General features: G+C 52.3%; 44 protein-coding genes and 1 pseudogene (1 of these 45 running past the window's edge). 30 read left to right on the top strand and 15 right to left on the bottom strand.

What is annotated here, in order from left to right; translation table 11 throughout:
• Both ACFQ2I_RS07445 and ACFQ2I_RS07440 read left to right on the top strand, forming a co-directional pair.
• Nucleotides 1-1,566: the 3' portion of a CotS family spore coat protein gene (locus ACFQ2I_RS07445; RefSeq protein ID WP_377563251.1), read on the top strand. The gene continues 294 nt to the left of window position 1, outside the view; only the last 1,566 of its 1,860 coding nucleotides appear in the window; the start codon falls outside the window, past its left edge; it ends in the stop codon at nt 1,564-1,566.
• Entirely contained in the window at nt 1,563-2,702 is a 1,140-nt protein-coding gene (locus tag ACFQ2I_RS07440; RefSeq protein WP_377563249.1) for a glycosyltransferase family 4 protein, read from the top strand. Before ACFQ2I_RS07445 ends, ACFQ2I_RS07440 begins: the two co-directional genes overlap by 4 nt.
• 36 nt (nt 2,703-2,738) lie before the next feature.
• Here the strand turns inward: ACFQ2I_RS07440 and ACFQ2I_RS07435 are convergent, their stop codons facing one another.
• On the bottom strand, nt 2,739-3,644 hold the full coding sequence (locus ACFQ2I_RS07435) for an ArsR/SmtB family transcription factor (protein WP_377563247.1): 906 nt from the start codon (nt 3,642-3,644) through the stop codon (nt 2,739-2,741).
• A gap of 155 nt (nt 3,645-3,799) precedes the next feature.
• On the opposite strand from ACFQ2I_RS07435, the gene ACFQ2I_RS07430 reads away from it, so the two are divergent.
• Together ACFQ2I_RS07430 and ACFQ2I_RS07425 are read left to right on the top strand one after the other, a co-directional pair.
• A complete protein-coding gene (locus ACFQ2I_RS07430; protein ID WP_377563245.1) occupies nt 3,800-5,560 on the top strand; it encodes a glycoside hydrolase family 2 protein in 1,761 nt (586 codons plus the stop codon).
• A gap of 94 nt (nt 5,561-5,654) precedes the next feature.
• On the top strand, nt 5,655-6,395 hold the full coding sequence (locus ACFQ2I_RS07425; RefSeq protein WP_377563243.1) for a MerR family transcriptional regulator: 741 nt from the start codon (nt 5,655-5,657) through the stop codon (nt 6,393-6,395).
• Nucleotides 6,396-6,649: 254 nt separating this feature from the next.
• Here ACFQ2I_RS07425 and ACFQ2I_RS07420 read toward each other — a convergent pair whose 3' ends face one another.
• The 3 genes from ACFQ2I_RS07420 to ACFQ2I_RS07410 all read right to left on the bottom strand — a co-directional run bounded on the left by ACFQ2I_RS07420 (nt 6,650) and on the right by ACFQ2I_RS07410 (nt 12,199).
• The gene (locus ACFQ2I_RS07420) at nt 6,650-9,655 is read right to left on the bottom strand and encodes a DEAD/DEAH box helicase (RefSeq protein ID WP_377563241.1); all 3,006 of its coding nucleotides are present in this window, start codon (nt 9,653-9,655) and stop codon (nt 6,650-6,652) included.
• Nucleotides 9,652-10,836, bottom strand: coding sequence for a hypothetical protein (locus tag ACFQ2I_RS07415; RefSeq protein WP_377563239.1), 1,185 nt, complete (start codon nt 10,834-10,836; stop codon nt 9,652-9,654). The genes ACFQ2I_RS07420 and ACFQ2I_RS07415 overlap by 4 nt, the downstream gene beginning before the upstream one ends.
• Nucleotides 10,837-11,008: 172 nt before the next feature.
• Nucleotides 11,009-12,199, bottom strand: coding sequence for a coenzyme F420-0:L-glutamate ligase (locus ACFQ2I_RS07410; protein WP_377563237.1), 1,191 nt, complete (start codon nt 12,197-12,199; stop codon nt 11,009-11,011).
• 171 nt (nt 12,200-12,370) lie between these two features.
• On the opposite strand from ACFQ2I_RS07410, the gene ACFQ2I_RS07405 reads away from it, so the two are divergent.
• From ACFQ2I_RS07405 to ACFQ2I_RS07365, 9 genes are all read left to right on the top strand, one after another.
• A complete protein-coding gene (locus tag ACFQ2I_RS07405) occupies nt 12,371-13,267 on the top strand; it encodes a LysR family transcriptional regulator (protein WP_377563235.1) in 897 nt (298 codons plus the stop codon).
• 461 nt (nt 13,268-13,728) lie between these two features.
• Nucleotides 13,729-15,495 (top strand): sensor histidine kinase, encoded by a 1,767-nt coding sequence (locus tag ACFQ2I_RS07400; RefSeq protein ID WP_377563233.1) that lies wholly within the window; start codon nt 13,729-13,731, stop codon nt 15,493-15,495.
• 2 nt (nt 15,496-15,497) lie between these two features.
• Nucleotides 15,498-17,162, top strand: a complete 1,665-nt coding sequence (locus ACFQ2I_RS07395; protein ID WP_377563231.1) for a response regulator — start codon at nt 15,498-15,500, stop codon at nt 17,160-17,162.
• Between the two features lie 162 nt (nt 17,163-17,324).
• The gene (locus tag ACFQ2I_RS07390; protein ID WP_377563229.1) at nt 17,325-19,034 is read left to right on the top strand and encodes an extracellular solute-binding protein; all 1,710 of its coding nucleotides are present in this window, start codon (nt 17,325-17,327) and stop codon (nt 19,032-19,034) included.
• Between the two features lie 74 nt (nt 19,035-19,108).
• Complete coding sequence (locus tag ACFQ2I_RS07385; protein ID WP_377563227.1) at nt 19,109-20,020, top strand: ABC transporter permease; 912 nt, start codon at nt 19,109-19,111, stop codon at nt 20,018-20,020.
• A 41-nt stretch (nt 20,021-20,061) separates the two neighbouring features.
• On the top strand, nt 20,062-20,946 hold the full coding sequence (locus tag ACFQ2I_RS07380) for a carbohydrate ABC transporter permease (RefSeq protein ID WP_377563225.1): 885 nt from the start codon (nt 20,062-20,064) through the stop codon (nt 20,944-20,946).
• A 53-nt stretch (nt 20,947-20,999) separates the two neighbouring features.
• Nucleotides 21,000-22,265 (top strand): Gfo/Idh/MocA family protein, encoded by a 1,266-nt coding sequence (locus ACFQ2I_RS07375; RefSeq protein ID WP_377563222.1) that lies wholly within the window; start codon nt 21,000-21,002, stop codon nt 22,263-22,265.
• Nucleotides 22,266-22,424: 159 nt separating this feature from the next.
• Complete coding sequence (locus ACFQ2I_RS07370; protein ID WP_377563220.1) at nt 22,425-22,913, top strand: hypothetical protein; 489 nt, start codon at nt 22,425-22,427, stop codon at nt 22,911-22,913.
• A 113-nt stretch (nt 22,914-23,026) separates the two neighbouring features.
• Complete coding sequence (locus ACFQ2I_RS07365; protein WP_377563218.1) at nt 23,027-23,803, top strand: hypothetical protein; 777 nt, start codon at nt 23,027-23,029, stop codon at nt 23,801-23,803.
• A 109-nt stretch (nt 23,804-23,912) separates the two neighbouring features.
• On the opposite strand, the gene ACFQ2I_RS07360 is transcribed toward ACFQ2I_RS07365, so the two are convergent.
• On the bottom strand, nt 23,913-24,773 hold the full coding sequence (locus tag ACFQ2I_RS07360) for a potassium channel family protein (protein ID WP_377563216.1): 861 nt from the start codon (nt 24,771-24,773) through the stop codon (nt 23,913-23,915).
• Nucleotides 24,774-24,801: 28 nt separating this feature from the next.
• Nucleotides 24,802-25,791, bottom strand: a complete 990-nt coding sequence (trpS, locus tag ACFQ2I_RS07355; RefSeq protein ID WP_377563214.1) for a tryptophan--tRNA ligase — start codon at nt 25,789-25,791, stop codon at nt 24,802-24,804.
• 505 nt (nt 25,792-26,296) lie between these two features.
• Here trpS and ACFQ2I_RS07350 point away from each other — a divergent pair.
• The 8 genes from ACFQ2I_RS07350 (at nt 26,297) to ACFQ2I_RS07315 (ending at nt 33,966) form a co-directional block, all read left to right on the top strand.
• A complete protein-coding gene (locus tag ACFQ2I_RS07350; RefSeq protein ID WP_377563212.1) occupies nt 26,297-26,746 on the top strand; it encodes a MarR family winged helix-turn-helix transcriptional regulator in 450 nt (149 codons plus the stop codon).
• An 86-nt stretch (nt 26,747-26,832) separates the two neighbouring features.
• Complete coding sequence (locus ACFQ2I_RS07345; protein ID WP_377563210.1) at nt 26,833-27,780, top strand: ring-cleaving dioxygenase; 948 nt, start codon at nt 26,833-26,835, stop codon at nt 27,778-27,780.
• Nucleotides 27,780-28,394 (top strand): alpha/beta hydrolase, encoded by a 615-nt coding sequence (locus ACFQ2I_RS07340; protein WP_377563208.1) that lies wholly within the window; start codon nt 27,780-27,782, stop codon nt 28,392-28,394. Before ACFQ2I_RS07345 ends, ACFQ2I_RS07340 begins: the two co-directional genes overlap by 1 nt.
• Before the next feature lie 33 nt (nt 28,395-28,427).
• Nucleotides 28,428-29,045: a flavin reductase family protein gene (locus ACFQ2I_RS07335; protein ID WP_377563206.1), complete on the top strand. Its 618-nt coding sequence runs from the start codon at nt 28,428-28,430 to the stop codon at nt 29,043-29,045.
• 644 nt (nt 29,046-29,689) lie between these two features.
• Nucleotides 29,690-31,285, top strand: coding sequence for a spore germination protein (locus ACFQ2I_RS07330; protein WP_377563204.1), 1,596 nt, complete (start codon nt 29,690-29,692; stop codon nt 31,283-31,285).
• A 37-nt stretch (nt 31,286-31,322) separates the two neighbouring features.
• Nucleotides 31,323-32,519 (top strand): Ger(x)C family spore germination protein, encoded by a 1,197-nt coding sequence (locus ACFQ2I_RS07325; RefSeq protein WP_377563202.1) that lies wholly within the window; start codon nt 31,323-31,325, stop codon nt 32,517-32,519.
• 79 nt (nt 32,520-32,598) lie between these two features.
• The gene (locus ACFQ2I_RS07320; protein WP_377563200.1) at nt 32,599-32,754 is read left to right on the top strand and encodes a hypothetical protein; all 156 of its coding nucleotides are present in this window, start codon (nt 32,599-32,601) and stop codon (nt 32,752-32,754) included.
• A gap of 27 nt (nt 32,755-32,781) precedes the next feature.
• Entirely contained in the window at nt 32,782-33,966 is a 1,185-nt protein-coding gene (locus ACFQ2I_RS07315; protein ID WP_377563198.1) for a GerAB/ArcD/ProY family transporter, read from the top strand.
• Between the two features lie 37 nt (nt 33,967-34,003).
• Here the strand turns inward: ACFQ2I_RS07315 and ACFQ2I_RS07310 are convergent, their stop codons facing one another.
• From ACFQ2I_RS07310 to ACFQ2I_RS07285, 6 genes are all read right to left on the bottom strand, one after another.
• On the bottom strand, nt 34,004-34,570 hold the full coding sequence (locus tag ACFQ2I_RS07310; protein WP_377563196.1) for a beta-class carbonic anhydrase: 567 nt from the start codon (nt 34,568-34,570) through the stop codon (nt 34,004-34,006).
• Between the two features lie 128 nt (nt 34,571-34,698).
• Nucleotides 34,699-35,544 (bottom strand): 1,4-dihydroxy-6-naphthoate synthase, encoded by an 846-nt coding sequence (locus ACFQ2I_RS07305; protein ID WP_377563381.1) that lies wholly within the window; start codon nt 35,542-35,544, stop codon nt 34,699-34,701.
• Between the two features lie 2 nt (nt 35,545-35,546).
• Entirely contained in the window at nt 35,547-36,251 is a 705-nt protein-coding gene (locus ACFQ2I_RS07300; protein ID WP_377563194.1) for a futalosine hydrolase, read from the bottom strand.
• A gap of 50 nt (nt 36,252-36,301) precedes the next feature.
• A complete protein-coding gene (locus ACFQ2I_RS07295; protein WP_377563192.1) occupies nt 36,302-38,596 on the bottom strand; it encodes a PAS domain S-box protein in 2,295 nt (764 codons plus the stop codon).
• Between the two features lie 89 nt (nt 38,597-38,685).
• The gene (locus ACFQ2I_RS07290; protein WP_377563190.1) at nt 38,686-39,189 is read right to left on the bottom strand and encodes a hypothetical protein; all 504 of its coding nucleotides are present in this window, start codon (nt 39,187-39,189) and stop codon (nt 38,686-38,688) included.
• Between the two features lie 2 nt (nt 39,190-39,191).
• Nucleotides 39,192-39,827 carry a hypothetical protein gene (locus ACFQ2I_RS07285; RefSeq protein WP_377563188.1) on the bottom strand — a complete coding sequence of 212 codons (636 nt, stop codon included), beginning with the start codon at nt 39,825-39,827 and terminating at the stop codon, nt 39,192-39,194.
• A gap of 483 nt (nt 39,828-40,310) precedes the next feature.
• Here ACFQ2I_RS07285 and serS point away from each other — a divergent pair, with 483 nt between their 5' ends.
• Together serS and yidC are read left to right on the top strand one after the other, a co-directional pair.
• Nucleotides 40,311-41,600, top strand: a complete 1,290-nt coding sequence (gene serS, locus ACFQ2I_RS07280) for a serine--tRNA ligase (RefSeq protein WP_377563186.1) — start codon at nt 40,311-40,313, stop codon at nt 41,598-41,600.
• Between the two features lie 392 nt (nt 41,601-41,992).
• Nucleotides 41,993-42,793 carry a membrane protein insertase YidC gene (gene yidC, locus ACFQ2I_RS07275; RefSeq protein WP_377563184.1) on the top strand — a complete coding sequence of 267 codons (801 nt, stop codon included), beginning with the start codon at nt 41,993-41,995 and terminating at the stop codon, nt 42,791-42,793.
• A gap of 125 nt (nt 42,794-42,918) precedes the next feature.
• Here the strand turns inward: yidC and ACFQ2I_RS07270 are convergent, their stop codons facing one another.
• Nucleotides 42,919-43,050, bottom strand: a complete 132-nt coding sequence (locus tag ACFQ2I_RS07270) for a DUF4023 domain-containing protein (protein ID WP_377563182.1) — start codon at nt 43,048-43,050, stop codon at nt 42,919-42,921.
• 179 nt (nt 43,051-43,229) lie between these two features.
• Between ACFQ2I_RS07270 and ACFQ2I_RS07265 the strand changes: the two genes are divergently transcribed.
• The 4 genes and pseudogenes from ACFQ2I_RS07265 to ACFQ2I_RS07250 all read left to right on the top strand — a co-directional run bounded on the left by ACFQ2I_RS07265 (nt 43,230) and on the right by ACFQ2I_RS07250 (nt 48,194).
• Nucleotides 43,230-43,436 carry a cold-shock protein gene (locus ACFQ2I_RS07265; RefSeq protein WP_377563180.1) on the top strand — a complete coding sequence of 69 codons (207 nt, stop codon included), beginning with the start codon at nt 43,230-43,232 and terminating at the stop codon, nt 43,434-43,436.
• Between the two features lie 167 nt (nt 43,437-43,603).
• Nucleotides 43,604-44,021: pseudogene (locus tag ACFQ2I_RS07260) on the top strand (helicase C-terminal domain-containing protein); the annotation flags it as partial.
• A gap of 372 nt (nt 44,022-44,393) precedes the next feature.
• The gene (locus tag ACFQ2I_RS07255; RefSeq protein WP_377563178.1) at nt 44,394-46,148 is read left to right on the top strand and encodes an ABC transporter ATP-binding protein; all 1,755 of its coding nucleotides are present in this window, start codon (nt 44,394-44,396) and stop codon (nt 46,146-46,148) included.
• A gap of 24 nt (nt 46,149-46,172) precedes the next feature.
• On the top strand, nt 46,173-48,194 hold the full coding sequence (locus ACFQ2I_RS07250) for an ABC transporter ATP-binding protein (RefSeq protein WP_377563176.1): 2,022 nt from the start codon (nt 46,173-46,175) through the stop codon (nt 48,192-48,194).
• Between the two features lie 79 nt (nt 48,195-48,273).
• Here ACFQ2I_RS07250 and trpB read toward each other — a convergent pair whose 3' ends face one another.
• Together trpB and ACFQ2I_RS07240 are read right to left on the bottom strand one after the other, a co-directional pair.
• Nucleotides 48,274-49,443 (bottom strand): tryptophan synthase subunit beta, encoded by a 1,170-nt coding sequence (gene trpB, locus ACFQ2I_RS07245; RefSeq protein ID WP_377563174.1) that lies wholly within the window; start codon nt 49,441-49,443, stop codon nt 48,274-48,276.
• Between the two features lie 66 nt (nt 49,444-49,509).
• Complete coding sequence (locus ACFQ2I_RS07240; protein WP_377563172.1) at nt 49,510-52,131, bottom strand: putative bifunctional diguanylate cyclase/phosphodiesterase; 2,622 nt, start codon at nt 52,129-52,131, stop codon at nt 49,510-49,512.
• A 168-nt stretch (nt 52,132-52,299) separates the two neighbouring features.
• Between ACFQ2I_RS07240 and ACFQ2I_RS07235 the strand changes: the two genes are divergently transcribed.
• From ACFQ2I_RS07235 to ACFQ2I_RS07225, 3 genes are all read left to right on the top strand, one after another.
• Complete coding sequence (locus ACFQ2I_RS07235; RefSeq protein ID WP_377563170.1) at nt 52,300-52,740, top strand: MarR family winged helix-turn-helix transcriptional regulator; 441 nt, start codon at nt 52,300-52,302, stop codon at nt 52,738-52,740.
• Nucleotides 52,741-52,761: 21 nt separating this feature from the next.
• Entirely contained in the window at nt 52,762-55,923 is a 3,162-nt protein-coding gene (locus tag ACFQ2I_RS07230) for an MMPL family transporter (RefSeq protein ID WP_377563168.1), read from the top strand.
• A 208-nt stretch (nt 55,924-56,131) separates the two neighbouring features.
• The gene (locus ACFQ2I_RS07225) at nt 56,132-57,205 is read left to right on the top strand and encodes an asparaginase (protein ID WP_377563166.1); all 1,074 of its coding nucleotides are present in this window, start codon (nt 56,132-56,134) and stop codon (nt 57,203-57,205) included.
• The last annotated feature ends 466 nt before the right edge of the window (nt 57,206-57,671 follow it).

Raw genomic sequence — 57,671 nt, 5'->3', positions numbered from 1 at the left:
AGGGTGCCGGCTCTTATTCCGACGAAGGACGGCAGCAACTCCCTGGTGGCCGGCGGGAAGCTGTGGATTGTGACAGACTGGATCGATACGCTGACTCCCGTAGCCAAGATCGATCTGGAAGGGGCGATGACGCTTTGCCACGGGCTTGGCGAATTCCACCAATGGACGAAGGGGTACATTCCGCCTTCGATGGCGGGAAGGTCTTCCCGTATTTTCAAGTGGGATAGCCAGTACCAGAAGATCATGGCGAAGATCGGCTGGTTCCGCCATATCGCCAAGGCTTATCCGGAGACGTCGGCAAGCTCGCATCTGCTGTCTGTTGTCGACATGTTCGAGGAACAAGCGAAGACGATCTATGCGAGATTTCAAAATTCGGCCTATAAAAAAATGATAGGCAAAGGAGAAGCGCACTGGGGTCTGGCCCATCAGGATTATGGGTGGTCGAACGGCCAGATGGGGCCCGGCGGCATCTGGGTCATTGACTTGGACGGAGTCGCCTACGATCTGCCTATACGGGATTTGAGGAAGATTATTACGAGTACAATGGATGATATGGGAGCTTGGGATCTGGCCTGGATTCGCGGGGTAATCGAAGCTTATCACAAGGCCAATCCGCTGGATCGCGAGACCTTCGAGCTGCTGTGGATCGATATGGCTTTCCCCAATGAATTCTACAAGCATACGAAAGAGGTTGTATTCGAGCCTGTCTTGTTCATGAATACGGAGCTGGATGTGATTCTGGATCGCGTAGTAGCGACGGAAGCGAACAAGTGGGAAGTGCTGAGAGAGCTGGAGAAAGATATGGCCAAGTATCCGTCGGGCGATTACAGCGAAGAGGAGACTCCGCCAAGTCTGCCCTATGCTTACCGAGATTACAGCAGGCAAGCGGACGGAGCTGCGCCACCGGATGGAGGAGCACCGGCTATGCCGACAGATCATATCGATTCCGACAATCAGGAGAGCGCAGATGAGAAGCGGGTTAAGAAATCGAAGCAAGTCAAGAAAGTGAAAAAGCTCAAACAGCTGGAGAGAGATGTAACCGACAAGGCAGGAAAGCAAGAGAAGAGAGGGAAGATGGATAAAGGAAAGAAAGAGAAGAAAACAAAAAAAGGTATGGAAGGGAAGCGAACCAAGGAGGAGAAGCCTTCCAAAGGATTAAAGCCGTCTAAAGAAGCAAAGCAGTTAAAAGAATTAAAGCAGTCCAAAGAAGCGAAGCGTGCCAAAAAGGATAAAAAGAAATCGGTCGAAGCTGTGCAGATCATTGCCAATCCTGAGAAAAAAAGTGACAGAAAAACGGGATCGCAAAAACAGAAGTCTGTCTTTGACAAGCGTAATCAGGCATCGCCCACAGGATCGCAATCATCTCCGCAACCTACCCCCCACAAGCGGTCGCAGGATAATCGTTCTCCGAGCGCTATCTACCGATCGAAACCTGCGGCGCGCAAGAAGCAGTCAAAGCCGCTTCTTCGCAAATCGGTCAAACGTGCGATGAGAAGCCATGGCGGGAAAGGCTATATCTCCGCATTTCGAACGAAACAGACGACGATAGGGGAGGTGGCGCTATGAATATACTGATGATATGCACAGAGAAGCTGCCTGTCCCGAATATCCGAGGAGGCGCAATCCAGACGTATATCGGCGGTGTAATCCCCATTATAAGCAAGCATCATTCCATTACGATCATTAGCCGGACAGATCCCGAATTGCCGGATCAGGAGACGAAGGACGGCGTACGTTATGTGCGATTCCCTTCCGAAGGCATATTCGATATTTATATGCATGGCATCGTCGATTATCTGGCTCAAAGCAACGAGAAATACGATGTGGTTCACATCTTCAACAGGCCGAAGCTAGTGCTCCCCGTATCCTCGGTCATGCCGCAAGATGTCCGGATCGTGCTCAGCATGCACAACGATATGTTCAACAAGCAGAAGATAAGCCGCGAGGAAGGGGCGGCAGTCGTGGAGCGCGTGGAGACGATCGTCACGATCAGCAATTATATCGGTGCGGCGATCTGTCAGGATTACCCCCAGGCGGAAGGGAAGATACGGACGATCTACTCCGGGGTCGATCTGGCGAAGTTCGCGCCATGGAAGCAGTCCGCTTCTGCGCAGCGAGACCGCGATGCTATCCGCTCGCAGCATAAGCTGGGCAATAAGAAAGTGATTCTGTTCGTCGGCCGCCTGTCCAGGAATAAAGGACCGCACGTGCTGGTGCGGGCGATGTCCGCGCTGAAGCATTCCGATGCGGTGCTCGTCATTGTTGGCGCGGCCTGGTTCAGCGACGACCGTATAAGCGATTACATCGCCTACTTGCGGGCGATGGCGGAGAAGTCGCCGGTCCCCGTCCTGACCACCGGTTATGTGCAGGCCCATGATGTCCACAAGTGGTTCTGCGCGGCGGATGTATTCGTCTGCACCTCGATCTGGAATGAGCCTCTCGCCCGCGTGCATTACGAGGCGATGGCTGCGGGACTGCCGCTTATTACGACAGCCAGAGGCGGCAATCCGGAGATTATTCGCGGCAACAACGGCGTGATCGTACAGAATCCGGAAGATCCTCTGGAATACGCGAAGCACCTGAACGAGATGCTGGCCAATATCGGCCAGTCACGCCAGATGGGATTGCACGGACGCAAGATGGTGGAAGAGGGATTCACATGGAACCATGTGGCGGGCAATCTGTTGAAAGTATGGGGTTAGCTTCATACCTCATTCATACCTCGCAGATGACGCCCACTATTCGTAATGAACGGTTATCTCAATGTCCTGCTCGTAGTTGCCGAAGCCTCTGCCGAATAAGCATAATCCTCCGGCGTGGATGGCATCTTCCGGGCAGGCAATGCGAAGGTACAGTGGCTGTCCTGCAGCAATAGCGAGTTCGGACGGCGTTATGCCGGATATCCGGATGCCGTCCATATAAGTCCCTTCAGCACTAATCGATAGCGTCTTCAGCAGGCCGTGCTGCGACCCCATACTCCACCAGGAAGGGGTGAGCACGCCCCGCGAGCTGCCGAAGTCGCCGGGACAGGTCCACTGGCCGATCGGCTTGCCGTTCAGATGGAACGACAAGTCCGACGGCCAGTTGTCGTTATAGCCGGGTGCTTCCGATCCGATCTCGAGAGAGATAGTCAGCCGTCTCACACGCTGCTTGCCCACCAGGTAATTGGGAATGGCATACTCCAGGTAACCGCTGGACAGCCAGACATGCGATGCCTGCACATGGTCCGGACTTGTGAAGTAGCGCGGATCGTCGACCATCCCGATAATCCCTTGCTCCGAAGCCAGTCCACAGGTAGGCTTAACCGCATGGCTGTTGTATTGTCCGACGGGGATGGATACACAATAGGTGTTCTTCTCCTCCTGCGCAGTCTCCTGATGCATCAGTAGGGTGATGCTATTGTGTACGAGCTTGCACAGCTTTCTGCGTCCCCGTGTTCCGGCCACGCTATAAGTCGTCACAATGCCTGCTTCTTCAAGTGTTTGAATGTGCTTGGTTATGATGGCCGATGACATGTTGAGCTCATTAGCCAGTTCGCCGATGCTCCATTCGCCCTTTCCCAGCAGTTCGATTATGTTCACTCTTGTCTCGGACGAGAAGCAAGAGAGGACACGCATATTTCGCGAATGTACATCAATTAGCAATGGAATTCACCTCTACCAACGAATATATTACATAGGGGTTAATTAATCAACTTTTTGTTGACATAAAAGAGATTGCGGGGTAATAATGTAATCGAATATATTCTTAATTAGTTATTTAATTAACTTAAAAAGAAACTAATGAGAGGGTGGTAGAGATGAGCGAACGAACTCGCCATGAATACCCGAGACCGCAATGGCAGCGGAATGATTGGCTGAATTTGAACGGGGAGTGGGAATTTGCATTCGACGACGAAGATAAGGGCTTGAATGAGCGCTGGTATAGCGGAAGCGTAAGCTTACCGGACACGATTCAAGTGCCATTCGCTTTCCAGAGCAAGCTGAGCGGGATCGGGAATAACGACTTTCACGATATAGTGTGGTACCGCAGAGCGATTGTCATCCCGGAGCATTATCAGGGGAAGCGCGTGCTGCTACACTTCGGGGCAGTTGATTATCGGGCTGATGTGTGGGTGAACGGGGTGCTTGTCGCCTCCCACGAAGGCGGTCATACTCCGTTCCATGGAGACGTGACGGATGCATTGCTGGATGAGGGCAACATCGTCGTGGTGCGTGCTGTGGACAATAGCCGAGACTTGACCATACCGCGCGGCAAGCAGTACTGGAAGAGGGAGTCGGAGGGCTGCTTCTACACACGGACGACGGGCATATGGCAGACGGTATGGATGGAGGCTGTACCTGTCACGTATCTGGAGAAGGCGCGAATGACGCCGGATATCGACAAGCGTCAAGTGGAGATGGAGATTCAGCTGGCAGGAAGAACTGTCGGATCGGAGGAATCGCATCAGCTGCAGGTAGAGATCCGCTTCAAGAAGAAGCTGATCAGGAAAGCCATCTACGAGGTGCACAGCACTTGCCGTGGAATTACGGCGGTCGTCGATATGGAGGATGAATTCGGCATGTGGCATCTCTGGTCGCCGGAGCATCCTTACTTGTACGATGTAACGATTACACTGCTGCGCGAAGGGCAGATGATAGATGTGGTGGACAGCTACTTCGGCATGCGCAAAATAGCGGTTCAGAACGGCAAGCTTTGCTTGAACAATCGCCCTTATACGCAGAAGCTGGTGTTGGATCAGGGCTACTTCCCCGACGGTAACCTGACGCCGCCAGGGGATGAAGCGATACGCCGGGATGTCGAGCTTGCGAAGGCGATGGGCTTCAATGGCGTCCGCAAGCATCAGAAGCTGGAGGACCCCCGCTTCCTGTACTGGTGCGATCGGCTGGGCTTGCTTGTCTGGAGCGAGGCGGCGAATGCGTTCGATTACTCGCCGGATTATGTACGAAGATTCACGGCGGAGTGGCAGGAAGCGATGGAACGGGATTACAACCATCCCTGCATCGTGGCGTGGGTTCCCATTAATGAGAGCTGGGGTGTGCCTGATATCAAAGTGAACGAATCGCAGCAGCGGCACGCGCTGGCCATGTATCATTTGACGAAATCGCTGGACTCTACCAGGCCTGTCGTCAGTAACGACGGCTGGGAGATGGTGACGACCGATCTGTATACGATTCATGATTACGAATGGCGGGGAGAAGTGCTGGAGGAACGATATACGGACTTGGAGAAGGCGCTGGCCTTCATGCCGGCTGGCCGCCATCTTAGCGTGGAGGGCTACCCTTACGCCGGCCAACCGATCCTGGTTACCGAGTTCGGCGGCATTGCCTACCGCAAGAGCGACTGGGAAGGCTGGGGCTACTCCGGCGCGGAGACGGATGAAGACTACGAAGCGCGGCTTCGCGCAGTTATTGCGCCGCTTCAGAAGTCGACAATGGTGCAGGGCTATTGCTATACGCAATTGACGGATGTAGAGCAGGAAATCAACGGGCTTCTCACCTATGATCGTGTGCCGAAGATTGCTCTGGAGAGCATCAAAGCGATTAACGAAGGCAAGTAATGCGCATCCTATTTGCCCTTATAGTTTTCAGAAAGGGATTGACCCTCACGCAACGTGATACTCTAAAGTAAAGCATGAGGGAGGCGAGAGCGTCATGAGAGTGAAAGAAGTGGCGGAAATGGTCGGAATCAGTGTGCGCACACTGCATCATTATGATGAAATCGGCCTGCTTATTCCTGATGAGACGAGCGAGGCCGGATACCGCATTTATTCCCAGCAGAATTTGGCCATGCTGCAGCAAATTTTATTTTTCAGAGAGCTTGGCTTTCCCTTGAAGCAAATAAAAGAAATTGTAACCGATCCTGCGTTCGACCGGCTGGAGGCGCTCCGGCTGCATGAGCAAATGCTGCTGGATAAGCGGCAAAGGCTGGAGAAGCTGTTGGAGACGATACGGAAGACAATTTCGCATGCGAAAGGAGAAATGGCGATGTCGGCAAAAGACCAATTCGCAGGCTTTGACTTCGGCAGGAACCCGTATGAGCAGGAAGCGCGCGAGCGTTGGGGAGATGAGGCGATTGACGCGTCCGATAAGAAGCTGAATCAGCTTAAGCAAAACGGCGGGATGGCTCAATTCCAGGAAGAGATGAACGAGCTATACCGGAAGCTGGCTGAAGTGCGTGGCGAGGACCCTGCTTCGGAGGAAGCTCAGTCGGCTATCGGTCAATGGTACCGGATGCTGAACAACATGGGGAGTTATTCGTTGGATGCGTTCAAAGGTCTTGGGCAAATGTATGTCGATGATGAACGCTTTACGAAGACGATCGACGCCTTCGGAGCAGGTCTGGCGCAGTTTATGCGGGATGCCATGGCGATTTACGCCGATAGTAACAAGTAAGCGTATGTACGAAGGTATTACAACGAACATGGTGCGAATAAGAAAAGAAGAGAGATTGAGGGATCGCCATGTTTCAGACAGGAGCCGGCGAATCCTGATGTTTTCGAACCCCAAGTGGGGCCGGATTTTTAAAGAACAAGGCCCTCAACTTCCACTTGTAGTGGAAGTTGAGGGCCTTTTCACGTATTCATTGGGACATCCCATATCATGCGACACTAAGAACGCTCCATGCTAGTGATTGGAGCGAATCGCGCTCAATCGCGCGACCAATCCCGCCGCAGCGCGAACAGATCTTGCAGCGCCTCCGTCGACAGCTCGGTAATCCAGCCCTCCGAGCTGGAGATGACGTTGTCGCTTAGCTGCTGCTTGTTCTCCAGCATCTCGTCGATGCGTTCCTCCAGGGTGCCGAGCGAGATGAATTTATGCACCTGCACGTCGCGCGTCTGGCCCATTCGGTAGGCGCGATCAGTCGCCTGGTTCTCGACAGCCGGGTTCCACCAGCGGTCGAAGTGGAAGACGTGGTTCGCGGCGGTCAAGTTAAGGCCGACGCCTCCCGCCTTGAGGGACAAGATGAACACGTTCGGCTGTTCGGACGGAGCAAGGTCGCGAGACTGGAAGCTTTCGACCATCCGGTCACGCTGCAGCTTAGGCGTACTGCCGTTCAAGTACAGCACGGGCTCGCCTAACTCGCGCTGCAGGACATCCTGGATCATCTTGCCCATGCCGATGTACTGCGTAAAGATGAGGCAGCGCTCGTCCGATTCGCGCAGCTCCTTGACCATCGCCAGCAGCCTCTCTAGCTTGGAGGAGCGGGCGACGATCGCCTCCGATTGATGCAGGACATCCTCCGGCTCCGTTCCCGTATCCTCATCCAGCAGAGCCGGATGGTCGCATGCCTGCTTAAGCCGCGTCAGCGCTCCGAGAATCGCGCCTTTGCGCTGGATACCGTCGAGCTTTTTCAGCTTCTCGAGCAGTTCCTTGACGCAATTGTTGTACAGGGCAGCTTGCTCGGAGGTAAGCGGAACATACGTCTTTATCTCGTTTTTGTCCGGCAGGTCGAGCTGGATGGCGGGATCCTTTTTCTTGCGACGCAGCATAAACGGTTTTACGAGCTTCTTTAGCTCCGCCGTACGACGGCCGTCCTGTTCGCGCTCGATCGGGCTTGCGAAGCGGTCTTGGAACGCCTTGGCTGTCCCGAGGTAGGTGGGCACGATAAAATCGTAGATCGACCATAGCTCCGCTAGCCGGTTCTCAATCGGCGTCCCGGTGAGCGCGATGCGATGGAGCGCGGGAAAGCTCTTGACCGCCATCGCCTGCCTGGTTCCGGCGTTTTTAATATTTTGGGCTTCGTCCAAACATACGGCGCCCCATTGGAACTTGGCGAGCGTCTCCTGATCAAGCGAGGCGGTAGCAAAGGAGGTCAGCACGACGTCAACGCTGCGGGCCTCGTTTCGGAATGCGTCGCCGCTTTTTCGCCCGGAGCCGTAGTGCATGGCCACCCGCAGCGAAGGGGCGAAGCGGGAAATTTCTTTCTGCCAGTTGCCAAGCACCGATGTGGGGCAGACGATAAGCGAAGGGAGCCGCATCCCCTCGTCCGCTTGCTCCTTAGCGTGGAGCAAGTACGCAATCAGCTGTACCGTCTTGCCGAGGCCCATGTCATCCGCGAGAACGGCCCCGAGCCCGAAGCGGCGGAGAAAAGCCAGCCAGGCGAATCCATCCTGCTGGTAGCTGCGAAGCTCGGCACGCAGACCGGCTGGCGGATCGAGCCGCGGCCATTCGCTCTGCTGGTTGATCTTGGCCATCAGCCCGGTCAAATGCGCGTTCAGCTCAACTTCAAGATCAACGTGGGTCGCATGGGCTCCGTATGTCTCCGCGCCGATGTCCTCCGAACCTCCATCCGCGACGTCAACCGTCTCGTCCAGTGAGAGCAGATGCAATTGCAGCACATCCTGGAAGCTCAGTCCCTGGCTCTTGTCCATGCCTTCCATCATGCGGCGGAATTGGGCAATCAGCGCCGGGTCGAGTACGATCCAGCGGTCCCGGAACTTCACGAGACGTTCCCCTCGCAGGAGCAGCTCGTCGAACTCCTCCTCATTCAGGTCGGCGTCGCCGATGGAGATGCGCCAGTTGAAATTCAAGATCGCATCCAGCCCGAATAACGACTTGCCGCCGCCGCGCTTCTGGGACTCGTCCTCCGCTTGCACCGCCGCGCGCAGTCGCGGCTTCTTGCGGCTGGCGGCTTCCCACCATGCGGGCAACAAGACCTGCCAGCCGGCCTCGAGCAGTCGGCGGCTGTCCTCGTTCAGGAATCGCCAGGCCGCTTCGTCGCCAAGCGACTTGCCGAGCACGTCCTCGCCGCGCGACAGCCGATCGTGCGGAAGGCTGGCCCGCAACCGTGTCAGCCAACCGGCCGAACGGCTGTGGATGGCTTCCGTCCACGCGTCGGGCCACTTGCCGGAGGCCTCGCCGCCGTCGCTGAGCCGCACTCTTCGGAGCGTAGCGGGATCGCTCTTGTCCTGCAGTACGAACCGCAGCCGCCAGCGGGAGTGCTCGTCGCCCTCCCAAGGCTCGATCAGCTGCAGCAGCGGGCGGAACGGCGCGACATCCGCTTTCCAGCCGATCCCCACAAGCCAAGTCTCGGCATCGAGCCCCGCCGTGGAGGCAGCCGCGTTCTCGACCGCGAACAAATCCGGGAATTCCTGCCGCAGATCCGCCTCGTCGGACTCCGTACCGTAGTAACGACTCGAGACAGCCGCCGAAAAGGCCGCCTTCAGCCCGGCGCGCGCCTCATCGTTCCAGTCGCTGCGCTCGAGCTCCAATTCGTCGCGGCGCGCCTGTCCAAAGGTTGCTTCGATCGCCGCCGCATCCCAGCACCAGCGTAGCGAGCCGCTGCGGTAAGCCACAAGGTCTGGCGCGTACAGCCGCTTCTCGAGGCACTCGTCCAGCAATGGCGCCAATGCGGCCAAGCGCGCGGCATCGTCCTCCCACTTCCACTCCATATGTGCCAAGAGTGGTCCCGAGGCGAAGAAGGCAATGACCTCTTCGGCGGGCAGCACGATAGCCTCGAGCTCCCCTACCGTGACAAGCTCCAGCTCGGTGCCATAGAAGGATGGCTCGTGCCAGGCGAACAGGCGGTGCTTCAGTTGAAGCCCGGTCGAATTCCGCAGCGAATCGGGGTCCGCAAAGAACAACGCGTCGCCATGTGACGTCAGCACCATCCGAACCGCGATGGTATCCAGGTTATAGGTAGTCTTTGTCATGGAATCAGCCCTCCTCTCCGCAGCTCTTCCTGGAGGGCTCGCAACCGGCTATGCCGGCTTGCAAATGTCTCGATGTACGCCTCCCACCGCTGCTCGCGCTTTAGCTTCTTATACAGCTTGGCCAGCCGTTTGAGCAGCTTGACCGCCCGCTTGTAGCCGTCGCGGTTTTTTAACAACACGTATTTCTCTACACCTTGGTGATAAAAAGGTAATAGCGCTTCCGGCGCCTCCTTCTCGATGGGCTTCAGATCCCTCGCTAGAAAGTCGAGCGGATCGCTGCCGAGGCTAAGCTGGTAATCGATCCACTGCCGCCAATGGCCAAAGCGCATCAGTGTCTCCACATACAGGCTGCTGGAGTAGGGAAGCAGGCTCGTGATCGCGCTCCACATTCGTTCCTCGGCCTCCGGCAATACCTGGACGATGGCACCCCAGTAGCGGCCATATTCATCAAGGCTGCCGGGGCTGCGCCCGACCCGCTCGGTCGCGCAATGGCTCAGCCAAGCTTCAAGTCTTGCCCATTCTCCGTTCTCCTCAAGCAAACGAAGGAAGCGGAATATCTGTCCGGGCACTAGCCGGTGCCGCTCCGCCGCTTCGAGTAGCCGCCAAGCCTCTTGATCCTCACCCAGCCAGAAGTGCATCCAGGCACGAGCGATGAGCGGGAAGAGCTCATTACCCATGCTCACTCCTTGGGCTAAGCACGCCAGCTCCTCCTTGAAGAGACGATGGGCCTCCGTAGAAGACGATATCAGGTGTATCCACAGCTCCACATAGATTTCCAGATAGGCGGGCGGAGACCCTGCATTTGCGATCGCCGTGTCGCGGATGTACGCGACCGTCTCCAGCAGTCGCGCCAGTTGCTTAGTCACGATGTCCTGCGGCTTGCCGCTGTTAAGGTGACATTCGATGTCATGCATCGTCTCAGATGCCGCCACTTGGGCGAAGTAGCCTGAGTGGCGACCAGTCGATTGCTTGCGGAGCAAGAACAACCCGACATTCAGCTCGAACAGCCAGGCCTCCTCGGTCGTCAGTTCGGACATGAATGGGCGCGCAATGGAGCGCACCTCGTTGCCATAGTTTATGCGGTACGGGTCGCTCGTGGCTTTCTCGGCGCAGCCGGCGATCAGCTCCTGCCACTGGGCAACGCTCAGCTCGGTCAGTTGATTCGACTCCATTTTCGTCATGATGGCGGCTATTCCTTTCTTGAGCTTGCTCGTGAATCCGTTCCTACATTATAACGATAAATATGCAAGATGGCATGCAGCCCGAAGGATAAACGGTTCAAGGTTATAAAAATAGGACAAGGCAGATAAACTCCCTTGTCCAATAAACGTTTATTAAATTTGTTGGTGGCGCTTATTTCGTGTAATTGTCGAAGTATCCTTGAATAAAGACAATCGGTGTTCCTTTATCTCCGCTGCCAGAGGTCAAATCAGACAATGAGCCGATTAGGTCAGTTAGTTTTCTAGGAGTTGTTCCTTGTGCCTCCATTGCTCCGACCAAGTCTTCTTGCTTCTCTTCGATGTACTTCGAGATGGACTGTTTGAGCTCCTCCCCTTTTAAGTGAGCAAATTGATTATCAGCCAAGTATTTCAATTTAATTTCATTCGGTGTTCCTTCTAATCCAGCGGTGTAGGCTGGGGAAACAACGGGATCTGCGAGCTCCCATATCTTGCCTACAGGATCTTTGAATGCACCATCACCGTAAATCAAGACCTCAACTGTTTTACCCGTCTTTTCTTTCAGGATTTCTTGAATCTGATCAACAACAGGCTGGCAATTGCGAGGGAATAGCTTCACACTATCTTCAGTTGCTTTATTTGAGCCCAATAAACCATACGTCTCATTGAAACCACTTCCATCAATGGAGCCGGAAAGGATTTCATCAAGGCTATACACTTTTTCTCCGCCATTTGCCTTTAAAATTCTTTTCGTTCTAAACCTGGAATGAATATCACAACACAGTACGCTCTTTGTATATTCTAAAATTGTCTTTGGGTGATTGGAAAAGATGACTTCGCATTCTACGCCATATTCCTCGACCAGAGATTTGTAATAATCGATATAATCTACGCCCGTGAATGAATGTTTATTGTAACCAAAAAGCTGGCGAAATTGCGCTTCTGTTAAAACATCTGTCCAAGGGTTTATCCCTTTTTCGTCAAGTGTGTCTAAATCCACTAAATGATTGCCAACTTCATCGGAGGGATAGCTAAGCATTAATACAATTTTTTTAGCTCCTTTTGTAATACCGCGGAGACAGACAGCAAATCGGTTACGGCTAAGAATAGGAAAAATTACGCCAATGGTATCATCACCGAATTTGGCCTGAACATCCTTGGCAATATGGTCAACAGTGGCATAATTTCCTTGAGCGCGTGCCACGACGGATTCGGTGATGCTCACAATATCTTTATCGTTTATGGTAAAGCCCTCAATCTCGGCTGCTTTTAAAACGCTGTCAACAACGATTTCTTCAATGCAATCTCCATTATTGATAATGGGACAACGAAGCCCTCTGGCAACAGTTCCTACGACTCTTTCCACAATGATCTCTCCTTTTTTATAACTTAACCCTGATTAATAAGAAAATGGACATTAGAAAGGGTTATCACAAATTCATTAACAATTGATAAGGCACCTAGTTGTAATATACGTGTTTAAATGATATAAGTGAAGTCAATATATCTAATATAGGGTATAAGGGATGGTTATGAGATGGGTAAATTAGATTTGTATTATGTTTTTTATACGGTAGGTCAGAGCAAAAGCTTTTCGAAGGCGGCCAAAGAGCTGTATATGTCACAGCCGGCAATAAGCCAAGCCATTGCACAATTAGAAAAGGAATTAGATACAAGGCTTTTTAATCGGATTGCTAAAGGTGTAACGCTAACCGATGAAGGATCTTTATTGCTCGAATATGTCAGTTTAGCACTTCAATATATACAAGCTGGTGAAGAAAAGCTTTTAGAATATAAAAATTTAATCATTGGCGAGTTCAAAATAGGGGTTAGCGATACGATATCCCGATATTTTTTACTTCCCTATTTGGAGGCCTTTCATACTCGATATCCAAGTCTAAAATTCAAAATCGTTAATGGGACAACGTGGGAAATCGTCGATGCCCTCAAATCGGGTAAAGTGAACATTGCCATCTGCAATCTTCCCATTGAGGATAAGCTGTTAGAAATAGAGCCTTTATTGGAAATTCAAGATACCTTCGTATATGGTGAAAAGTACCGAGAGGTATTATCCAAGCCCATTAAACTTGAGGAGTTAGTCAAGTTTCCGCTAATATTGTTGGACAATTCCAATTCGCGAAGATATGTCGAAGACTTTCTCCTTACAAAAGGTGTGAAAGTCAACCCGGAATTTGAGCTTGGTTCACATGAATTGCTGTTGGAATTTGCAAAGATTAATCTGGGTGTTGCTTGCGTGACCAAAGAATTCTCTGAACAGTTTTTGAAGCAGGGTTTGCTTTATGAGGTGAGCTTAACGGATCCAATACCTAAAAGAAGTATTGGAATATGTTATTTGAAGAATGTTCCTTTAAATAGAGCTGCGGAACGGTTTGTCGATATTATGGAAAGCGGACCTATAAATGCGCATCATTGACATCGAATATCTTACGAAAGACTACGGACATTATCGAGGAGTTTTCGGTGACTCTTCCGTTATTTGAAAGGAGCGAAAGCGGCTGCTAGCGGATCACGTTTTCTCTCCAATGACCGTCCGACGCAATAATTGACTGGCGTGATGTGCAGACTCTTATCCCCAATATCCCAACCTACGTTAATAGCGCAAACGCAGATTGAGGACGATATGGAGATGATACAGGGGTACGAAGAAAAGCTGAGATCCTCTGGCTACCGCTTTAAGACCCATTGCATCGAAAAGCTGAACCGAGCTGATCGTCTATGTATAGAAGCGGGGAATCTGGTACGAATATTCGCTGAACCTTACGGAATGGAAAGTACTCGAGACTGTACTAAAAAAAGGAATTCAATTCATTTACGGCTATCAAGTTCATCAGCTACAATGATGAGAACGCTGACATATATGGAGGTAAGAAGCCTTTGAAAGATTTCCGCTTTCCCCGCCTTCAAGTTTACCAGAAAGTAATAGTCGTTTTTGTTGTACTGATCCTACCCGTTTACTTGATCAATATGTGGATGAACTGGCACGGTCAGTCTGTTATGAAAGAAAATATGTCCAATTCGATTCAATCGAATGTGACATTTTATACAAAGCAGCTAGACAATCAAATCTCCTTCATTCGCAATTTGCAGCAGCAGTTTATAAACGATGCCGAATTACAAAAGCTAAATTTTCTTGGAAAGCGAATTATTGAATTTGATCAGGTCCAGTTAGTAAATCGGGTTCGCGACCGGCTGACAACACTTGCAAACTCCAGCGATCTTGTTCTGAACGCGGGAGTCTATATGAAATCGTTCAACCGCACAATTTCAACACAAAAAGGAATTGTTACAATTCCAAATGAAGAGCATACGGTCATTAAACCATTTCTGAATCATGAACAAACACCGGAGCTGCTCAATTTTTACGATAACCGGATTTTTTTCATCGAATCAGCCAATAACGGGACAGTCATAGTTTTTATCGAAATTTCCATCGCTCAGCTCAATGAAACTTTGAACGGTCTGGTGAAGCATTCCGATACTGGTGTAATTCTGGCCGATGAGTCGTTCCGGCACAAAATAACGATCGATTCAAGCGACGGAGTCGCACAATCGATTCAGGAAGTCATTATCGATCGCTTCCCAGATGCGGAGAACAATAGTTATATGATCACGCTTGCAGAAGATTCCGGCGGAAATCGTCAAGGCAGCTATCGAATTACCCAAAGTCCCATCGAGTCGCTCGGTCTTACATTGTATACCTATATGAATGAGAACGAAGTAGCCAAACCGCTTAAAAAGTTCAACGTTTTATTTATTTTTTTGTCCTGTGCCTCTGTGGCGATCATTCTGTTGTTTTCCTTCTCCGTCAATTGGATGATTCACAAGCCTTTGAAAAAGCTGATTCAAGCATTTCAAATTGTGGAAACGGATAATCTGGTTGCAATGGTACGGCCGCAGCAAGAAAATGAGTTTGGCTATCTGTATCGCAACTTTGATCGGATGGTCGAGAAGATGAAAGATTCGATTCAAGAAAATTATGAGCAAAAAATTAGCTTACAACATACAAAACTAAAACAATTACAAGCGCAAATCAACCCGCATTTTTTGTACAACAGCTTTTTTAATATTTACATGATCTGTAAAAGCGGGGACAATGATCTTGCGGCCCTGCTTGCGCAAAAATTGGGCAGTTACTATCAGTTTATTACACGAAACAGTAGGGATGAGGTTCCACTTGCCCAGGAATACCGTCATACACTTGATTATTGCGACATTCAAAGCATCCGCTTTTCCAATCGGATTGAGGTGGTGGCAGAACCGCTCCCGGAGGAATGCAAGCCGTCTATGGTACCTCGGCTCATTATCCAGCCTGTTGTGGAAAATGCTTTCGAGCATGCTTTCGAAAACGGTACAAAACGGGGACATGTGCATGTTAAAGCTCTCTATGAAGAGGGCGTGCTGCGAATTACAGTTGAGGATGACGGCGATATGTTGACCGATGAGATGCTGGAAGCTCTCCAGCAGCGGCTTGCTGATCCTTCTAGTGCGCCGGAAATGACAGGATTGATTAACGTTTGTAGGCGCATCCGGCTAAAATACGGCCTGCATAGCGGCGTCACGGTTTCCCGTGCTGATATTGGCGGTCTGAAAGCAGAATTGATCATCTATATTTCCTCTTGTAAAAATAAGGAGGCGAAGTGAATATGTACAGATTGCTAATCGTTGACGACGAGCCGGCTATTGTAGACGGACTTGTCCAGCAGGTGCTGGACTCCGATGAGTTTGAGCTTGATTTGTGTAAAGCTTATAATGCGCAAGAAGCACTGGCTATCGTTCGCACAACGAAAATCGATATCGTAATAAGCGATGTTCGCATGCCGGGCAAAAGCGGTTTGCAGCTTGCAGATGACATTTCCTTTTATTGGCCAGCTTGCCGGATCGTGCTGCTGTCCGGGTATAGTGAATTTGACTATGTTTACTCAGCCATTCAAAAGAATGTGGATCGATATATTTTAAAAACCGAAGGTGTGGAGACGATACTGGATGCTGTCAGGTCGTCCATAGCGATACTGGATGAGGAACAGCGGAATCGGGTCATGCTGGAACAGGCTAAGCGCCAGATGTCGGTAGCGGAACCGCTTATGAAAAAATTGTTTTTTGAAGCGCTGCTGCATGGCGATCATTTGTCGGAAATTGGCCAGATCGGTTACTTTTCCGAACTAACGCTTTGTTTGGACAGGTCCAGTCCGCTACTGATTATCGTCGGCAAGCCAGAAATTGACAGAGCTTGCGAGCTTACTTTTACTAGAAAGCTGGAAAAACTTGAATCCGTGCTGGGCGTATTTGACCGCCACTTGCCGGCGATATTTGAAAACGAGCATGTTGTTTTTGAGCAAGCCGTGATCGTTTGGTTCATTCAGCCAAAGAGGGGTCATGAAGAGAAATTTATTGATTCGGATGGGCAAGTGGACTGGCGCAGCATCGCATCCTACTTGAAAAGCGGCCTTGAACCGGTTCAAAATATGTGCCGTAATACGCTTGGTATTTCCATTTCATTCGCTCTCGGTCCTGACAAAACCGAGTGGGATAAAATTAGCAAAGTATTCGAGAAGTTGAAGACTGCCCTCAAGCATCATTCTGCATTCGGACAACCGATGGCCATTATCGATTTGGACATGAAAGGCGGGCTTACGCACAACCGGTCTGTGCAGCCGGTAATGCCAGCAACCGAGTTCAACAAAATGTTGAATGAATGGTCCAGAATGCTGGAAAGAGGCAATACAGCTGAGGCCGCATTAACGGCAGAAGGAATGATTCGCAATATTCGCCATGATATGACCGTACACTACAGTCTGGGCATTGAGCGGTATTATACTTTTCTTGCAGCCGTTATCAGCCAGTTGGATGAGGCTGCGCCAGGTTCTCCATTGCCACTGCTGGAGCTACCGGTGGAATGGAACCTGGTGGAACAGCAGTTCTCGAAGCTCATCGAAATGGCAGGTTCGAGACGCCAATCATTGATCGAGAAGAGAGAGCATTTGCAGATCGAACGCATTCACCAATTTATTCAAAACAATCTTGGAAACGATCTTTCTCTGGCCCGTATTGCAGAGAGCGTCTTTTTCAATCCTTCCTATCTGTCCCGATTTTATAAACAAGTGACTGGGCGAAATATTTCTGACTATATTTATACAGCCAAGACCGATGCTGCGATGGCGATGCTTGCTGACCCGGCGCTCAAAATCAACGAAGTGGCGCTTCGGCTCGGCTTCGAGTCCCCTTCATACTTTACTGCCTTTTTCCGTAAAATGACAGGAAGTTCTCCGCAGGAGTACCGTGAAACGCTGCAATTGCGGTCGCGCCCGTAAGTGAATAGAGGTTAAATAGCACGAAAGCAAGTAAAACATCGAACCGATCACCTAGTCAATATAACAGAAGCAAGTAAAGATGTTTATATTGTTGCCTCTCCTCATGAAGTTATATCATTTATTAAGAAAGCGCTTTTAATAATTGGTTATGGGGGAGATCACATGGCGAAAAAATGGGCGGCGTATGTATTTGCAGCAGCTCTTGTATTCACTTCCGCAGCATGCAGCAGTAGCGATGCAAACAAGCCTGCGCAGACGTCGCAAAATGAAATGGCAAATGAAAGCAACACCAGCGCCAACAGCAACGGAACAGAAGCGAAGCCCGGAGACCCGATGGGGAAATACACCGAGACACTCAAAGTGGAGCAGGTAATCGGATACGGGCCTCCTGAAGATCCGAAGACGCCGTCTGGTTTGACGCCGTCCGATAATGAATACTTGAATGATTTGAAGAATGAGTTGAACATCGAAGTTTCGTACAAATGGGCCGTTCCTTCGGAGCAATACGAGCAAAAGTTTTCACTGGCGGTTGCTTCCGGAGATTTGCCGGACGTTATGCATATCGGCTACCGCGATTTTGAGAAATTCAAAAAGCAAGGCGTGCTCGCCGACTTGAGCGAAGCTTACGAGAAATACGCCTCGCCTGAGCTTCGTCAATTTATGGAGTCTGACGACGGATATGCAATGAAAACGGTATCTGAAGATGGCAAGCTGTATGGCATCCCTGGGTTCGAGGAATCGTTCCTTTCAACGAAAATATTGTGGCTTCGCTCCGATTGGCTGAAAAATGTCAACATGGAAGCACCAAATACGATTGATGATCTGGAGAAAATCGCCGAGGCCTTCGTCAACAATGACCCGGATAAAAACGGCGAACAGGACACTTATGGCCTTGCCGTTTCCAAAGACGCCATCTTTTCCTCTTTTGGCGCAGCCGGTTTGTTCTACGGTTACAACTCATATCCGGGCGGATGGATTAAAGATTCCGAGGGCAAGCTCGTCGCAGGAGAAATCCAGCCTTCCACGAAGACTGCGCTGGAAAAGCTTCAAATCTGGTATGAGAAAGGGATTCTTGACAAAGAGTTCGCTTTAAAGGACGGCAACAAGATCGTTGAAGACATCACCGCCGGAAAAGTCGGAATCGTATACGGTGAATGGTGGTATCCGAACTGGCCGCTCAATCTGAACCGCAACAATGATCCGAACGCGGACTGGATCGCCGTACAGTTGCCTACGGCCGACGGCACGCCGGGCAAATCGCTTGTGCCGCGGCTGAGAATGGGTCATATCGCCGTAGCCAACAGCAAATTTTCTAATCCAGAAGCGGTTATTAAAATGATCAATTTCTATATCGAAAAAAACTCCAAAGCGCATTACGAAACGAATAAGCCGGAGAACGGTTACGTATACAACTGGTTCGTGCCGCGCATTTACAACCCGGTCGAGATGGAGACGACCTATACCGAAGTGAACAAAGCGTTGGAGAACAATCAGGATGAAGTGAATGCGCAAGTTCCTTACTATGTGAATACGCAAAAACCGCTTGATGCGGCGAAGAAATTTCTCGCTGGCGACAAGAGTGGCTGGGGGCTGTATTACAGTCGTGTCGCACCGGAAGGAGGATGGGGACTAACCCGCAAGATTCGGGACAACGGCGATTACGTCTGGAACGAATTTTATGGCACCGCAACAGAAACGATGGTCGAGAAAGGCTCGCAACTCGATAAGATGTTGAATGAAACGTTCACCAAAATAATTATGGGCGCTTCGATTGGGGAATTTGATAAATTTGTGGATAGCTGGAAAGCACTTGGCGGAGACGATATTACTGATGAAGTGAATGCCTGGTACGCAGGAATTGCGAACCAGTAAAACCATTAGAGCAGGGGAATGGCGTATCGCTTGCATGCCACTCCCCTCTTTTCTTCCCCGGGAGGTAGGCACTCATGAGAAGCAACGCAATAAAGAAGCGGCATTGGAAATGGGAAATACCGTTCCATTTGATGCTGCTTCCAGGCGTACTGGTAACACTGGTTTATTCATACGGACCGATGTTCGGTATCGTCATGGCCTTTCAAAAATTCGATCCGATTTTAAGTTTTTGGCGGTCGGAGTTCGTCGGCTGGAAAAACTTCGAGTATATTTTTCACCTTCCAGAGTTCAACCAGGTAATATGGAATACCGTTCTCATTTCGGTATTAAAGATAGTTCTTGGACTGATGGTGCCTCTTATGCTCGCGCTACTGCTCAACGAACTGACCAAGGAGTGGTTCAAACGTCTCGTTCAAACGAGCATCTTCCTGCCTTTCTTCCTCTCCTGGACTGTATTGGGCGGTGTGCTCATGGAACTGTTCATGTTGAAGGGGCCGGTCAATCTTGTCCTTTCGATGTTCGGAATCGATCCGATCATGTTCATGGGCGATGGCAACTGGTTCCGGACTATCATTGTCGGCTCCGATGTATGGAAGGGGATGGGCTACAATATGATCATCTTCCTTGCAGCTATCGTCGGCATCAATTCACATTTGTATGAAGCGGCCGAGGTCGACGGCGCGGGACGCTGGAAGCAATTGATCCATATTACGCTTCCCGGTATGATGCCGATCATTGTCTTGCTGGCAACGCTCAGTTTAGGTAACATTTTGAACGCCGGCTTCGACCAGATTCTTATTTTATATAACCCTATTGTATACGAGCATGCTGATGTTATCGATACGTATGTATATCGGCTCGGCATTTTCAGTCAGCAGTATGCGCCAGCAGCCGCTATCGGGCTGTTCAAGTCCGCCATCTCACTCGCCTTGGTAGGCATCTCTTATTATTTGGCCTATCGTTTTACTAATTATCGTATTTTTTGATGCGAGGCGGAATACTTCTATAGGGCTGGAGGAGAACAATCGTGATCTACAAAGCATCATTAGGCAGAAAACTGTTCACGGCTACTAACGTTTCGATTCTCGTAGCCGTTATGCTTCTCGGCATTTTACCATTCATTCATTTGCTGGCCATCAGTTTAAGCTCCAATTCAGCAGCCATGGCTGCTGAAGTAACGCTATGGCCAATCGGATTCACTATGGAGGCCTATTATTATTTATCGCAGAAAATAGAGTTTTTCCGTTCTTTGGGCGTATCAGTACAGCGTGTCGTCATCGGAACGGCGCTCAACATGCTCCTTACCGTTATGACGGCTTATCCGCTCTCGAAGCGAAACGAGCTTTTCCGTTTCCGCACCTTGTATGTCTGGTTTTTCGCAATTACAATGTTTTTCGGCGGCGGCCTCATCCCGACCTATATTGTCATTAAGGAAACCGGGTTGATTGATTCCATCTGGGCGCTTGTGCTGCCAAGCGCACTGAACGTCTGGTATACCGTCATGCTGCTGAATTTCTTCCGTAATCTTCCACGAGATATGGAAGAAGCGGCTACAATCGACGGCGCCAGCCAATGGGCAATTTTGTGGCGCATCTACTTGCCGGTATCCTTGCCTTCACTGGCTACGATTACGCTGTTCACCGTCGTCGGTCACTGGAATTCCTGGTTTGACGGCATTTTGTATATGAACTCGCCAGAAAATTATCCGCTACAAAGCTATCTGTCGACACTGATCACGTCGATGAATAAGAACATGATTTCTCTGGATGATTTGAATGCGCTGCAAAATGTGAGCGAAAAAACGCTGCGCACTGCTCAAATCTTTCTTGGCGCCTTGCCGATTATGCTCGTCTATCCGTTTTTGCAAAAATATTTTATTAAAGGGATTACCGTCGGTAGCGTGAAAGAATAGCTTGGTCGACCATCGACTCCACTTCATTCCCCTATGCAGGAGGTCTGTCATACATGAAAAAAGTTAAAGTTGCCTTGATTGGCGCCGGATTGCGAGGGCAAAATTATGTCAGTTACGCTCATAAGTATCCGGGCGAGATGGAACTGGTCGCCGTAGCCGAATCAAATTCAGACCGATTGGCAGCCATACAGCGCCGTTACGGCATTGATGAGGCAATGTGCTTCTCCGACTGGCGCGATCTGCTCAACCAACCGAAGATTGCAGATGCGACACTCATTTGCACGCAGGATCAAATACATTTTGAACCTGCGATGCGTGCGCTTGACGGCGGCTATCATGTCATGCTGGAGAAGCCGATGTCGCCCGATCCGCTGGAATGTTTACAGATGGGCAACAAAGCCGAGCAGACAAATCGAATACTGGCCATTTGTCATGTGCTCCGCTACACTGTTTTTTTCAGAACAATAAAGAATTTGCTGAAAGAAGGCGCAATTGGACAGCTCATGTCTATTCAGCATAATGAAAATGTTGCTTACTGGCACCAGGCTCACAGCTATGTACGGGGGAATTGGCGCAATACGTCGGAATCAAGCCCGATGATCTTGTCCAAATCAAGCCATGATCTCGATATTTTGTTATGGCTCGCCGGTTCGGACTGCACCAGGCTCTCGTCTTTCGGCACCTTATCCCATTTTACTGCAGCGAATGCGCCGAAAGGCGGACCCAATCGCTGCACAGATGGCTGTCCGGTCGCTTTGGATTGTCTGTATTACGCGCCTGACGTATATCTAAATGGCAAGGAGAACTGGATGGTTCAAGCGATTAGCGACGATCCAAGTCCGGAAGCCCGGCTCCGGGCACTGCAGGAAGGACCTTACGGCCGCTGCGTCTACCGCTGTGATAATGATGTTGTCGATCATCAGGTTGTCAGTATGGAATTTGCGAACGAAGTGACGGTTGTATTTACAATGAGTGCCTTTACACAAAATTGCAGCCGAACTATCAAATTGATGGGGACAAAAGGCGAAATACACGGTTCCATGGAGACGAATGAAATCGAGTTGATTCGTTTTGGCGGCAAGCGCGAACAAATTCCACTGGACAAGACTGGGGGGCTCGATGGACATGGCGGTGGCGATCACGGATTAATGAGGGATTTTCTTCAGCTTGTACGAAACGGCGAACATGAAAGTCTCACCTCCGCCAAAAACTCGGTTCAAAGTCATCTCATGGCATTTGCCGCCGAGCACTCCAGACTTTCTAGGCGCGTCATTGATATGCAACAGTTTTCTGCCGCGCTATCGGGCGCCTCCAACTAGCGCCTGATCCGCAAAACGACCAAACCGCCGCCGGAGCGATCATACGCCGGCGGCGGTTTGGTGTGTTTGTGCGATATGGATTCATCTCTCGAAACATATTGTCTCTGAAGACGTACATAACGATGAACCTATTATTTGGGTTATTTTGGGGGTGGAGCGATGATCAGACGATATAAATCCGATGTGTCAGCCAAGCAGTTTCGAACGTTCACGAAAGAAAACCTGGACAGATTCACGCTGCCATGGCAAGAGGGTTTTTCCGGCTGGTGCCATTTCGGCTGCTTCAGCGTATGTTACAAATCGGGCGATATGTCAGAGCGGCGCAATATCTTTACGAAAGCGGTCGGGCGAATTCGTAGAAGGAACGACGAGTATTTCGTTTCTTTTATTGTTTTTCGCGGGCTGACCGATCCGTTCTCGCTGCTGTTCTTATTTTCTTTGTCTTTCGTAATTATTGCCTTGTCCTCATCGCAGGGAGTCGAGCCGTTGCCTATCGGCACAGCCGCTTTCGGGGCGGGATTGTGCACATTGCTTGCATCGGCAATTACGTTCCTATTTTCCCTGTTCCAAGAAGAGGGCCAGGAGTCGGTAGAAGAGCTCATTCGTTATTTGGAACGAACAGTTGCTCATCAGCCGTTGGATCCATAGTTGTCCAATTGGATAAAAAGCAAAAAAATAGCAACTTCTTGCCGGCTTCAAGCGTCCAAACTTATAGCTAAGATCTGACAGAAACGATGGCTATTTATCAAGGGGGCGGTGAATTGAAGCGAAGCACGATATGGTTGTTCGTTGGCGCAATGCTGATCTTCTTGGCGGGTTGTGGCGCAGAGCGGAATGAGGAGCATTCAGACCGGAGTGTAGTCCCTAGAGGAACAGAACAGGAGCAAGAACCTTCGCATGAGGACATGCCATTATTGCAGGAGAGCATGCAGCTGGCCCGCGATGCGCTCCGGCCCGCTACAAGCGGGGACGAGACGTTTCTGAATACGCTGCAACAATTGGAGGAGGGCATCCTGCAAGCGCTAATTGAGGAGGCGGAGACGAAGGCGCTGGGAGGCGAGGCAGTCGACTTTGACGAGTTGAAGCCGGATCTGCTCCGCTATATGACGGAGGATATGCTAGGTATGTGGGAGCATGTGTACAATAAGTATCCCGGCTGGATCATGGAGCCGGCAGGATTGGTGTACACGTGGGCAATGTTCGAACCCAGCTTTCGAGTTGAGAGGCAGTCAGAGGGAAGGGCTTCCGCAACATTTAAAGTTAACGGAGACTATCATATCTCCGATAGGGCCAAACTTGTCACTTACGGACTTCTCTATTGCGATGAGAACGAAGCGTGGAGAATTGATTCGCTGAAAGAGGAGCCGCTTCTGTACGCCTTTACGCTGGATGAGGTTACGGCGATAATGGACCGTATTGGGGAAGACGTCGATTATACTGGAGAAGATAGCGACTACTACTATTTCAAGCCCGAAGATGAAGCTGCCACATACACATATAAATTCCATAAGAAGGACGGTTATTACGATATCGGCTGAGGCTGAGCTGCAGCGTAAATGAAAGGAACGGCACCGAATCCGGTGCCGTTCTGTCGTTCTCTCGTTATGGCGCTTGCCTCGTGCATTCGGCTCACAGAGCTGACGGTGATCAGACGGACGGAGGAGGCGGATTGTGAATAGAGGAAGCGGAAGCGCTTGTCGAAGATTCCTTCGCACTATAGACTGACTTCCCATCCACCGTCTCGATCCTCTTCGCTTCCGCCGCTTTGGCGTCGGAATCTGCTTTCATCTTGGCGAGCGCCTGCGTCAACAGCTCGTAATCGGCATCCGACCAGTTCGGATATTGCTCCAGCTTCGATTTCACGAAGTTATACTCCGAATTGTCTTCCTTCTCTTTGTCCTGACCGATAAAGTACGTGGCGATGGATGCGGTCACCATACCGATCAAGCCAATACCGAACAACATCAGAATGACGGCAATCACCCGGCCAAGCGCCGTCTCGGGAGACAAGTCTCCATATCCCACTGTAGTCGCCGTTACAATCGACCACCAGAGCGCATCGTGGTATTCGTCGATCGTCGGTTCAATCATATAGATCGGTATCGAGGCGACGAAGATTAAGCCCACGGCGAACGCTAGCACCTTCTCCATCCCGTTCGTCCGCAAGATAAGGAAGAACGTCTTGGAGTAGTGTGAGACGATCAGTACTGCCCGAATGAGGCGGAACAGTCTGGCTAGCCTTGCGAAGCGGAATAATTCATCGAGCGGAATGATTGCGATCAGCTCGAATGGGTGCTTTCGAATATACTGCCACTTCATGTCGGACTTGAACAGCCGATAGAAGTAGTCGGCTGCGAAGATAAGCAATACCGAACGGTCGACCCATACTCCCACTGTACCCGCATCATCAATCCAGATGAATGAGACGGACATAAGCGCTAGCAGGAACATGATCATTTCATAAATAATTTGGCGTCTCGATCTTGCGTGCACCTCTTGTGAATGCATGCCTTACCTCCCCCACAATGATGATGCGCTATTCAAAAGTGAGCAGTCCCATTGCTTTCTTGGCATCGTTCAACGTCTTGTTCGCCACTTCCGCAGCGCGGCGCGCTCCGTCCTTCAAGATACGATCCAATTCCTCGGAATGTACAATCTCCTCATAGCGCTGCTGGATCGGCTCCAGCTTGGCGATGACGACCTCTGCCAGCTCCTTCTTGAACGCGCCGTACCCCTGTCCCTCATATCGCTTCTCAATGACGGGAATCGGCTCCTCGGAGAAGACGGAGTAGATCTCCAGCAGATTGCTGACGGCGGGCTTGGTATCCCAGTCGTAGCGGACGCTCATCTCGGAATCCGTGACCGCTCTGGCGCACTTCTTTCGTATGTCGGCCGGCTTATCCAGCAACAGAATATAGCTGCTCTTGTTGGGATTGCTCTTGCTCATCTTGCTGGACGGATCGTCCAGCCCCATAATGCGCGAGCCTTGCTCCTGAATGACGGGCTCAGGGACGACGAACGTTTTTTTGTACTTGTTGTTGAAGCGGGTCGCCAGATCGCGGGTCAGCTCCAGATGCTGCTTCTGGTCGTCGCCGACGGGCACATGCGAAGCGCGATAGATAAGAATGTCGGCCGCCATCAGCGCCGGATAGGTGAACAGGGCGGAGCTTACGGAATCCTGACCGCCCGACTTCTCCTTGAATTGCGTCATGCGGCTCAGCTCGCCGAAGTGCGCTTGCGTCTCCATCAGCCAGCCGAGCTCTGCGTGTGCAGGCACATGGGATTGCATGAAGATCGTACTCTTATCGGGGTCAATGCCCGCCGCGATGTACAGAGCTGCAATTTGCCGCGATCTCTCGCGCAGCTCCTTGGGGTCTTGATAGACGGTAATGGCGTGCAGATCGGGTACGAAGAAGAAGCATTGGTAGTCTTTCTCCATTTGCACGAATTGGCGGAGAGCGCCGGCGTATCCGCCAATATTCAGCTCGCCGCTAGGTTTGATGCCGGATAGAATACGTTTTACCATAGGTCATTCCTCATTTCATTAAGTATCATAACAAAAAGCTTCGTCCTTGATTAAACCAGGGACGAAGCTGTTACTCCGCGATACCACCCAAATTCGGCCATAGCAGGCCGCTCTCTGTCATGAACGGAGCAAGCAGGCGCTAGCGATCGCGCTTCCGTTGCATACTTTCGTTCATGCCTCCCGAAGATAACGGCGGGAGCTGCCGTCAGAGCCTACTGCCCATTCGGGATTCGGTCTGAGGCGAAGGGACCCATTCACCTAAGGCGCATGCGCCGGACCTTGCACCATCCGCCGGCTCGCTGTCAGCACTCGCTCAAGGGCTACTTTTTCCCTTCATAGCTTTAACATATAGATTGAATTGTTCAATAGCATACCGATATTTGAGCCGTTCGTCAAGAGGAGGAGCTTGTTAAGTAGGAACTAGACTTAAGAATGTTGACATCACTCATCGCAAATGTTATCTTTACATTAAGATATTCAATTTGAAAGGGAATTGAGGGCGCCTATGAGCGAAGACAAGCAGCAGCATCTTGCCCTACAGCTGTACATTACCGTATCGCGTGCTAGCCAATGGCTCATTGCCCATGCGGACCGCGATATTCGGCAGCATGGCCTTAATCGAACAGAATTCGGCGTGTTGGAATTGCTATATCATAAGGGACCGCAGCCATTGCAGCAGATAGGCAGCAAAGTACTGATGAGCAGCGGCAATATAACGTATGTTGTAGACAAGCTGGAGAAGAAGGGCCTGGTTAGACGTAGGGCGAGCAAGGAAGATCGCCGGTTGATCTATGCTGAAGTTACGGATCAGGGAAGCCGGTTCATAGAAGATATATTTCCTGAGCATACTACGGTTATCGAGCAAGCAGCGGCAGGTTTGACGGAGGAAGAGAAGGAGCAAGCTATCCTATTGATGAAGAAGCTTGGACGATATGCGCAGCAGTCTTTCGAGTAGCGCTTGGCCGCTGAGGGACTGCTCTCCAACTATTATATATCTTTAATTTAAGAAAATGCAAATTGAAATATAAAGGAGAATGAATGATGAGTTTACAAACCGCTGGCATTCATCATATTACGGCGTTTGTGCGCAATCCGCAGGCAACGACAGATTTTTATGGGGGCATATTGGGACTCAGGCTGGTGAAGAAAACGATTAACTTCGACGCGCCGGAAGTGTATCATCTGTACTTCGGAGATCAGAAGGGCAGCCCGGGAACGATTATGACGTTCTTCCCTTGGGAGCAATCGCGTAAAGGGCGGATCGGTGGCGGCCAAGTCGGCGTGACAAGCTATGTGGTGCCCGAAGGTACGCTTGATTACTGGAGAGAGCGGCTGCAAGCGTTCGGTCTAGAGACAGAAGAAGCGGAGCGCTTCGGCGAGCGGTACTTGCAGCTGGCAGACCCTGACGGCTTGCGGGTCGAGCTTGTTGCGCGGGAGGAAGGGCCAAGCAGCGAGTGGAGCTTCGGAGGTGTGCCGGCGAATAAGGCAATCAAGGGCTTCGGCGGCGCGATATTGCTCAGTACAGCGCCCGAACGGACCGGCGATTTGCTGGAGAAGGTGATGGGTCTGACGAAGATTGCCCAGGACGCGGACTACACGCGATACAGATCCTATGGCGAACTGGGCAATGTCATCGACTTGAATGTATCTCCTGCAGCGCCTGGCATCGGCGGCTCTGGAACGGTCCATCACATTGCCTGGCGGGCGAAGGATGACGAGGAGCACGAGCGCTGGAGAAGCTATGTAGCCGGCAGCGGCTATCAGCCGACACCGGTTGTGGACCGGCAATATTTCAATGCCATTTATTTCCGTGAAGCGGGAGACATTCTGTTCGAGATTGCGACAGATCCGCCCGGATTCCTCCGGGATGAGGAGCTAGACCATCTGGGAGAGAAGTTGATGCTTCCGGAATGGTATGAGCCGCACCGGGCAGAGATTGAGCAATTGCTGACGCCTTTCGAGGTTCGGGAAGTGGAGGAGATGAACTGATGCAGCATATTTATCGGGAAGGAACGAATGCCGCAGCGCCAGTCTTACTGATGCTGCATGGGACCGGAGGGACAGAGCATGACCTGCTGCCTCTGGCAAAGCTCGTCTCGCCGGAATCGGCAGTTTTAAGCATCAGGGGCAATGTGCTGGAGAACGGCATGGCGAGATTTTTCCGGCGGCTGGCGGAGGGCATATTCGATGAAGAAGATCTGGTGCTGCGAACGAGGGAGCTGAATGACTTCCTTGACAGCGCAGCGAGACAATACGGCTTCGCTCGAGATAACATCGTGGCCGTAGGCTACTCCAATGGCGCGAACATAGCCGCCAGCCTTCTGTTCCATTACAGCAGAGCGCTTCGCGGAGCTATTCTTCACCATCCCATGGTGCCGCTTAGAGGCTTGGCGCTGCCGGAGCTGGCCGGCGTTAGCTGCTTTATCGGAGCGGGGGAGAATGACCCCATCTGTTCGCCGGAGGAGTCCAGGGAGCTGGAGAAGCTGTTGGCCGGCGCCGGAGCAGCGGTACGCATGCATTGGGAGCGGGCGGGGCATTCTCTGACGGCAACGGAAGCGAATGCGGCCGCCGCATGGTTCAAGGAGAACTATATAGATGGGTAAGTGAGGAGAAGAATAAGAAGGGAGAAGGTCGATATGATATCCATTGATCCCGGGGGACAGAGTGTACAAGAGAACTATAAATTATTAATCGGCAGCGTCATTCCGCGTCCCATCGCACTCGTGACGACTCTGTCGGAGGAAGGGGTGCTGAACGCTGCCCCCTTCAGCTTCTTCAACATTGTTACGGCTTCGCCGCCTATCTTGTCCCTCTCCGTTCAGCGCAAGAACGGACTGCGGAAGGACACCGCGCGCAATGCGATAGCGGCCGGGGCGTTCGTCGTTCATATTGCCGACGAGCGGTATGCGGAGGCGATGAACGCCACCGCCGCTCCGGTAGAGCCTCATGTCAGCGAGGTGGAGCTAGCTGGCCTGACGGCCGTTCCGAGCGATTGCATTGCCGTTCCGGGTATTGCAGAAGCGCGAATACGAATGGAGTGTGTGCTGGAACAAGCGCTGCCGTTGGGAGAAGGAGAAGGGGAGGGGGGACCTTCTTGCGATCTGTTGCTGGGTAGAGTCGTCCGCTTCCACATTGCCGACGAGTTGTATATGGATGGCCGCATCGATGCAGCGGATCTTCAGCCGATCAGTCGGCTAGCGGGCAACGATTACGCCAGGCTTGGAGACTCGTTTACGCTCATTAGACCGAGTTAAATAGAGGACCGGGTAGATAGGGGCATGAGCATTGGGATCGCTACCTCGGTTGGAGGTAGGAGAGTGGGCGAATGGTGGGCTGTAAGCGATGTGACCTCGGATGCTATGTAGGGATAGGTATGAAGACGCCGCCCAAGGGGGCAATAGCCGTTTACGCTTGAATAGGATAAAACAATGAAGCCGGGGAGGTTAATCTAACTGTATTTCGTGTCATTAATCTATCGAAATACGCCTACATATGACAAATGAACTGGATTTTATGCTATTATTCTGGCCGAGAGATGAGTTTTCGTGTGATAATATCTCTTTTAACTGTACATTTTCCACTTGCAGGGCATAGAGTGGCTTTTTTTGCCATAATAACTACCTGAAATCCAGTTGATAAGCCTCCAACTCCGTATGAAACGCGCGAGTTGGAGGCTTATTTCTTTCACGCCACTTGACCTTGTTCTTGCATAAGCTCCAGACGCTTGGCCACCCAGCCCTCCAGCGCAGCCACCTGTTCAGTACCGTCGCATCGACAAGCGGAATCCATACGATGATGGGGGATTAGAGTTGGCGGTCACTCATCTTCGGCGATGTCTAAACGTGTCGAATATGGCCAATAATGGATAACTAGCGACTATATGCCGAGGGAGACAGCGATGAGTTCTAATTCCAATTCCAATGCCAGTTCCAATCCGGTTGCAGAAGGCGTGCAATCCGCATTGCCCCAGCTGAATAGCAGTCTTGCCGCCAATGTGAATAGGGTAAGGAAGACGATGGGCGAGAGCACGGACATCATCATCCGCGAGGTAGTCATTGGGAAGTCCCGTGAGCAGCGGATGGCTATTCTATATACAGACGGCTTGGCGGATAAGGATGCCGTAGCCGACTTCATCATGGAATCATCCATGCTTGACATGGAGCAGTCGGCTCTGACGGAGCAGCTGTTGGATGGTGGAAGCGCTCTGCAAATGCTTCAGAGCACCGCCTTGTCGATCGGCGAAGTGAAAGCCATAACGGACTTCGAAGATCTGCTCCATAACCTGCTGTCAGGCGAAGCCATCATCTTGTTGGACGGCTATGCGGAAGGGATCGCTGCGGGCACCCGTGGATGGAAGGACAGAGGGGTGACGGAGCCTGCCACAGAATCGGTCATTCGTGGGCCGAGAGAGTCGTTCTCGGAGACGCTGCGTACGAATACGGCACTCATACGGCGCAAGATTAAAGATCCCAATCTGTGGCTGGAGACAAGACAGATCGGCCGTGTGACAAAGACAGATGTAGCCGTCATGTTCATTAAAGGCATTGCCAGTGAGAAAGTCGTGAAAGAGTTGCGAGTCCGGCTGGATCGCATCGATACTGACGCGATTCTGGAGAGCGGCTACATTGAGGAGCTCATTCAGGATAATGCCTACACGCCTTTCCCTACCGTGTACAATTCCGAGCGGCCGGATGTGATCGCAGCCGAACTGCTAGAAGGGAAAGTGGCGATATTAGTCGATGGCACGCCGTTTGTCCTTATTGTGCCGGCGCTGTTCGTGTCGTTTCTCCATGCGGCTGAAGATTATTACCATCGTTCGGATATCAGTACGCTTGTCCGTATATTGCGTTATTTGGGGGTGTTCATTGCCCTGTTCGGTCCTTCCCTGTATGTGGCGATTACGACTTACCATCAGGAGATGCTGCCGACACAGCTATTAATCAGCTTGGCAGCTCAGCGCGAAGGCATACCGTTCCCAGCATTCATTGAAGCGATCATGATGGAGGTATCCTTCGAAATATTAAGAGAGGCCGGCCTGCGCATGCCGCGTTCGGTCGGATCGGCGGTATCAATCGTTGGAACGCTCGTTATCGGGCAGGCGGCAGTTGAGGCGGGCATCGTATCCGCGGCCATGGTTATCGTAGTAGCTACGACGGCGATAGCCAGCTTTGTATTCCCTGCCTATAGCTTGGCCAATACGATTAGAATGCTTCGCTTCCTGCTTATGGGATTGGCGGTATCCTTTGGGATGTTCGGCATTATCGTTGGCGTATTCGCCATTCTGCTCCATCTGTGCAGCCTGCGTTCGTTCGGCGTACCGTACTTGAGCCCCTTCGCTCCCATGATTCCTGAGGATCAGAAGGATACGCTCTTCCGGTTGCCGCAATGGGCGATGACGACGCGGCCCCGCTTGATTAGCCAGAGGAATATCGAGCGAGAGCAGAGTCACGATCTGGCTAAGCCGCAGCCGCCGCAGCCAAAGCGATCTTCATAGCGGAATGGATTGATGGAGAAAGGGGCAAGACATGGCCATGACAAGAATATCATCCCTTATCGCGCTCCTGCTGGTTGTTGCCGTGCTGTTGACGGGCTGTTGGAATCGCAGAGAGCTGAATGATCTGTCTATTGTCGCGGGCTTGGGAATCGACAAGTGGAAGGACAAGTATATGCTCACCGTTCAAGTGGTTGACCCCGCAGAAGTTGCGGCAAAGCAAGGAGCCAGCGGCCGATCGCCGGTAACGACTTATTCGGCGACGGGAGATACGCTGTTCGAGGCGATCCGGAAGATGACGACCGTCACGTCGCGGAAGCTGTACTTCTCTCATCTGCGCATTTTGGTGCTCGGGGAAGAGCTTGCCAGGGAAGGGATTGCGGAGACGATTGATTTGTGGTCGCGCGACCCGGAGACCCGCACCGACTTCTATCTGCTGGTCGCCAGAGGCATGCAGGCACAGAAGGTGCTGGAGGTGCTGACTCCGATGGAGAAGATCCCGGCGAACAAATTGATGGCCTCGCTTGAAGTGTCCGAGAAGGCCTGGGCGCCAACGGTATCGATTCAATTGGATGAGTTGATCACCGACATTGTAAGCGAGGGAAAGCAGCCTGTACTGACGGGGGTCAGCATTCTGGGCAATCAGGAAGAGGGGACTAAGATGGAAAATGTGCAAACGCCAAAGCCTGCCGTCAATCTGATCTATAAGGGAATAGCCGTATTCAAGGGTGACAAGCTGGTCGGCTGGCTGAATGCTGAGGAAAGCAAGGGCTACAGTGATCTGACCAACAAATTGGACAGCACCATTATTGAGCTCGGCTGCCCGGAGGGAGGAAAACTAGCAGTCGAAATCATACGCGCCAACACCAAGGTGAAGGGCAAGCTGAGAAACGGAGAGCCGGAGGTGGACATTGCTATTCGGTCAGAAGCGAATATTGCCGATGTGGAATGCAATATAGATTTGATGGATACAGAGATGATTTCCTTATTGGAGACAAAAGTGGAAGCAGCGGTCAAAAACCATGCCGACTATGCGCTTAAGAAGGCCAGGAAGTTGAAGAGCGACATTTTTGGATTTGGAGAGGCGATTCATCGGGCAGCTCCACGATATTGGAGGAAACATAAAGAGGACTGGGTGGAGATTTTTCAACACTTGCCAGTCAATATGCACGTAGAAGTTAAAATCAGGCGATTGGGAACGACTGGCGGTACGTTTATACATGAAATGAAGGAGTAGTGTTGTGGCGATTTTTGGAATTGTATCGGCTGTTGTGATATTAGCTGCTATTGAAGTGCCTTTACTGTGGAGGAGGCGCATGGGTAAGGAACTGTGGATCTATACCGCCTTGATGCTGTTCGGATTGGCGCTGGCTATCGCGAAGAGCATGGATCTGCCCTTGCCCAACCCGCTGGATTGGGTGGCCTACATCTACGGACCTGCCAGTAATCTGGTCGATCGGCTGCTTCCATAATGTCTGGAGATGTCAGGAGGGCTGTATATGAACAGTGAGCAAAAAATAAGTCCGAGGCAGTTCGGCATACTTGCCGCATTGTATTCCATTGGGACGGCCATATTGATTAGTCCCGCTGTGCTGACTGCCGAAGCGAAGCAAGATGCTTGGCTGGCGGCAACGCTTGGCATAGGGCTCGGCATGTTGCTGGTATTGCTTTACAATAAGGTCGGCAGCCTCTATGCGACAAAAAATCTGGTAGAAACGATGGAAGCGCTGCTTGGCAAGTGGCTGGGCAAAGCGATTGCGATAACGTTTATATTTTTCACCTACGTGACATCGGCGGAAGTGCTCTATCTCTTCGGAAACTTTTTGACGACGCAAATTATGCCGGAGACGCCAATGCAGGCCCTCAACATCTTGTTTGCAAGTATTGTCATATTCGGTTCTCGGCTTGGCATAGAGGTGGTGGCCCGGTTCGCGGAGTTGCTGTTCCCGGTGTTTATCGGCCTCTTTATCTTGCTGGTTGTCTTTGTGTCCCCGCAGATACACACCGACAATCTGCTGCCCTTCATGGAGTCAAGCGGCGGCATCATCATTGGTACCGCGCTCTACTTTACGAGTATTTTCTCGCTCTCTCCCGTCGTGCTGCTAATGATCTTTCCGGATTCCGTTAACCGTACGGAGGCAGGGAGGAAAGCCTTCCTTAAGGGCACGCTCGTTGGCGGCATTATACTGTTGGTTATTATTTTACTATGCCTGCTAGTGCTTGGGGCGGAGTCGACAGCCAGGCAGATCTATCCCAGCTATTCGCTGGCCAAGAAGATTAACGTAGGCAACTTCCTGCAGCGCATTGAAATTATTATGGCCATGATGTGGTTCATCTCCATCTACTTCCGGTTATCTTGCTACTTCCACGCAGCTGTCAAGGGGGTAGCTCAAGTGCTGGATGTGAAGGATTACCGCTTCCTGGTTGTGCCTATGGGCATTACCATGATTACTCTCTCGTTAATGGTGCATCCAAATATATTGCATTCCGCATTGTACAACCGCGAGACTTGGCTTGTCTACGCCTCCACATATGGCTTGCTGCTGCCGCTGCTGCTGTTAACCGTGCATGCCGTGCGGCAGAAATTCGGGAAGGGAGGCAATAGCGGAAGCGGCATCAATCGAAGCGAGCCGCCTCGGGAGACGGAGTCGGGAGAGACGTCTTCCGATGGCAACGAGCAATAGCGGAGCCGTCGGCTCCGCTATTGTATGGAATCTGCGATTATTCTTCCCGGTAGTCCTCTACCAGTACCTCAAGCTCGCCCGTATCGGGATGCATGAGGAAGCCGTGAACCGGAATAGATTGCGGGAACAGCGGGTGGTTGCGAATCAGCTTGACGCTGTGCATGACACCGTCTTCCGGGCTTTTAAAGCCGCGCAGGAACTTGTCCATGCGAATGCCGGAATTTTCCAGCGTCTTCACGACGATGGGATCGATGCCGTGGTCGCTGAACTTGTCGACGATGCTCTGCGTGTTCAGGTTGGTCATGCCGCAGCCGTGATGGCCGATGACGAGCACTTCGCGGGCTCCCAGCTCATAGACAGCGACCAGTATGCTGCGCATGGCGCTTCCGAACGGTTGGGTCAGTATAGCTCCCGCGTTTTTAATGAACTTGGCGTCGCCGTTGCGCAGATTGAGCGCCTTGGGCAGAAGCTCCATCAGACGTGTATCCATGCAAGTGAGAATGGCAAGCTTCTTCTCGGGGAATTTATCGGTTAAGTAGGCTTCGTATTGCTTCTCCTCGACAAATTTCTTATTGAACTCCATCAACTGTGATACGGTAGACAATAATCATTCCTCCTCTGGCTGTGCGTTTTAAGTCGCTTATCGCTGAATGGCCTCATTGATAAAGGTCTTCTAAATAATTATTCACACAATGACCCCATACGTCAATGTGGTAAATGGTGAAGTAAATGTTAATTGCGAAGCAGAGCCGGGTCGAAAGAAGGGACCAGTCCTTCATCGGCCGCCCGCAGCAGCAACGATTCCACGGCAGTATAGCCTTCCTCTCCGAGGCTATGGCTGAAGGCATTCACATATAATGCAATATGCGACTTGGCGACGTCAGGCGACATCTCCTGCGCATGCTCCATCACGTAGCTTCGGGACGCTTCGGGATGGGCCCAGGCGTAGTCCAGCGAGGTCCGAATCCAGCTGCTGACGTCGCTGGCTTCCATCGTTCTGCGGGCAATAATGGCACCGAGCGGAATAGGGAGTCTGGTATCCGACTCCCACCATTCGCCGAGATCCGCCACCATATGCAAGCCGTAAGAAGCGTAAGTGAACCTGGCTTCATGGATAACCAGACCGGCATCGATCTTACCGTCTCGAAGAGCCGGCATAATCTCATGGAATGGCATGACGACAATATTCCCTACTCCTCCAGGCACATGCTTCGCGGCCCATAAGCGGAACAGTAGATAGGCGGTGGATCGGTCGCTGGGCACTGCGACAGTCCGACCGGATAGAGAGGCGGCTCCTGCAGAGTCGGCAGGCAAGCTCTCTCCCGTCAAGACAAGCGGGCCGCAGCCGCGGCCCAACGCGCCGCCGCAGGGAAGCAGTCTGTAATGCTGCAATACCCAAGGTAAGGCGGCATAGGAAATCTTCATTACCTCGGGCCCTTCCCGATCAGCCGCTAGCCGGTTGGTAACATCAATGTCGGCATACGTGACGGAAAGTTCCGGAGCGCCGGGCAGCAATCCTTGCGCCCAAGCATGGAAGATGAAGGTATCATTCGGACAAGGGGAATAAGCGATATGAATAGTCATTGATGCATCTCCTTCGCAATGAATCGGATTGCCGAGAATGCCTCACTCAGCACCTGCATCGCCTCACCGATCCGCCAGGCGGCGCGGTCACGCGGTCCGACGGCATTAGAGATGGAGCGGAGCTCGAGAAATGGGACTTCCAGCTTGGCTGCAGCCTGGGCAACGCCGTAACCTTCCATCGCTTCGGCGGCGGCTCCCGGGACGAGACTAGCGCGTAGTCCGGCTGTCTCCGCGGTTCCCGTCGCGGTGGAGACAGTGAGCACCGGGCCGACATGGAGAGGCAGACCGGATTGTCGAATGACACCCTGAAGACGCTCTCGCCAGGCTTCGCTAACGGGAAGGGAGGCGCTGCCGAAGCCGAGCTCATCGAGGGGGATGAACCTCTCCGCCGTCTCGGCTCCAAGGTCTGCGGCGATAACGACATCCGCCAGTACGAGCGTGCCAAGCTCCGCCGCTCCGCTGAATCCCCCGCCGATGCCTGCGCTGATGACCAGCTCGTAGGATGGGGAGGCCGCCAGCTCCAACGCAGTTGACACTGCAGCAGCCGCAGGTCCGACTCCGCCTGCAATGACGGTAAAGCTCGTGTTCTCATCCAAGCCGCGCAGCACGGCGTCACGTTCCGCGTCAACTGCCGTGACGACAAGAATGCGGGGGGCTAAACAATTGTCAGCTTGAATATGATTATTCTTCTGTTGTGTCATGAGGTTCTGAAGCTCCTTCTCAGGGATGGAATAAGCGCAGGGAGGCGACGCTAGGTCAACTGCTCCTGCTGCATGACGGGCAAGGCAATCTCCACGGTGGTGCCTTGTCCAAGCTGGCTGTCAAATGTTAGGCTTCCCTTATGATTGGAAATAATCTGCTGGCAGACCATCAATCCCAGCCCGCTGCCGTTCTCCTTCTTCGTGAAGAACGGCTCACCGATCCGGATCTTGTCCTCGTCCGAGATGCCGCAGCCTTGGTCGATAAATCGGATAACGACAGTGTCACTCCCTCTGCAGGACAGCTCGATGACAAGCTCTCCCCCATTCTCCGCCATCGCTTCAATGCCGTTCTTCAGCACGTTCACGAACACTTGCTTCAGTTGGTTGCTGACTCCGTATATGGGGGGGACATCCCTGTCCTCGACACTTCGGTAGACCAGATCGACATTGCCAAGCTTGGCGGAAGAGTCCAGCAGCATCATAATGTCGCAGATCAGCTCCTCGACAATGACGCGCTCGAAGCGGTTCGCTTGCGGCTTGGCCAGCACGAGGAACTCGCTGACGATCATATTGATCTGATCCAGCTCCGCCATCATGAGATTCAGATGAAGCGGCGTCAATGATCCGTTCTTCTGATGCAGCTGAACGAATCCGCGCAGCGTCGTTAACGGGTTGCGAATCTCGTGGGCGACGCCTGCCGCGAGCTGGCCGACGACAGACAGCTTCTCCGACCTTCGTATCATCTCTTCGGCTTGCTTGCGGGACGTAATGTTACGGGAGATGGAAGCGACGGCGACAATCTGTTCGTGCTCATTCCGCACCGGAGATACTGTCATGCTGACGTCGATCATTTGCCCGTCCTTCGTATAGCGTATCGTCTCATAGTCCGCGACAGAGCCGCCATTCCATATCGTGATGAGCAATTGCTCGTAAGCAAGACGCTGGTCCTCGGGAATGTTGGAGAGCGGGTGACCGATGATCTCGTTCTCGCTCCAGCCGTATATCGACTCGAAGGCATCGTTCACTTGAATTACATTGCGATCCAGATCGATAACATGAATGGCATCCGACGTGTGATTGAAGAAAGATTCCAGATACTGCTTCGTGCTGCGCAACTCGCTTGCCGTATCCGTCAACTGTGTCATATACTGCTGCAGGTTCATGCCCATCGTATTGATACGCGCAGCTAGCATGCCCAGTTCGTCCCTCCGCTGTATCGCTAGCTTATAAGTGAAGCTTCCAGAAGAAATGTCATTCACTTTGTGCAGAATTTGCTGCAGCGGTCTGATCATATGCCCAGCTACATTATAGCTGAACAACATGGTCAACAGGATGAGTCCCAGCGAGATGATCACATGCATGAACAGTTGCTTCTGCACAGGCTCCTGAATGATACGATTGTCGAAGGAGACCCCAATGACATACGGTGTGCCGGCAACTTCAATTGGGATATAGCTTCTTACCAGATCCAGCCCATTAATCGTATCGTTGAAGCGGAGCGACTGCCCGTTTTCCAGCGCTTTCGTCATACGATCCAAGTCCTTCTCATGATTGGGATAATGATAAGTGCCGAACGGAATCGCCTTTACGTCTAGATTATGGACGGGAATGCCTTGCTTTAATTTAATGATCGGCTCTTCACCGAAGAATTCGGGATCGAACCCTGTAATTTCCAGCAATCCGCTTTCCTGAGACAGCAGCTTATGGATGACGTTGTTCGTGCTGTTCAAAAAGTCGAATTGCGAGCTGACTGCGACATTGACCATCGTATTGATCATATAATTGGTCGTGCCGTCGTAATAATACCCCCACTTGTTAATAACGGAGGGATCGGAGAAGGCGTAATTAATAGGACCGGACCAATAATACAGGGCGGACTGACCTTTATTCACGTTGACTTTCTTCATGTCGAAAATGTCATGCAGCGCTGTATCCCAATAATCCCATGATTTTGAGCTGATATGAAGCTCATCGGGATTAGAGGATCGGACAGATACGTTTTCTCCGTCAATTTGTTGCCACAGTGTTATGTCATCAATTCCTATTTCTTGAGCTAGTGAGACCAGTTGCTCATTAGTAATAGCAGCGACGTCGGGGTCAAGCTTGGCTTTCGCAAGCATAGCCGCGATGCGAAGCTTCCTGCCTAATTCGTACTCCATCGACATTTTCATTTTCTCCGTCGATTCAATGGTGATGACGAGTTGCTCAGCGATTGTATGAAGCTGCTGCTCCAGCGATTCCTCCCGGGCCGATTTGGAAGACATATAGTGAATCCCAATGTTTAGGAATAAGATAATGGCTACAATGCCGGATATGGATAACGAGAGTTTTGATTTGATGGACACACTTTTTCCCCCCGCTGTCTAAGATGTATCTTACATTAATTAGACACCGGGGGGTGAAATCCTGTCTGACTTTGTCCAATTGGGGCTGGTTAATCCTGTTTTTTCTTCAGGAGAAGAATGGCTGCTCCTCCGAGGATAAGCAGGATGGGCAGGAAGGGGATGTCGTTCAGGAAGCGATTGTACAAGGAACCCAGTGTAAATACGGCGAAGAACAAGAGTGAGATCGCAGTCAAAATGCTGATGGGAATGAGCAATGCTCTCTGCCTGCCGCCGAACCAATAAAACTCCAGCAATCCGATTGCAGGCGCCAGAATGAATCCTGGCCACATATATTCCCAGTTGTTGAACAGCATGGCGATCTGGCAGACAAAACCGACGGTCAATAGAATGCCGCCCGGAATGAGCAGTCCGACTCCACGTCTTCCCGTATAGCTGAAGTAGAGCCAATGCATGAACAGCCCGACGGGAAGAACGAATAAGGAAGGCCAGAAGTAGGCGAATATGTGGCCAGGACCGAAGTCTCTGCCTTGATTCAGCAATAAAGCGATGCCCAGCAATAAAAGAAATACTCCTGCGAGTGTCCGTGCGTGCATTGTCATCTTCTCCTATCGATACGAATTGAATAACTGTCACTTGGGAGAGGGGAACTTCCTACCTCTGCTGCTACGGAAGAAGCGGCAAGGGCGCAGCGGTTCGACTGTATAATCCATAAGATGCCGCCAAGGAAGCATAACAGGGTCAGATACAAGCTCAACGAGAACCACGAGAAAGGTCCGTCGAACGGCGGCAGCAGGACAAGGGCCGTTCCAATAGCCAGCATAGCGAATTTGTATGGTGTTACGAGCGCGGGCGATGATGCGTGCCGCATTCGCGGCAAGTCCGGGGCGACCGCTCTGCCCCCTTGCGTCCGCATAGCCAGCAACCGCACCCTGGGCAGGGCTATCAGCCATATCCAGGACAGGCCTGACAGTACAGAAGCCATTCGCAGAAGAAGGGCCATCATATGCGCGGGTGAGGGCGCACGAGCGGTCAACACAAGACTACATACGACATAACCGGCCGACATGAGAGCGAACAGTGTGCTCCAGCATCTCAGACGGCGGACATTGCTGTGAAGCGTCCGTTCCGAACCGCTTAGTAACAGTCTTGATGACAAGTATGCAGTGTACAGGCTGACGGTGAGCAGGGCAAGCAACGCCGACAGTTCCATTGAATTGGTTATGCGATGCATCCTTTATCCTCCTCAGAATGATCATTCCGCAGCTTATTTTTGTCCTACTCATCGTATCCTGATTAGAGGGTGACAGGAACAGCCGCTGGACGTAAACGGTACTGGACTAAAGTCGGGGAAAGCAAGCTCAAGCGTGGGCTCATGAAGCAAGAAGCCGGCAGCAATGAGCAGTGAAGGTTGCTGAAAGTTGAGGCGCTTGAAGTGGGACGTCGTATGCGATATAATACGGGCAACCAACTTCATATGAGGGATTATGCCTATGATGAGCATCCAACTCGGAGGCGTTCTCGTCAAGAGAATAATGCGATTTTCGTCGATAGCTTCAAGCCGACATTCTCCTAAGTTAACCGGGTCCGCCCGTTATTGCGGAATGAAGAGGATCAGACAGCCGTCTGGTCAATTTGGGTGGCACCGCGAGATAGCGCTCCTCGTCCCATGTGGGATGAAGGGCGCTTTATTTTTATTACAAAGGAGAGCGGTGTCATGCTGGATATGAAATGGATACGGGACCATGCGGATGACGTACAGAAGGCGGCAGTAAATAAGGGAATGGCGCTGCAGGTTGACGATCTGCTGTGGCTCGATCGGGAGAGAAGAGAGCTGCAAGTCAATATCGAGGAGCTTCGCGCGGCAAGGAACACACTGTCGAACGCAATTGCGGAGCTTGTGAAGGAGCAGCGGTACGAAGAGGCGAACCGGATCAAGGATGAAGTGCGGGAGCGCAACGGGCAATTGGCGCTGTTGGAGCCGCGGCTTCGAATCGCAAGGCAAGCGTTCGACGAACTGTATGCGCTTGTGCCGAACATGATCTCACCGGATACGCCGGTCGGGAAGTCGGACAGGGACAATGTTGAAGTGAAGCGAGTGGGAGAGGCGCCGAGCTTCCCGTTCGCCGCCAGAGATCATATTCAGCTGGGGGAACTGCACGGCTTGATCGATACGCAGCGCGGCGTGAAGGTGTCGGGCAGCCGATTCTACTATCTGAAGGGAACCGGCGTCCTGCTGCACCGTGCGGTGCAGGCGCTGGCGCTGGATGTGCTGCTGCAGCAAGGATTTACGCCGCTGGATGTGCCGCTTATGGTACGGCCTGAAGCGATGCGGAACACGGGGTTCTTCCCGCTGGGACAAGATCAGACGTATCGGCTGGCAGATTCGGACCATTATCTGATTGGCACATCGGAGGTATCGTTAATCAGTTATTACGGCAATGAGGTGGTCGAGGTGGATGAGCCGATCAAGCTGGCGGCGGCATCCATGTGCTTCCGCAGCGAGGTGGGCTCGGCCGGCAGGGATGTGCACGGCCTGTATCGTGTCCATCAATTCGCGAAGGTGGAGCAGGTCGTCATCTGCCGCGGCGATACGGCGCATTCGGATGCTCTGCTGGAAGAGATTACGGGCCATGCCGAGACGCTGCTTCAGCGGTTAGAGCTGCCGTACCGGCGCATGGCGGTATGTACGGGGGACATGTCGCAGAAGACCTATAAGCAATATGATCTGGAGACGTGGATGCCAAGCAGGGGCGAATACGGCGAGACCCACTCGTCGTCGAATCTGCACGAATTCCAGGCGCGTCGCTCGAATATCCGCTATCGCGACGAATCGGGCGAGCTGCGCTTCTGCCATACGCTGAACAACACGGCGGTGGCCAGTCCTCGTATTCTGATCCCGCTGCTGGAGAATCACCAGCAGGAAGACGGATCGATTACGATTCCCGCCGCACTGCAGCCTTATATGAACGGAATGAAGGTGTTGGAGCCGTCTGCTCGGCTATGAATGTGAATCGGCCAACTTTCAACAGTTAACTGCTACTATATGCAGCCGCCACACGTATTCATATGAATAAGATATAAATGGACGAGAGAGGGGGGAGAGTAGAATGGAACTGGAGCTTCATGAATGGCTCCTATATCTAATGTCGTTGGGATTGCTGTGTTCCTTCTTATGCGCCTATGCGCCTGCCGTATACGGCGAGCTTTACAAGTATACCAATCACCTATTGCCGGATGAAGGGATAACCATTTGCGTTGCGGCAGAGCTACCGCTGTATTTTTATTTGCGGAGCCGGCTGGTGCGCAGGGTGAAACGGAAGGAATCTCCGGAAGATGACGACGGCGAGTGCGCCTCCTCGTTAGTTTCGAATAATGAACCTAACGAGGAGGCTAACGATGATCATTCTATACAGGAAGCATTTCACACTCTCTCTGCGGCTATCGCTTATCGCTATGCTGCTCTTGTTCCCGATTGTGCTGTCCGGATGCGGAATGCCGCAAGGCGCCATCGACGAGAACACGCCTGGCTTGTTCAATCATTATGTCGTCTATCCGTTGTCCCTGACGCTGCAGTGGATCGCGTCCATCGCGCATGACAACTACGGACTGGCGGTCATTGCGATGACGATTGTTATACGCTTGCTGCTGTTCCCGCTCATGCTGAAGCAATATCGTTCCAGTCTGGACATGAAGTCGAAGATGGCCGGCCTGCAGCCGGAGCTTCAGCAATTGAATATTAAATACGAAGGTAAGAACGATTCCGACGCCGCCATGAAGCGGCAGCAGGAGACGATGGAGCTGTACCGGAAGCATGACGTTAACCCCTTCCGTATCGGTTGTCTGCCCATGCTGCTTCAGATGCCGGTGTTGACAGGGCTGTATTATGCGCTTCGAATGACGCCTGAGCTTGCCGAGCACCCCTTTCTCTGGTTCCAGATGGGGCAGCCCGACAGCTGGCTGCCGCTTATTGTCGGTTGCCTCTACTGGTTCCAATTCAAGGTGTCCTCACAGCAGCAGCAGATGCCTGCAGGAGGCGCCGGTGGGGCTGTGAAGGGGTTGGCATTTATAGGTTATATCTTTCCCGTTATGATGATGGTATTCGCCTGGAATGTACCGTCCGCAATCGCACTGTACTGGGTGGTAAGCGCCGCTTTTACGATTGGACAGTCCTTGCTATTCAGAAGACTGTTCGGGTAAGGCCATACGCTTGCTATTGACGCTCCTTTCCACGTCAATAGGAGAGGTCGGCGATGGTTGTTCAAGAGAGGATTGGAACCGGGGCTCCTGCGGCTGCAGCGAATGCGGCACGCAGGAGCTCCTCGTCATTTGTTCGTGCTGTGTTGCTTGTTGCCGAGCTGGTTGGCAGGAGAGCCGTTGCCGCCTCGCCGCTTGTTTCTTTCCGCCTTCTGCTGCGTATCATGGACTTTGTCGATGAACCGGGAAGTATCCTCCATAGCGTGTTCTCACCTCCACTATCCACTATCCCCGACTTAAGGCTGTTCCATGAAAAAAGTAAGTGGGAAATATAGGATGTTAGTCATATTTGCTTAAAGGTGGTTGTATATGGTAACATGGCAGTGATTTCAAGTTAGTGTTGTTGTTGCCGCTGAACTTCTCAAGAAGGAGGCTGGCCATGTACAATCGTAAAAAACCTACAGAAGAAGTGCCAATGGTGAAGACCAAGGTATGGGCCTGCGAGTCGGACTGCTGTAACGGCTGGATGAGAGACAGCTTCTCATTCCATCATTCGCCGGTATGCGTCATGTGTGACGGGCAAATGATAAGCGAGGAGCGCATGCTGCCCGCCCTAGTCAATACGATTGGAGATTTGAACCGTTAACCCATAGGCTCGCGTAAGGCGATCGCCCCAGGAACAAGGGATTCTTGCTCCTCGGGGCGATTTGCTTTTTGCACTTCCGCGTGAGCACGCCTTCCATGAGCTGGAGCTTGCCGTGCAGGAGATGCTCAGGAAGTATGCTCCTTAAGCGGACAGCCATAATGCGAATAGACGCCCAATTGCAGCGGTCGGATATGTCTGAGGAAGAGCGGCAATTCTATCTGTCGACGTTCCAGCCGGATGAGGAGCGAAGCTTGATCGGGTTCGCCGTCATGGGGGGCGTGTTCGCGGAAGGAGTAGATCTGCCCGGGGAACGGCTTGTCGGCGTCATTATTATCGGGGTAGGTTTGCCACAGCTGGGGCTGGAGCGTGATCTGCTGATGGACTATTATGAGCGGAAGGGATATAACGGCTATCAGTATGCTTATGTCATCCCCGGTATGAACAAGGTGCTGCAGGCGGGGGGGCAGGCTCATTCGTTCGGAGACGGACAGAGGCTCGCTGACGCTGGTCGACGACCGGTACTTGAGCCGGGAATACGAGCTGCTTTTGCCCGAGGAATGGAGACAAGCGGACATAAAGGGATAGATTGTTTAAATTGTTTTTGTGGTTGACAGGAAATTCATGCGGTGATAAAGTGGCAAATAGATTTTATCGAGAGGAGGATTACGTAGCATGAAATTTCTTAACGATATGGACTATGATTCGGCTAGCGCCAATAATAACATAACATTTATGCACGTAGTCTCTCCGCGCGTTGTTGTCCATTAGTTCGGCATGGATCATGCCGATAAGGAAAGCGCGGGATTACGTTGCCGTAATCCCGCGCTTTTTTCTGAACGCAAGGGGGCGTTTCGGCCATTCCGCCGGTCACCTTCTGTATCGAACAGAACAAGCGTGTCGCTTACGGCGGCATGCTTTTTTTGTAAATAGATAGAAACCGGAAGGTGTGGTAGTACGATGTTCAGCGTACTTGTGAAATTAAAATGGTTCTTCGGCATGAACTGGAAGCGATATGCGCTAGCGATTACGCTTCTTGTAGTAACAGGCATTATCGATATTATTCCGCCGTGGCTGCTTGGGTATCTTATTGACGGCATTAGTCAGAATACGCTGGGCACCGATGATTTCCACCGGACGATGGTATTCTGGATCGCGTTGACGATTGTAGGATATCTGATTACTTATGTGTGGCATTACAAGCTGTTCGGCGGGGCGTTCGTCCTGGAGAGGCTTCTGCGCTCCAATCTGATCGGACACTTCCTCCGCATGAAGCCGACCTTCTATGAGCGCAACCGGACGGGCGATCTGATGGCCCGTTCCACGAACGATCTGAATGCCGTCGCGACGACGGCGGGCTTCGGCATCCTTACGCTCGTCGATTCAACGTTATTCATGATTACAATTCTGATCGTCATGGCGGTCGGCATTAGCTTGAAGCTGACGCTTGCCGCGCTGCTGCCGCTGCCGATTATGGCAATCGCGATGAGCTATTACGGGAAGAAGATTCATGAGCGGTTCATGGATGCGCAGAATGCGTTCGGCGAGCTGAATGACGGCGTGCTGGAGTCGGTGTCCGGCGTTCGCGTCATTCGCGCATTCGTTCGGGAAGAGGCGAGTGCGAAGAGCTTCGGCGCCAAGACCGACGAAGTGCTAGAGAAGAATATTGCAGTGGCCCGCATCGATGCGTTATTTGAGCCGACGCTCAAAATTCTGGTCGGCTCAAGTTATCTGATCGGTCTCTGCTATGGGGGCTATCTCGTATTTCATAGCGAAATTACGCTAGGCGAGCTTGTTTCCTTCAACGTCTTCCTCGGCATGCTGATCTGGCCGATGTTCGCGATCGGCGAACTGATTAACATTATGCAGCGGGGCAATGCGTCGCTGGATCGGGTGGAGGAGACGCTCGGCTACAAGCCGGATGTGAAGGAATCGGATTGTTCCGTCACTGTCGGAGAACCGACGGAACTGGACTTCCGGCATGTCACCTTCCGCTACCCTTCGTCCGAGACGGACAATCTGCGGGACGTCTCCTTCACGCTGCGCAAGGGAGAGACGCTCGGGGTTGTCGGCCGCACAGGCAGCGGCAAGACGACTCTGCTGAGGCAGTTGCTAAGGGAGTATCCGGTCGGCAAGGGGGACATCGCTGTCTCGGGCGTACCACTGCAGCAGCTGAAGTTCGATGAGCTGCTGGGCTGGATCGGATATGTGCCGCAGCAGCCGATTCTGTTCTCGCGGACAGTGCGCGACAATATCTACTTCGGCAGCGCGGACGGTGCGAGGAATGAAGAGGACTTGCAGCGGGCGCTGAAGAGAGCGGCTTTCGCCAAGGATATCGAGCTGCTGCCAGACGGTCTGGAGACGATGGTCGGAGAGAAGGGGGTTGCCCTGTCAGGCGGACAGAAGCAGCGTGTCAGCATTGCCAGAGCGCTGATCGCCGATCCCGACATTCTGATGCTGGACGATGCCTTGTCGGCGGTCGACGCGAAGACGGAGGCGGAGATTATCGACGGCATCCGGACGGAGCGAGCAGGGAAGACTACGCTGATTACGACCCATCGGCTGTCCGCCGTGCAGCATGCGGACTGGATTATCGTGCTGGATGAGGGGCGCATAATAGAGCAGGGCAAGCATGAAGAGCTGCTTCGACGCGGCGGCTGGTATCGGGAGCAATATGACCGCCAGCAGCTGGAAGCAGACATTGAACAAGAGTAAGGGGAAAGGAGGCTGAGATAGAGAATGGGAACGACAGGGAAGCGACTGTTTCAATATGCGATGCTGTATAAAGGAACGATATTGGCCGCATTGCTGCTGCTTGTACTCGCTGTATGCGCAGAGTTGACGGGACCGCTCATTGCCAAGCGAATGATCGATGACAACATATTGGGCATTGAGAAAAAATGGCACCAGGTGCAGGGGGAGCAGCTAAAGGCGGCAAGCTACAAGGGCGAGTGGTATAAGCGCGAGGATCGCTTCGCACCAGGCGAGGTGAAGGGTAGGGAGGTTCGCGTGCTGCAAGTAGGCAGGAGCTATTACTTCCTGAATGAACCTCTTCGCTTCGAGGGCGGGGTTCGGGAAGTTAGCGGCGAACGATTGACTGTGACCGACAGCGATGCCGACAAGCGGGAGACATACTCCGTCTCGAAGCTGAGCGCGAAAGAGCTATTCGAGTTCTATGCGCCGGAGGTGCCGGCTCTGCTGAAGTTGGCGGCCATCTACTTCGGTCTGCTCGTACTCGTTGCCTTGTTCGCATACGGTCAGCGTCTTATGCTGCAGACATCGGCGAACCGTATCGTACGCCGCATGCGCAACGATGTGTATGCGCAGACACAGAGGCTGCCGGTTCAATATTATGACAATCTATCGGCAGGGCAGGTGGTCTCGCGAATTACGAACGACACGGAAGCTATTCGCGAGCTCTATGTAGGTGTGCTTGCGAATTTCTTCACCGGTACAATCTATATGGTTGCGATATTCGGCGCGCTCTTCTTGCTGGATGCCAAGCTGGCCCTCATTACGCTGCCGCTCATTCCGATACTTGTGCTGTGGATTATCGTATACCGGAAATTCGCGGCGAAGTATAACCGCATTATTCGTACGAAGCTTAGCGAGATTAACGGCATGATTAATGAATCCATCGGCGGCATGACGATCATTCAGGCGTTCCGCCGCGAGAAGCAGACGACGGAGGAATTCGATGAACTGAACGATCATTATTTCAAATATCAGAATAAGCTGCTCAGCTTGAACTCGTTAACTTCGCATAATCTGGTCAATGTCGTCAGGAATGTGTTGTTCCTGATTGTGGTGTGGATGTTCTGGGGCGGCACGCTGGGTACGCTGGTTACAGTAGGTGCATTATACGCTTATATCGATTATATGAACCGGATGTTCGCTCCGATCGTCGGCATTGTGAACCAGCTGTCCAATCTGGAAGTAGCCCGAGTATCAGCAGAACGGGTGTTCAAGCTGATGGACGAGGAGGGAACGGATGTGGAGACGGGCTCCATAGCGCGCTACAAGGGTGATGTCCAATTCCACGACGTATCCTTCGCCTATAAGAAGGACGATTATGTGCTTCGCAATATCAGCTTCCATGCCAGCCAAGGAGAGACTGTTGCTCTGGTAGGCCATACGGGGTCGGGCAAGAGCTCCATTCTTAATCTGCTCTTCCGCTTCTATGACATTAAAGAAGGGCGGATTACGATCGACGGGATGGATGCCAGCGGGATGCCGAAGCAGATGCTCCGTGAACATATGGGAATCGTCCTGCAGGACCCGTTCCTGTTCACAGGTACGATCGCGTCGAACGTCAGTCTGGACAATCCGAACATCAGCCGGAAGAAGGTAGAACAGGCGCTGCGAGATGTCGGTGCGTACGACATGTTCAGCAAGCTGCCAGGCGGTATTGATGCGCCTGTCATTGAGAAGGGAAGTACGCTGTCGGCCGGGCAGAGGCAACTGATCTCCTTCGCCAGAGCGCTTGCCTACGATCCCGCGATTCTTATTCTGGACGAGGCGACGGCAAGCATCGACACGGAGACGGAAGCGATTATCCAGCGCGCGCTGGATGTGCTGAAGCGAGGGCGCACGACGTTCGTCATCGCCCATCGCCTGTCGACGATTCGGGCGGCGGACCAGATTCTTGTGCTCGACCGCGGCGTTATCGTGGAGAGGGGCAATCACGATACCCTGATGGAGAAGCAGGGCAAATACTATGCGATGTATCAGCTGCAACAAGGCGCCGTTCAGCCGGCATAACAACGGAGCAAGGGCCTATGCCTTCGGAGACGCGAGACGAATCCGAGGGTATAGGCCCTTATCGATAGTGGCGTGCTTCTTACTTCTTCAGCATATGGAATACTTGCTCGACGTCCTTGTCCCCGCGGCCGGACAGATTAATGATGATAATGGCGTCCTTCGGAAGGGTCGGCGCCAGCTTCTTCGCATGAGCAACGGCATGTGAGCTCTCCAGCGCCGGTATAATGCCCTCCAGCCGGGATAGCTCCTGGAACGCTTCCAGCACTTCCTCGTTGCTTACGGTCACGTATTCTGCCCTTCCGCTGGTCTTCAGGTGGCTGTGCTCGGGGCCAATGCCTGGGTAATCCAACCCGGCTGCTATAGAGTAAGTAGGCTTCGGATTGCCATCCTCATCCAACAGCACGAGACATTTGAAGCCGTGGATGACACCGGGTACGCCTTCCGTCAGCGTAGGCGCTTGATCCGGCTCCACACCGATCAAGCGGACCGACGGCTCGTCCAGGTAATGAGCGAACGCTCCGATGGCGTTGCTGCCGCCGCCTACGCAAGCGAGCACAACGTCAGGCAGCCGACCTTCTTTCTCTACGATCTGCCGCTTCGATTCTTCGCTGACAATGGACTGGAAGTGCTTAACCATCGTCGGGAACGGGTGGGGGCCCACAGCGGAGCCCAACAGATAGAAGGTGTTCTTGTAGTTGGCGACCAGGTCGCCAAGTGCTTCGTCAACCGCATCCTTCAGGCGGCCTTGGCCCTTTGCCACGGGCACAACCTTCGCGCCGAGCAGCTCCATGCGGAATACGTTCAGCGCCTGACGGCGCGTATCCTCGGCTCCCATATAGATAACGCATTCCATATCGAACATGGCACACGCCGTCGCCGTCGCTACACCATGCTGGCCCGCGCCGGTCTCTGCAATAATTCGCTTGACCCCCATGCGCTTGGCCAGCAGGATTTGTCCGATGACGTTATTGATCTTATGGGCGCCGGTATGGTTCAGGTCTTCGCGCTTCAGGTAGATCTTCGCGCCGCCCCATTCTTTCGTCAGACGATCCACATATGTTAGAGGATTTTCTCGGCCTACATATTCCCGCAGATAATACCGGTACTCCTCGTTGAAGCTGGGGTCGTCTTTGAATGTATTGAATTGCTCCGTCAAGTAATTCATGACTTCCTGTAGTTCGGGCGGGATGAAGCTGCCACCGAATTCGCCGAAGCAGCCTTCCTGATTTTGTGTGATTGCCTGATCCATGTAAGCGCCTCCTCTATTATATCTCACTAGGTTTTCTCATAATCTTAGATGGAGAGTGCAGGCTTGTCAAAGCTTTATTGGAAGAAACTTCTTCTCAAGGTCAGCCGCGGCAAGCGGCTTGCTGAACAGGTAACCTTGCAGTTCGTCGCACTTCAGCAGTTTGCAATATTGGGATTCCTCGACTGTCTCTACGCCTTCGGCGACGACCTTCATGTTCATGCTATGGACCAGCTCGATAATCGCTTTCACAATTGACGATTTCTTATCATCGCTCGCGATGCCGCGGATGAAGGAACGGTCCAGCTTCACATCAGAGATCGGCAGCCATTGCAGCTGGTTCAGCGATGAGAAGCCGGTGCCGAAGTCATCGATCGATATCTGAATGCCCAAGCCGCGGAGATAGACGATCGTCTCGATTACATGGTCTGACTGACGCATGAAGACACCCTCCGTTATTTCCAGACTGACATATTGCGGCGAAAGTCCGGTATCGTTCAGCACTTCAATAATCATGGCCTTCAGATCGCCCTGGTAGAAGTGTCTGGCCGATATGTTGATGGAGACGGGAATCGGCTTGTATCCAGCGTCCTGCCACGCCTTGTTTTGCCGGCAAGCTTCACGGAATACATAGCGGTCAATCTCCAGAATGAAGCCCGATTCTTCCGCTAGCGGAATGAACTTGTCGGGTGGAATCATGCCGAGCTCGGGATGCTGCCAGCGGATCAGCGCCTCTATGCCACACAGCTCACCTGTAGCGGCATACACTTTCGGCTGATAGTGAAGCGAGAAGTGGTGCTCCTGCAGAGCTTTATACAGCCCGTTCTCAAGCTGTAGCTTCTCCGATATGAAAGTCGCGTCGCCGGAATCGAAGAAGCGGTAGCTGCTGTCGCCCTCCTTCTTCGCGTTGTACATAGCGATGTCCGCATTCGACAGGACGGACTCCGTGTCTGGCCCGTCATGCGGATAGATGCTTATACCGATGCTCACCGTAAGGAACAGCGGCAAGTCGTCCATAAGGAACGGCTCCTCCAGCATGTGGCAGATCGATTGGGCGAGACGGGTCAACTGGTCGTGCTGCGTATAGCTGCATAGGAAGACAAATTCGTCTCCACCCAGACGGAAGAGAGAGCTCGTCTTGCATGACAGAAGATCCATTCTCGCTCCCACTTGCTGCAGAAGACGGTCGCCTGCGGAGTGCCCCAGTGTGTCGTTAATTTGCTTGAAGCGGTTAATGTCAATCAGCAGCACAGCTAGACCTTGACTGTTATCAGGACGGCTGAGCGCGATCAGCTCGGAGAACTGCTGCGAGAAGTGAAGGCGGTTAGGCAAGCCCGTCAGGCTGTCGTAATAAGCGAGCTGGTGAAGGCGTTCCTCGGATTGTCTCAATAGCTGGGCTTGCGCCGCCAGACGCTCGGCATTGGACTGCGATTCCTGGAACAGCTGCAGCAAGCTGCCAGACATCAGTCGGATGTTGGTGATCAAATCATCTATTTCCTTGATCCGGCTTACGGGCAGTTCGACGATATGCTGCTGCTTCAGCCTGTGTGGAAGGTTAGTCGTCGATTGGGCAAGCCGGTTCAGATCACGCACGATAAGCCGGTTAATAAGCAGTGCGACAAGAGCGGCCGCAAGCGTGAATCCGAACAGATAGGCGAAGTGATACAGATACTTGTTGAACAAATGCTCCCGATAGTTACCCAGAGGAATAGCCACTATTAGTTCGCCGATCCCTTCGATTGGCTTCACATATATGAATGATTCGTTATGCCAGATATAGCTTTCCCATATCGAGAACCGTTGCTTATGACGGGTGAGATAATAATGGTCGCTCAGCTTCATGTATGAGCTCGCGTCGGCTAAGTAGCGGATATGGTCGGCAGCCTCGGAATCGCTAGAAGCGATAATTCGGCGATTAGAATCAAGAATGATGACAACGTACATATCCGTATCGTAACGGCCGAGAAGTTGCTGGAGACGCTCCAACTGCTGGGCTTCATCTCTAAGCCGTTCCTGTTCCACCGCGTGGGCAGCTTGCACTGCCAATTCTTTCGTGTAAATATGAATTTCCTTGAATGAACTGACACTGTTAACGAATATGTTAAGCAAGAATAGAATCATTACGATACCGATGGTAAAGTAAAGCAAATACTTGCGAAGAGACAAGACAGATTGCTCCGTCTCTCCGCTTGAGGGACGAATCTGATGGCGGATCGGCCAGCATTGATCGATAATCTCAGCGAACAGAGCGTTGGCAATGCTGTTGACGGTCACGATACAACAGATCAGCAAGGCGTCATTCATTGATGCGCCTTCCTGCATCAACAGGAACAGGTACAATATGAGCATGCCCAGAGGGAGCCAGAATAGGAGTGCGCAGTAAAACAGACGGTCGTGTAACTTGCGCAGCAGCAGCCCGATGACAACGATCTCAAGAAGCCCGACTAATAAAAACAGAGGCTCTTTCAACAAGAAGACTCCGACCGCATGAACGGCGAAGGCGATGGGCAAACCTCCGCGCAAGCCGAATAGCCGTACGCTTAAGTATAGAAATACACTTGTTAACGTAAGGCTCGCCCCGAACAGGAAGGGGATTCTGACCCACTGTGTCAGCAATGCCAATGCCAGACATGCCAGATAAGCGGCTATAGTTACTTGTCTATGGCGTGATAGCTCTAATAGTCGATACACAAGTGTCCTCCTGATGCCATAACCATTTTTCCTACTATTCGACAATTTTCGCGGGATTCCTTCTTTTTCCTAATAATTGATTGCGGCAGTTGAAAAGCGGAATCATCTCTGATAAAGTTTTATAGTGAAATAGTTCGATAGTGAAACCAAAAGGAAGGGAAAGGTGGCATGCAGCCGATCATACTGAAAGATCTTATACATCGCTACGAGGAGGCTGACTTCATCGTTACCCGTCGACTGAATGCGCTCATTCGGGAACTCATGCCGGAAAGCATTACGGTTGATCAGTACGCTACTTTGGGCTATCTGAATAAGCGAGGCAGATGCACGTCGACAGAGCTGGCGGATATATTCTGTGTAGGCAAGAGTTCTATTACGGCCATCATTACACGATTATCAGACAAGGGATATATTCAGCGAATACCGGAAGAGAAGGATCGCAGAATCATTCATTTGGCTTTGACGGAGCAAGGGGAAGAGATGTGCCGATTGCTGGAAGAGAAAGTAGAGGGGCTTCTAGGGCAACTCATTCAATTTTTCACCCAGGAAGAGGCTATTCAATTTATTGAGACCTACGAGAAGCTGGCAGAGAAATTAACTAAGATATAAGTCGGGAGTGGATTGATCACGATGAATGCAATACTAAAAATGAAATGGTTCGTTCTTCTGTTCTGGGTGATGATCGTCGCTGGGCTCCTGTTCACCGCGCCGGATATGGCGGGGCTCGTAAGAGAGAAGGGACAGATTACCGTTCCGGAAGGCTATTCGTCGGCCATCGCCGACGAGATGGCGAAGGAGATCGGCGGCGAGGAGATGGCTGGCATGACGACGGTGCTGGCCTTCCATCGCGATGGCGGCATCGGGAGCGATGCAATGGAGGAAGTGCGGCAAGGTATAGCCAAGCTGCAGAGCGCAGCTGACGAACTGGGCATTCTCTCTGTCATGACGCACTTCGATACGCCGGAACTGGCGGAGCAGATGGTGTCGGAGGACGGAAGTACCGTCATATCGCTGCTGCAGGTCGAAGCCGGCGGGCGTGAGCTGGCAGAGGTGAAGGAGGAGCTCTATACGGCACTGTCGGATGTAGATGTGGAGCACTACTACACCGGCAACTGGATCATTACGGAAGATGTCATCATCAGCTCGGAAGAAGGGCTGAAGAAGACGGAGTATATTACGATCGGATTTATTCTTATTATTCTGTTCGTCGTCTTCCGTTCGGCTGCAGCGCCACTAGTGCCTCTGCTAACGATCGGATTCTCTTATCTGGTATCGCAGTCCGTCGTTGCCTTCCTCGTAGAGTATGCGGACTTCCCGTTATCGAACTTCACTCAAATATTCATGGTGGCGGTCATGTTCGGTATCGGGACGGATTATTGCATTCTGTTAATTAGTCGTTACAAGGAGGAATTGAGCAGGCTTGGCGACAAGCAGGAGGCTATCATTCATACTTATCGTACCGCAGGCAAAACGGTCTTGTATTCCGGCTTGGCTGTATTCGTCGGATTCGCTTCTATCGGCTTGTCGACGTTCATTCTGTACCAATCGGCTGTTGCGGTAGCCGTGGGCATCGCCATTATGATGCTGGCGTTGTTCACACTCGTGCCGTTCTTCCTGTCGGTGCTCGGCAACGCGTTGTTCTGGCCAGCGAAAGGCTCTGTCGAGCATAAGCAGAGCAAGCTCTGGGAAATGGTCGGCCAGTTCTCGCTGAAGCGTCCCCTGTTCGCTATCGTCATATTGGCTGTACTGATTGTACCATCATTAGTGGCGTACAAAGGGGCGATCTCGTACAATACGCTGGAAGAAATCGGCGAAAGTTATGATTCCGTGAAAGGCTTCAATATTGTCGCGGACAGATTCGGACCGGGCGAGACGCTGCCGACCAACGTCATCTTGAAGAGCGAAGAGCCGTTCGACACGCCGGAGGGACTGGCGACGCTGGAGGGTGCGGCACGCGAATTAATGAAGGTAGAAGGCGTGCAGGCTGTGCGCAGCGCGACGAGACCGACCGGGGAAGAGATGGAAGAGTTCCTGGTGTCTGATCAGGTGGTCGCGCTGGAGGACGGACTTGGCCAGAGCGGCGATGGTCTTGGCTCCATTAGCGAAGGACTGGCGGAGGCGAGCAGCGCCTTGAACGACAATGCTCCGAAGTTGGCTGAAGCAGCTAAGGGAGCGGGAGATCTGGCCGCCGGAACGAGGCGCCTTCAATCCGGCATCCGCGAGCTTGAGGCTGGACTGAAGGCGATCAGAAGCGGCTTGCTTGACGGCTCGGCAGGCGCGAGTGAGCTTGAGGCGGGTCTTCGTAGCGCCAAGGAGAGCGTTGACCAACTGGCGGCAGGAAGCAAGGAGCTGCTTGCTGGGTATCAGGAGATGGGCGGTGGATTAACGCAGTTGACCACGGGCTATGAGGCGATCGCTGCGGAGCACGCGAAGCTGGCGCAAGGTCTCGGCAGCGTAGCCGCAGGAATTGGCAGCTTGCAGGAGAGCTATCCAGAGCTGAAGCAGGACGCAGCCTATCAGGAAGCGCTGGGCGCTCTGCAAGGCATGCAGCGAGGAGCAGAGGCGCTTGGAACGCAGCTGCAGGGCATGAATGAGCAGTTGGCGGGCGTATCGCAAGGCATGACGGGCGCGAATGTCGGCCTTGCTCAAGCGATTGAGGGACAGTCGGCCTTGGCGGCTGGGCTGGAGAGCCTGGCCGACGGTCTTGCGAAGCTGCAGCAAGGCGTGGCGCAAGCGGCGTCCGGACAAGGAAGTATTATCGCGCAGTTGCCCGGGGTCTCCGGGGGTCTGGCTGAGCTTGCGGCGGGGCAGGAGGAGCTGAAGAGCGGCTTCGACGCCTTAAGCAGTCAGCTCGGCGAGCTGACTGGAGGATTGAATCAGAGCGTAGACGGCTTGAATCAGGTGACGGATGGTCTTGCTTCGGCAGGCGGTTATCTGCAGGGCTTGGCTCAGTCGCCGAATAAAGAAATAACGGGCTGGCATATTCCGCCCGATGCGATTGAAAGCGAAGAGTTCCAGGCCGCGCTCGATGTCTATCTGTCTCCGGATCGGAGGACGGCGCAGCTGGACGTGATATTCGAGAGCAATCCGTATTCGCAGGAGGCGATGGAGGAGATCGACGCGGTGAAGTCGGCCGTCCAGCGTGCGCTGCAGAATACGCCGTTCAGCCAATCCGATGTGGCGATAGGCGGCGTCACCAGCATGAATCATGATCTGAGCAACATATCGGAAGCGGACTATTCACGGACCGTTGTATTGATGTTGATCGGCATACTGGTCATTCTGCTAATTTTGTTCCGTTCCGTCATCATACCGATCTATGTGGTTATCTCGCTTCTTATTACGTTCTATACGTCGCAGGCCGCAACCGAGCTGATCTTCGTGGAGCTGCTTGGTTACTCCGGCATTAGCTGGGCTGTTCCGTTCTTCGGCTTCGTCTTGCTCGTCGCGCTCGGCGTCGATTACAGCATTTTCCTGATGGACCGCTTCCGGGAATATCGGCATCTGGAGCCGAAGACGGCCATATTGGAAGCGATGAAGAACATGGGCTCGGTAATTGTGTCCGCCGCGATTATACTGGGCGGAACATTCGCTGCAATGCTGCCTTCCGGCGTACTGTCGCTGCTTCAGATCGCCACGATGGTGCTCTGCGGACTGTTCCTGTACGCACTCGTCATGCTGCCGCTATTCATACCGGTTATGGTGCGGACGTTCGGCGCTGCGAACTGGTGGCCGTTCATGGAGCGCGGCGAGCAGGCTGCAAGAGAGCAGTTCGCCGCTACTCGTGAATAAGCAAGGAGCGATTCCGGCAGTACTGCCTTCGTAACAGGAATATCGGCGACGTTGGCTATGAATTGTATTTATCCATACTATTCGTGGTATTCTAACCCATGAGAGATAATGCAGAAGAGGCTTAAAGCTTGAGTCAGAATTGGAGCAAGAACCAGAATCAGAACTAGAGCAAGGGCAAGTCATGGTCATAGAAAGAGTGGTAGCGGCAATGAAGCGAATTTTGGTTGTATTTACAGGCGGTACGATCGGGAGCAAGGCGAGCGGCGATTCCATCAACGTGCATGGGGACGGCGCCTATGCCTTGCTGGAAGCCTACGTGGGAAGTGCGTCTGTCCGAACGGATGTGGGGCTGGAGACGATTCAGCCGCTCAATCTGTTAAGCGAGAATATAACGCCCGGAGACTGGACGGCGCTTGCAGCGAGTATTCGTCGTCAGGCGGAGGGCTCCGCATATGACGGCATTGTCGTCACGCACGGCTCTGATACGCTGGCGTATACAGCGGCGATGATGGGCTATCTATTCGCGGATATCGCCATACCTCTCGTGCTGACGGCAAGCAATTATCCCATTGCGGATGCAAGAAGCAACGGGCTACGCAACTTCTCGAGCGCTATTGACTTCATTGCGGGAGAGACGTTACCTGGGGTGTTCGTCGTCTATGAGAATGCTGCGGGTATTAGCCAGGTATACCTTGGCACACGCCTGATGCAGTGCGAGCCGTTCACGGATCAGTTCCGAAGCCCTTACGATCTGGTATACGGGCACATGGAAGAGCGACGCTTCCGCTGGCATGAGGATGCGCGCAATCCCCAGCCGGATACGCTGCGGCCCGCGCAATCCCCGATAAGCTGGAACGGCGATGTACCGGTTATCGACTCTGACATCGTGTACGTGAAGCCGTATCCGGGACTGGATTATTCCCTATATACATGGACGGAGCGCAAGCCGAAGGCGGTATTGCACGACCTGCACCATTCCGGCACGGCATGCGGGCTTGAAGGCGGGGCTTATTCTCTGCCTGCCTTCATCAAGCGCTGTGCGGCTTACGGCATCGATGTGTATATTGCTCCCGTGAAGAATGCGTCGGATGCGATGTATGCTTCATCGCATCAGCTAATTGGAGCCGGCGCCATTATGCTGGCGGGCATGTCCGTGGAAGCGGCATTGACGAAGCTGATGCTCGCTTATGGCGCTAGTGGAAGCGACGGAGAGCAGTCGAAGTCGAAGGAGCAGCTTTATCGGCTTGTGAAGGACACCAATTGGTACTACGAGATTCATTAAGCGGACAATTTGTTTTGGCGGTCAAGCTTCCGATTCCCGGCAATCCTTCTTGAAGGACTGTTACAGGGATGGGAGGCGTGGCCGCATTTTTATTGTATACAAATCGTATAAAGCTCAATTTGTATATCAGAAGTTAGTGGTTAGACACATGCGAGCTGAAATAGTGTATGAATCCTACATTGGAGCGCCGAAAGGGGGTGTGCGCGCCGAAATAGTGTATGAATCCTACACTGGAGCGTCGAAAAGGGGAGTGCGCGCCGAAATAGTGTATGAATCCTACACTGGAGCGCCGAAAGGGGGCATGCGCGCCGAAATAGTGTATGAATCCTACACTGGAGCGCCGAAAGGGGGTGTGCGAGCTGAAATAGTGTATGAATCCTCAGTAGCGTTGCATTAAACTTGACATGGATTGTGCCTCTAATAAGTCGTTCTAAATTGTGCTAAATATGTTAAATATATGTGGTTC

This window comes from Paenibacillus chungangensis, assembly GCF_042675905.1.
Taxonomy (GTDB): Bacteria; Bacillota; Bacilli; order Paenibacillales; family Paenibacillaceae; genus Pristimantibacillus; species Pristimantibacillus chungangensis.
Note: the sequence above shows the minus strand (reverse complement) of the source record. Positions and strands in the feature narration are given on the sequence as shown.

What these genes read in the sequence shown, in the direction of transcription:
- ACFQ2I_RS07440 (WP_377563249.1), top strand. Translation starts at nt 1,563, where the DNA reads ATGAATATACTGATGATATGCACAGAGAAGCTGCCTGTCCCGAATATC.
- ACFQ2I_RS07430 (WP_377563245.1), top strand. Translation starts at nt 3,800, where the DNA reads ATGAGCGAACGAACTCGCCATGAATACCCGAGACCGCAATGGCAGCGG.
- ACFQ2I_RS07425 (WP_377563243.1), top strand. Translation starts at nt 5,655, where the DNA reads ATGAGAGTGAAAGAAGTGGCGGAAATGGTCGGAATCAGTGTGCGCACA.
- ACFQ2I_RS07420 (WP_377563241.1), bottom strand. Translation starts at nt 9,655, where the DNA reads ATGACAAAGACTACCTATAACCTGGATACCATCGCGGTTCGGATGGTG.
- ACFQ2I_RS07415 (WP_377563239.1), bottom strand. Translation starts at nt 10,836, where the DNA reads ATGACGAAAATGGAGTCGAATCAACTGACCGAGCTGAGCGTTGCCCAG.
- ACFQ2I_RS07405 (WP_377563235.1), top strand. Translation starts at nt 12,371, where the DNA reads ATGGGTAAATTAGATTTGTATTATGTTTTTTATACGGTAGGTCAGAGC.
- ACFQ2I_RS07395 (WP_377563231.1), top strand. Translation starts at nt 15,498, where the DNA reads ATGTACAGATTGCTAATCGTTGACGACGAGCCGGCTATTGTAGACGGA.
- ACFQ2I_RS07390 (WP_377563229.1), top strand. Translation starts at nt 17,325, where the DNA reads ATGGCGAAAAAATGGGCGGCGTATGTATTTGCAGCAGCTCTTGTATTC.
- ACFQ2I_RS07385 (WP_377563227.1), top strand. Translation starts at nt 19,109, where the DNA reads ATGAGAAGCAACGCAATAAAGAAGCGGCATTGGAAATGGGAAATACCG.
- ACFQ2I_RS07375 (WP_377563222.1), top strand. Translation starts at nt 21,000, where the DNA reads ATGAAAAAAGTTAAAGTTGCCTTGATTGGCGCCGGATTGCGAGGGCAA.
- ACFQ2I_RS07370 (WP_377563220.1), top strand. Translation starts at nt 22,425, where the DNA reads ATGATCAGACGATATAAATCCGATGTGTCAGCCAAGCAGTTTCGAACG.
- ACFQ2I_RS07360 (WP_377563216.1), bottom strand. Translation starts at nt 24,773, where the DNA reads ATGCATTCACAAGAGGTGCACGCAAGATCGAGACGCCAAATTATTTAT.
- trpS (WP_377563214.1), bottom strand. Translation starts at nt 25,791, where the DNA reads ATGGTAAAACGTATTCTATCCGGCATCAAACCTAGCGGCGAGCTGAAT.
- ACFQ2I_RS07350 (WP_377563212.1), top strand. Translation starts at nt 26,297, where the DNA reads ATGAGCGAAGACAAGCAGCAGCATCTTGCCCTACAGCTGTACATTACC.
- ACFQ2I_RS07345 (WP_377563210.1), top strand. Translation starts at nt 26,833, where the DNA reads ATGAGTTTACAAACCGCTGGCATTCATCATATTACGGCGTTTGTGCGC.
- ACFQ2I_RS07340 (WP_377563208.1), top strand. Translation starts at nt 27,780, where the DNA reads ATGCAGCATATTTATCGGGAAGGAACGAATGCCGCAGCGCCAGTCTTA.
- ACFQ2I_RS07335 (WP_377563206.1), top strand. Translation starts at nt 28,428, where the DNA reads ATGATATCCATTGATCCCGGGGGACAGAGTGTACAAGAGAACTATAAA.
- ACFQ2I_RS07330 (WP_377563204.1), top strand. Translation starts at nt 29,690, where the DNA reads ATGAGTTCTAATTCCAATTCCAATGCCAGTTCCAATCCGGTTGCAGAA.
- ACFQ2I_RS07325 (WP_377563202.1), top strand. Translation starts at nt 31,323, where the DNA reads ATGACAAGAATATCATCCCTTATCGCGCTCCTGCTGGTTGTTGCCGTG.
- ACFQ2I_RS07320 (WP_377563200.1), top strand. Translation starts at nt 32,599, where the DNA reads ATGGGTAAGGAACTGTGGATCTATACCGCCTTGATGCTGTTCGGATTG.
- ACFQ2I_RS07315 (WP_377563198.1), top strand. Translation starts at nt 32,782, where the DNA reads ATGAACAGTGAGCAAAAAATAAGTCCGAGGCAGTTCGGCATACTTGCC.
- ACFQ2I_RS07300 (WP_377563194.1), bottom strand. Translation starts at nt 36,251, where the DNA reads ATGACACAACAGAAGAATAATCATATTCAAGCTGACAATTGTTTAGCC.
- ACFQ2I_RS07290 (WP_377563190.1), bottom strand. Translation starts at nt 39,189, where the DNA reads ATGCACGCACGGACACTCGCAGGAGTATTTCTTTTATTGCTGGGCATC.
- ACFQ2I_RS07285 (WP_377563188.1), bottom strand. Translation starts at nt 39,827, where the DNA reads ATGCATCGCATAACCAATTCAATGGAACTGTCGGCGTTGCTTGCCCTG.
- serS (WP_377563186.1), top strand. Translation starts at nt 40,311, where the DNA reads ATGCTGGATATGAAATGGATACGGGACCATGCGGATGACGTACAGAAG.
- yidC (WP_377563184.1), top strand. Translation starts at nt 41,993, where the DNA reads ATGATCATTCTATACAGGAAGCATTTCACACTCTCTCTGCGGCTATCG.
- ACFQ2I_RS07270 (WP_377563182.1), bottom strand. Translation starts at nt 43,050, where the DNA reads ATGGAGGATACTTCCCGGTTCATCGACAAAGTCCATGATACGCAGCAG.
- ACFQ2I_RS07265 (WP_377563180.1), top strand. Translation starts at nt 43,230, where the DNA reads ATGTACAATCGTAAAAAACCTACAGAAGAAGTGCCAATGGTGAAGACC.
- ACFQ2I_RS07255 (WP_377563178.1), top strand. Translation starts at nt 44,394, where the DNA reads ATGTTCAGCGTACTTGTGAAATTAAAATGGTTCTTCGGCATGAACTGG.
- ACFQ2I_RS07250 (WP_377563176.1), top strand. Translation starts at nt 46,173, where the DNA reads ATGGGAACGACAGGGAAGCGACTGTTTCAATATGCGATGCTGTATAAA.
- trpB (WP_377563174.1), bottom strand. Translation starts at nt 49,443, where the DNA reads ATGGATCAGGCAATCACACAAAATCAGGAAGGCTGCTTCGGCGAATTC.
- ACFQ2I_RS07235 (WP_377563170.1), top strand. Translation starts at nt 52,300, where the DNA reads ATGCAGCCGATCATACTGAAAGATCTTATACATCGCTACGAGGAGGCT.
- ACFQ2I_RS07230 (WP_377563168.1), top strand. Translation starts at nt 52,762, where the DNA reads ATGAATGCAATACTAAAAATGAAATGGTTCGTTCTTCTGTTCTGGGTG.
- ACFQ2I_RS07225 (WP_377563166.1), top strand. Translation starts at nt 56,132, where the DNA reads ATGAAGCGAATTTTGGTTGTATTTACAGGCGGTACGATCGGGAGCAAG.